This is a genomic window from Clostridium sp. K13 (genome assembly GCF_019734195.1).
GTDB lineage: Bacteria > Bacillota > Clostridia > Clostridiales > Clostridiaceae > Clostridium.
The window spans coordinates 1-57,671 of record NZ_JAASHM010000011.1; the positions used below are offsets into that span (position 1 = coordinate 1).

General features: G+C 29.2%; 51 protein-coding genes, 4 tRNA genes, 2 pseudogenes, 2 riboswitches and 2 other annotated features (1 of these 61 running past the window's edge). Of the genes and pseudogenes, 10 read left to right on the top strand and 47 right to left on the bottom strand.

What is annotated here, in order from left to right:
• The 23 genes from HCG76_RS08245 to purR all read right to left on the bottom strand — a co-directional run bounded on the left by HCG76_RS08245 (position 1) and on the right by purR (position 19,612).
• Positions 1 to 69, bottom strand: a tRNA-Leu gene (locus HCG76_RS08245).
• Between the two features lie 13 nt (positions 70 to 82).
• Positions 83 to 159, bottom strand: a tRNA-Met gene (locus HCG76_RS08250).
• 5 nt (positions 160 to 164) lie between these two features.
• Positions 165 to 240 (bottom strand) — tRNA-Met (locus HCG76_RS08255).
• A gap of 20 nt (positions 241 to 260) precedes the next feature.
• Positions 261 to 347, bottom strand: a tRNA-Leu gene (locus HCG76_RS08260).
• Between the two features lie 248 nt (positions 348 to 595).
• On the bottom strand, positions 596 to 997 hold the full coding sequence (locus HCG76_RS08265; protein ID WP_195990237.1) for a S1 domain-containing RNA-binding protein: 402 nt from the start codon (positions 995 to 997) through the stop codon (positions 596 to 598).
• Between the two features lie 86 nt (positions 998 to 1,083).
• The gene (locus HCG76_RS08270; protein WP_221699875.1) at positions 1,084 to 1,365 is read right to left on the bottom strand and encodes an FtsB family cell division protein; all 282 of its coding nucleotides are present in this window, start codon (positions 1,363 to 1,365) and stop codon (positions 1,084 to 1,086) included.
• 81 nt (positions 1,366 to 1,446) lie between these two features.
• Positions 1,447 to 1,839 carry a spore cortex biosynthesis protein YabQ gene (gene yabQ / locus HCG76_RS08275; protein ID WP_221699876.1) on the bottom strand — a complete coding sequence of 131 codons (393 nt, stop codon included), beginning with the start codon at positions 1,837 to 1,839 and terminating at the stop codon, positions 1,447 to 1,449.
• Between the two features lie 9 nt (positions 1,840 to 1,848).
• Positions 1,849 to 2,142, bottom strand: a complete 294-nt coding sequence (gene yabP, locus HCG76_RS08280) for a sporulation protein YabP (RefSeq protein WP_221699877.1) — start codon at positions 2,140 to 2,142, stop codon at positions 1,849 to 1,851.
• 52 nt (positions 2,143 to 2,194) lie between these two features.
• Positions 2,195 to 2,455, bottom strand: a complete 261-nt coding sequence (locus HCG76_RS08285) for an RNA-binding S4 domain-containing protein (RefSeq protein ID WP_221699878.1) — start codon at positions 2,453 to 2,455, stop codon at positions 2,195 to 2,197.
• Positions 2,456 to 2,529: 74 nt separating this feature from the next.
• The gene (locus HCG76_RS08290; RefSeq protein WP_133014601.1) at positions 2,530 to 2,805 is read right to left on the bottom strand and encodes an HU family DNA-binding protein; all 276 of its coding nucleotides are present in this window, start codon (positions 2,803 to 2,805) and stop codon (positions 2,530 to 2,532) included.
• A gap of 255 nt (positions 2,806 to 3,060) precedes the next feature.
• The gene (mazG, locus tag HCG76_RS08295) at positions 3,061 to 4,509 is read right to left on the bottom strand and encodes a nucleoside triphosphate pyrophosphohydrolase (protein WP_221699879.1); all 1,449 of its coding nucleotides are present in this window, start codon (positions 4,507 to 4,509) and stop codon (positions 3,061 to 3,063) included.
• Between the two features lie 17 nt (positions 4,510 to 4,526).
• A complete protein-coding gene (locus HCG76_RS08300; protein ID WP_221699880.1) occupies positions 4,527 to 6,056 on the bottom strand; it encodes a putative polysaccharide biosynthesis protein in 1,530 nt (509 codons plus the stop codon).
• 115 nt (positions 6,057 to 6,171) lie between these two features.
• Complete coding sequence (gene spoVT, locus HCG76_RS08305) at positions 6,172 to 6,720, bottom strand: stage V sporulation protein T (RefSeq protein ID WP_221699881.1); 549 nt, start codon at positions 6,718 to 6,720, stop codon at positions 6,172 to 6,174.
• A gap of 215 nt (positions 6,721 to 6,935) precedes the next feature.
• Positions 6,936 to 7,949: a peptidylprolyl isomerase gene (locus HCG76_RS08310; RefSeq protein ID WP_221699882.1), complete on the bottom strand. Its 1,014-nt coding sequence runs from the start codon at positions 7,947 to 7,949 to the stop codon at positions 6,936 to 6,938.
• A gap of 84 nt (positions 7,950 to 8,033) precedes the next feature.
• On the bottom strand, positions 8,034 to 11,558 hold the full coding sequence (gene mfd / locus HCG76_RS08315; RefSeq protein ID WP_221699960.1) for a transcription-repair coupling factor: 3,525 nt from the start codon (positions 11,556 to 11,558) through the stop codon (positions 8,034 to 8,036).
• A 24-nt stretch (positions 11,559 to 11,582) separates the two neighbouring features.
• Positions 11,583 to 12,158, bottom strand: coding sequence for an aminoacyl-tRNA hydrolase (gene pth, locus HCG76_RS08320; protein WP_221699883.1), 576 nt, complete (start codon positions 12,156 to 12,158; stop codon positions 11,583 to 11,585).
• A gap of 202 nt (positions 12,159 to 12,360) precedes the next feature.
• Positions 12,361 to 13,497: a S1C family serine protease gene (locus tag HCG76_RS08325; RefSeq protein WP_221699884.1), complete on the bottom strand. Its 1,137-nt coding sequence runs from the start codon at positions 13,495 to 13,497 to the stop codon at positions 12,361 to 12,363.
• Positions 13,498 to 13,596: 99 nt separating this feature from the next.
• Positions 13,597 to 15,006, bottom strand: coding sequence for a HAMP domain-containing sensor histidine kinase (locus HCG76_RS08330; protein WP_221699885.1), 1,410 nt, complete (start codon positions 15,004 to 15,006; stop codon positions 13,597 to 13,599).
• Positions 15,007 to 15,693 (bottom strand): response regulator transcription factor, encoded by a 687-nt coding sequence (locus HCG76_RS08335; RefSeq protein ID WP_221699886.1) that lies wholly within the window; start codon positions 15,691 to 15,693, stop codon positions 15,007 to 15,009. It abuts the gene before it with no gap.
• 138 nt (positions 15,694 to 15,831) lie between these two features.
• On the bottom strand, positions 15,832 to 16,791 hold the full coding sequence (locus tag HCG76_RS08340) for a ribose-phosphate diphosphokinase (RefSeq protein WP_221699887.1): 960 nt from the start codon (positions 16,789 to 16,791) through the stop codon (positions 15,832 to 15,834).
• Positions 16,792 to 16,855: 64 nt separating this feature from the next.
• Entirely contained in the window at positions 16,856 to 18,229 is a 1,374-nt protein-coding gene (gene glmU / locus HCG76_RS08345) for a bifunctional UDP-N-acetylglucosamine diphosphorylase/glucosamine-1-phosphate N-acetyltransferase GlmU (protein ID WP_221699888.1), read from the bottom strand.
• Positions 18,230 to 18,394: 165 nt separating this feature from the next.
• Complete coding sequence (gene spoVG / locus HCG76_RS08350; protein ID WP_195989018.1) at positions 18,395 to 18,676, bottom strand: septation regulator SpoVG; 282 nt, start codon at positions 18,674 to 18,676, stop codon at positions 18,395 to 18,397.
• Between the two features lie 120 nt (positions 18,677 to 18,796).
• Entirely contained in the window at positions 18,797 to 19,612 is an 816-nt protein-coding gene (purR, locus tag HCG76_RS08355) for a pur operon repressor (RefSeq protein WP_221699889.1), read from the bottom strand.
• Positions 19,613 to 20,013: 401 nt separating this feature from the next.
• Between purR and murC the strand changes: the two genes are divergently transcribed.
• Positions 20,014 to 21,402: a UDP-N-acetylmuramate--L-alanine ligase gene (murC, locus tag HCG76_RS08360; RefSeq protein WP_221699890.1), complete on the top strand. Its 1,389-nt coding sequence runs from the start codon at positions 20,014 to 20,016 to the stop codon at positions 21,400 to 21,402.
• 12 nt (positions 21,403 to 21,414) lie between these two features.
• Positions 21,415 to 22,233, top strand: coding sequence for a purine-nucleoside phosphorylase (locus HCG76_RS08365; RefSeq protein ID WP_221699891.1), 819 nt, complete (start codon positions 21,415 to 21,417; stop codon positions 22,231 to 22,233).
• 172 nt (positions 22,234 to 22,405) lie between these two features.
• Here the strand turns inward: HCG76_RS08365 and HCG76_RS08370 are convergent, their stop codons facing one another.
• Entirely contained in the window at positions 22,406 to 23,482 is a 1,077-nt protein-coding gene (locus HCG76_RS08370) for a M24 family metallopeptidase (protein WP_221699892.1), read from the bottom strand.
• A 194-nt stretch (positions 23,483 to 23,676) separates the two neighbouring features.
• On the opposite strand from HCG76_RS08370, the gene HCG76_RS08375 reads away from it, so the two are divergent.
• The gene (locus HCG76_RS08375) at positions 23,677 to 24,375 is read left to right on the top strand and encodes a metallophosphoesterase family protein (protein ID WP_221699893.1); all 699 of its coding nucleotides are present in this window, start codon (positions 23,677 to 23,679) and stop codon (positions 24,373 to 24,375) included.
• A 120-nt stretch (positions 24,376 to 24,495) separates the two neighbouring features.
• On the opposite strand, the gene HCG76_RS08380 is transcribed toward HCG76_RS08375, so the two are convergent.
• From HCG76_RS08380 to HCG76_RS19620, 3 genes and pseudogenes are all read right to left on the bottom strand, one after another.
• Positions 24,496 to 25,203 (bottom strand): cytochrome b5 domain-containing protein, encoded by a 708-nt coding sequence (locus tag HCG76_RS08380; protein ID WP_221699894.1) that lies wholly within the window; start codon positions 25,201 to 25,203, stop codon positions 24,496 to 24,498.
• Between the two features lie 98 nt (positions 25,204 to 25,301).
• Positions 25,302 to 25,593 (top strand) — a binding site (T-box leader).
• 215 nt (positions 25,594 to 25,808) lie between these two features.
• Positions 25,809 to 26,126: pseudogene (locus HCG76_RS19615) on the bottom strand (integrase core domain-containing protein); the annotation flags it as partial.
• Between the two features lie 84 nt (positions 26,127 to 26,210).
• Positions 26,211 to 26,396: pseudogene (locus HCG76_RS19620) on the bottom strand (IS1 family transposase); the annotation flags it as partial.
• Positions 26,397 to 26,435: 39 nt separating this feature from the next.
• Here HCG76_RS19620 and asnS point away from each other — a divergent pair.
• Entirely contained in the window at positions 26,436 to 27,830 is a 1,395-nt protein-coding gene (gene asnS / locus HCG76_RS08390) for an asparagine--tRNA ligase (protein ID WP_221699896.1), read from the top strand.
• A 299-nt stretch (positions 27,831 to 28,129) separates the two neighbouring features.
• Here asnS and nrdG read toward each other — a convergent pair whose 3' ends face one another.
• From nrdG to nrdD, 4 genes are all read right to left on the bottom strand, one after another.
• A complete protein-coding gene (gene nrdG, locus HCG76_RS08395; protein ID WP_221699897.1) occupies positions 28,130 to 28,639 on the bottom strand; it encodes an anaerobic ribonucleoside-triphosphate reductase activating protein in 510 nt (169 codons plus the stop codon).
• Positions 28,640 to 28,745: 106 nt separating this feature from the next.
• The gene (locus tag HCG76_RS08400; protein ID WP_221699898.1) at positions 28,746 to 30,668 is read right to left on the bottom strand and encodes an aconitate hydratase; all 1,923 of its coding nucleotides are present in this window, start codon (positions 30,666 to 30,668) and stop codon (positions 28,746 to 28,748) included.
• Positions 30,669 to 30,690: 22 nt separating this feature from the next.
• Positions 30,691 to 31,845 carry a homocitrate synthase gene (nifV, locus tag HCG76_RS08405; RefSeq protein ID WP_221699899.1) on the bottom strand — a complete coding sequence of 385 codons (1,155 nt, stop codon included), beginning with the start codon at positions 31,843 to 31,845 and terminating at the stop codon, positions 30,691 to 30,693.
• A 312-nt stretch (positions 31,846 to 32,157) separates the two neighbouring features.
• On the bottom strand, positions 32,158 to 34,275 hold the full coding sequence (gene nrdD, locus HCG76_RS08410; RefSeq protein ID WP_221699900.1) for an anaerobic ribonucleoside-triphosphate reductase: 2,118 nt from the start codon (positions 34,273 to 34,275) through the stop codon (positions 32,158 to 32,160).
• 218 nt (positions 34,276 to 34,493) lie between these two features.
• Between nrdD and HCG76_RS08415 the strand changes: the two genes are divergently transcribed.
• The 4 genes from HCG76_RS08415 (at position 34,494) to thiT (ending at position 36,912) form a co-directional block, all read left to right on the top strand.
• On the top strand, positions 34,494 to 35,339 hold the full coding sequence (locus HCG76_RS08415; protein WP_221699901.1) for a DegV family protein: 846 nt from the start codon (positions 34,494 to 34,496) through the stop codon (positions 35,337 to 35,339).
• Positions 35,340 to 35,342: 3 nt separating this feature from the next.
• Positions 35,343 to 35,798: a PadR family transcriptional regulator gene (locus HCG76_RS08420; RefSeq protein WP_221699902.1), complete on the top strand. Its 456-nt coding sequence runs from the start codon at positions 35,343 to 35,345 to the stop codon at positions 35,796 to 35,798.
• Between the two features lie 85 nt (positions 35,799 to 35,883).
• The gene (locus HCG76_RS08425; protein WP_221699903.1) at positions 35,884 to 36,087 is read left to right on the top strand and encodes a hypothetical protein; all 204 of its coding nucleotides are present in this window, start codon (positions 35,884 to 35,886) and stop codon (positions 36,085 to 36,087) included.
• Between the two features lie 25 nt (positions 36,088 to 36,112).
• Positions 36,113 to 36,213: riboswitch (TPP riboswitch) on the top strand.
• Positions 36,214 to 36,264: 51 nt separating this feature from the next.
• A complete protein-coding gene (gene thiT / locus HCG76_RS08430) occupies positions 36,265 to 36,912 on the top strand; it encodes an energy-coupled thiamine transporter ThiT (RefSeq protein WP_221699904.1) in 648 nt (215 codons plus the stop codon).
• Positions 36,913 to 36,951: 39 nt separating this feature from the next.
• On the opposite strand, the gene HCG76_RS08435 is transcribed toward thiT, so the two are convergent.
• From HCG76_RS08435 to metG (HCG76_RS08475), 9 genes are all read right to left on the bottom strand, one after another.
• The gene (locus HCG76_RS08435; protein WP_221699905.1) at positions 36,952 to 37,140 is read right to left on the bottom strand and encodes a ferredoxin; all 189 of its coding nucleotides are present in this window, start codon (positions 37,138 to 37,140) and stop codon (positions 36,952 to 36,954) included.
• A gap of 77 nt (positions 37,141 to 37,217) precedes the next feature.
• On the bottom strand, positions 37,218 to 38,042 hold the full coding sequence (locus HCG76_RS08440; protein WP_221699906.1) for a hypothetical protein: 825 nt from the start codon (positions 38,040 to 38,042) through the stop codon (positions 37,218 to 37,220).
• A 161-nt stretch (positions 38,043 to 38,203) separates the two neighbouring features.
• The gene (locus HCG76_RS08445) at positions 38,204 to 39,382 is read right to left on the bottom strand and encodes a DUF7922 domain-containing protein (RefSeq protein ID WP_221699907.1); all 1,179 of its coding nucleotides are present in this window, start codon (positions 39,380 to 39,382) and stop codon (positions 38,204 to 38,206) included.
• Between the two features lie 100 nt (positions 39,383 to 39,482).
• Positions 39,483 to 40,325 carry a 16S rRNA (adenine(1518)-N(6)/adenine(1519)-N(6))-dimethyltransferase RsmA gene (rsmA, locus tag HCG76_RS08450; protein ID WP_221699908.1) on the bottom strand — a complete coding sequence of 281 codons (843 nt, stop codon included), beginning with the start codon at positions 40,323 to 40,325 and terminating at the stop codon, positions 39,483 to 39,485.
• Positions 40,326 to 40,880, bottom strand: a complete 555-nt coding sequence (rnmV, locus tag HCG76_RS08455; protein ID WP_221699909.1) for a ribonuclease M5 — start codon at positions 40,878 to 40,880, stop codon at positions 40,326 to 40,328. It abuts the gene before it with no gap.
• Positions 40,881 to 41,004: 124 nt separating this feature from the next.
• On the bottom strand, positions 41,005 to 42,054 hold the full coding sequence (locus tag HCG76_RS08460) for a G5 and 3D domain-containing protein (protein WP_221699910.1): 1,050 nt from the start codon (positions 42,052 to 42,054) through the stop codon (positions 41,005 to 41,007).
• Between the two features lie 228 nt (positions 42,055 to 42,282).
• On the bottom strand, positions 42,283 to 43,068 hold the full coding sequence (locus HCG76_RS08465; RefSeq protein ID WP_221699911.1) for a TatD family hydrolase: 786 nt from the start codon (positions 43,066 to 43,068) through the stop codon (positions 42,283 to 42,285).
• 324 nt (positions 43,069 to 43,392) lie between these two features.
• Positions 43,393 to 45,021, bottom strand: a complete 1,629-nt coding sequence (gene metG / locus HCG76_RS08470; RefSeq protein ID WP_221699912.1) for a methionine--tRNA ligase — start codon at positions 45,019 to 45,021, stop codon at positions 43,393 to 43,395.
• Between the two features lie 204 nt (positions 45,022 to 45,225).
• Positions 45,226 to 47,169 carry a methionine--tRNA ligase gene (gene metG / locus HCG76_RS08475; RefSeq protein ID WP_221699913.1) on the bottom strand — a complete coding sequence of 648 codons (1,944 nt, stop codon included), beginning with the start codon at positions 47,167 to 47,169 and terminating at the stop codon, positions 45,226 to 45,228.
• Positions 47,170 to 47,316: 147 nt separating this feature from the next.
• Positions 47,317 to 47,551 (bottom strand) — a binding site (T-box leader).
• A 243-nt stretch (positions 47,552 to 47,794) separates the two neighbouring features.
• On the opposite strand from metG (HCG76_RS08475), the gene HCG76_RS08480 reads away from it, so the two are divergent.
• Positions 47,795 to 48,292 (top strand): FUSC family protein, encoded by a 498-nt coding sequence (locus HCG76_RS08480; RefSeq protein ID WP_221699914.1) that lies wholly within the window; start codon positions 47,795 to 47,797, stop codon positions 48,290 to 48,292.
• Between the two features lie 80 nt (positions 48,293 to 48,372).
• Here HCG76_RS08480 and HCG76_RS08485 read toward each other — a convergent pair whose 3' ends face one another.
• The 5 genes from HCG76_RS08485 to HCG76_RS08505 all read right to left on the bottom strand — a co-directional run bounded on the left by HCG76_RS08485 (position 48,373) and on the right by HCG76_RS08505 (position 53,565).
• On the bottom strand, positions 48,373 to 50,088 hold the full coding sequence (locus HCG76_RS08485; RefSeq protein ID WP_221699915.1) for a Na+/H+ antiporter NhaC family protein: 1,716 nt from the start codon (positions 50,086 to 50,088) through the stop codon (positions 48,373 to 48,375).
• 126 nt (positions 50,089 to 50,214) lie between these two features.
• Positions 50,215 to 50,389, bottom strand: a riboswitch (Lysine riboswitch).
• 80 nt (positions 50,390 to 50,469) lie between these two features.
• Positions 50,470 to 51,729, bottom strand: a complete 1,260-nt coding sequence (locus HCG76_RS08490; protein WP_221699916.1) for an aminopeptidase P family protein — start codon at positions 51,727 to 51,729, stop codon at positions 50,470 to 50,472.
• A gap of 20 nt (positions 51,730 to 51,749) precedes the next feature.
• Positions 51,750 to 52,190 carry an ACT domain-containing protein gene (locus tag HCG76_RS08495; protein ID WP_260458078.1) on the bottom strand — a complete coding sequence of 147 codons (441 nt, stop codon included), beginning with the start codon at positions 52,188 to 52,190 and terminating at the stop codon, positions 51,750 to 51,752.
• 256 nt (positions 52,191 to 52,446) lie between these two features.
• Positions 52,447 to 52,971: a spore maturation protein gene (locus HCG76_RS08500; RefSeq protein ID WP_221699918.1), complete on the bottom strand. Its 525-nt coding sequence runs from the start codon at positions 52,969 to 52,971 to the stop codon at positions 52,447 to 52,449.
• Between the two features lie 18 nt (positions 52,972 to 52,989).
• Complete coding sequence (locus HCG76_RS08505) at positions 52,990 to 53,565, bottom strand: nucleoside recognition domain-containing protein (protein ID WP_221699919.1); 576 nt, start codon at positions 53,563 to 53,565, stop codon at positions 52,990 to 52,992.
• A 124-nt stretch (positions 53,566 to 53,689) separates the two neighbouring features.
• Here HCG76_RS08505 and HCG76_RS08510 point away from each other — a divergent pair, with 124 nt between their 5' ends.
• Positions 53,690 to 53,875 (top strand): hypothetical protein, encoded by a 186-nt coding sequence (locus HCG76_RS08510; RefSeq protein WP_221699920.1) that lies wholly within the window; start codon positions 53,690 to 53,692, stop codon positions 53,873 to 53,875.
• Positions 53,876 to 54,146: 271 nt separating this feature from the next.
• Here the strand turns inward: HCG76_RS08510 and HCG76_RS08515 are convergent, their stop codons facing one another.
• Together HCG76_RS08515 and ileS are read right to left on the bottom strand one after the other, a co-directional pair.
• Positions 54,147 to 55,145, bottom strand: a complete 999-nt coding sequence (locus tag HCG76_RS08515) for a LacI family DNA-binding transcriptional regulator (RefSeq protein WP_221699921.1) — start codon at positions 55,143 to 55,145, stop codon at positions 54,147 to 54,149.
• 183 nt (positions 55,146 to 55,328) lie between these two features.
• A protein-coding gene (ileS, locus tag HCG76_RS08520; protein ID WP_221699922.1) for an isoleucine--tRNA ligase crosses the window boundary here: on the bottom strand, positions 55,329 to 57,671 show its 3' portion. Its footprint extends 768 nt past the window's final position; 2,343 of the gene's 3,111 nt are visible here — the last part of the coding sequence; its start codon lies beyond the right edge, outside the window; it ends in the stop codon at positions 55,329 to 55,331.

Consider the following 57,671-nt stretch of genomic DNA (forward strand, 5'->3'; position numbering starts at 1 on the left):
GACCGGAATCGAACCGGTACGGTATCGCTACCGCAGGATTTTAAGTCCTGTGCGTCTGCCTGTTCCGCCACTTCAGCGTATATGGTAGCGGAAATAGGACTTGAACCTACGACACCTCGGGTATGAACCGAGTGCTCTAGCCAGCTGAGCTATTCCGCCATGTTTGGTTGCGGGGGCAGGACTTGAACCTACGACCTTCGGGTTATGAGCCCGACGAGCTGCCAACTGCTCCACCCCGCGTTATTAAGTTGAATTTAGTTTGGTGCTGAAGACCGGAATCGAACCGGTACGGTATCGCTACCGCAGGATTTTAAGTCCTGTGCGTCTGCCTGTTCCGCCACTTCAGCGTATTTATTTGTTGCCGTCACCTGACGACAAAATTAATTATATATGATGAACATAATACTGTCAACATTTTTTTCTCTTTTTTTTATATTTTTTTATTTTCCTTGCTAAGGCTAGCAAAATGGCCACTTCTAGAGCTCCTACTTTAAAATTTTATAATTAAAATATAAAAAAAGTACATAAAAAAAGAGAATGATAATAAAAACATATCATCTCTCTCTTATATATAAAACTATATTATGTCTCAAATCTAAAAACTTTTTTTTGATCTTGCTTTAAATTCTTGATGTTTTTTGAAGTCTTGTTGTCTTTCTTCACTATCTTTTAAGAATCTAGACATTATATCTTCAAAATTTGCTGGAGCTGCTTTCTTCTTTTCAGCTGTCCATTCAATTTCAGCTGGTTTAACTGACTTTTTCTTAACATTAGCTTGCTTAATAGATAAGCTAATCTTACCATTATCATCTATTGATATAACTTTTACCTTAACCTTATCTTGTTCATTAAGATGCTGTCTTATATCTTTTACAAAAGAATCTGCAACTTCTGAAATATGAACTAATCCTGTCTTACCTTCTATTTCTACGAAAGCTCCGAAGTTCGTAATATTTACCACTGTACCCTCTAATATGTTTCCTGCCATTAAGGTCATTTTACAAAGAATCCTCCTTAAAATTAAATAATCTATGTTATTATTAATAATAACCACATTAATAGAAATTTAAACTTAAACCAATACTATTCTGAACTATCATCTGGAATAATTTGTTGCTCGCCATCCTTTATTAGCCCTAATCTCTCTCTTGCTAACTTTTCTAAATATTCATTATTACTCTGTGCTCTATCTAGCTCTGCTTGCAACTTAATATTTTTTTCCTTCAACTCTTGTAATTCTTGAGTTTGAATAGCAATATCGTTCTTTATCCTTCTTAGTACAGTTAATTGCTTTACTAAGCATATACTAAAAACTCCTATAATTAAAACAACAATAATTCCCTTAAGGTTTATGTTTTTTTTCATAAATATATAATACCCTTCTTTTATATCATTCTATAAATATATTGTAAACACTCTACATATTTAATTCAAGATATTTTTATACTAATTATTTTTTCCAGTAATATTATGAAATATTATCTTAAATGGATATGATATATTTTTGAAAATAATTCTAAATACTTTTCCAACAGCATTAACTACATACAACTCAAAATTTATACATTTATTACTGATAAACTTCATATATATTGCTAAAGATATTAACATAAATATATAAACATACGGACCTAAAAATGCAAAATTTGTATAAAGGAGAAATGCAAAAATAACCATAGCAGCTAATACCCAAAATAATGTATCTTCTATTACTATTACAACTTTTGGAACTTTACTACCTCTAATTATTCTATATAAATCAAACATTAAGCCGGTTAATATACCTGCCAATAATGCATACAATATAATGCTAAATTGTACATTTGTATCTAATGGCATAATAACCTCCTATTTGAAAAGCCTTCCTAATATGCTTTCCTTTTCTTTTTTTATTTCTTTACCGCTATAAACAATATAATATATTTCTCCATTTATCATTACATCACCATTTTGCACATCTAATTTATTCATTTTCAGATTTAAACCCTTTATTGTTAGTGCTCCTAGTTTAGTATTAAGTAATATTTTTTCATCATCAAAACTAATAACTTCTTCTACACCTGTTAAAGTCATCTTCTTTCTATTTTCTAATGTAATATTACCTTTATTATCCTCAATTTTATTATCTACTTTTTTCTCCATTATCTATTCCTCCATACATTTCTTGATTAAATATATGAAGTATATTTAAAAATTATTCTTGGTCTTCTATTCCTTCTAATATTTCATACATTTCCTTAGCATTTTCTTTTCTTACATGTTCTGCTATATTTATAATTTTTGCCTTTAACTTTCTGTTTGCAAATGTTATTTCGATTATATCTCCTTCTTTAACATCAGTAGATGGTTTAGCTACCTTATCATTAATAGCAACTCTTCCACCCTCACAAGCCTCTTTTGCAACCGTTCTTCTTTTTATTATTCTTGAAACTTTTAAATATTTATCTAATCTCATTTATTTTTCTCCTTCATATAAAACTTATTTTTTTATATTAAAAAACCCGAGATAACTCGGGCTTACATTTATAATTACTTATTAACTCTTTCTTTGAACTCTTTTCCTGCTTTGAATACTGGAACAGTTGAAGCTGGAATGTTTATAGTTTCTTTAGTTCTTGGGTTTCTTCCTTCTCTAGCTGCTCTTTCTCTAGTTTCAAAAGTACCAAATCCAACTAATTGAACTTTTTCTCCATTTTCTAAAGCTTCTTGAACTGAATCAATAAATGCTTTTAAAGCTGCTTCTGCATCTTTCTTTGTTAATTGGCTTTTTTCAGCCATGCTAGTAATTAATTCTGCTTTATTCACGATTTACATCCTCCTTAAATAAACAGTTAAAAATATTGTAGTTAACTATTTTTACTTATGTACTATAACTACATTACCTTATTATATATCCACTTTATTAAGTAGTCTATAGTAATATGGGTATTTTTCTATAAAAATATATTTATTACAACTTTTTCTTGTAGTATAGTCATTAATTTATTATTCTCTTTAAAATTATTCTGCATAAACTTTAAAAATCCTTCTATTCATGCAGAAAATTCACTTTTTTCTTTATTAATCGTACTTCTTAGAATCTTCCCAAAGTTCATTCATCTCATCTAATGTAACACTCTTTAAATCTCTTCCTTGTTTCAATACATTATCTTCAATAAAGCTAAATCTTTTTATAAACTTTTTAGTAGATTTATTTAATGCTTCTTCTTCATCTATATTTAGTAACCTAGATACATTAACGCATGCAAATAATAAATCTCCAACTTCATTTATTATTTTTTCCCTATTATTGGTTTTATATACATCTAATACTTCATTTATTTCTTCTTCAATCTTTTTAACTGCCTCATCTACACCTTCAAAGTCAAACCCTACTTTAGCAGCCTTCTTTTGTACTTTATGTGCTTTTATCATAGCTGGTAATGTTTTTGCTATTCCATTTATTTCTTCAGTAAGAGTTTCATAACTTTTCTCTTTCTTTTTAAGTTCATCCCAATTTTCTAGCACTTCATCAGAACTTTTAGAGCTTTTGTTATCAAAAACATGTGGATGTCTATAAATCATCTTAGATGTTATTGCTTCTATTACATCTGATATATTAAAATATCCATCTTCTTTCCCTATTACTGAATGGAATACTACTTGTAGTAATACATCTCCTAGCTCTTCAATTAATCCATCTATATCGTCCTCTTCTATAGCTTCAATAACCTCATAAGTTTCTTCTAAAAGTGAATTTTTTATACTTTCATGAGTTTGCTCTCTATCCCATGCACATCCATCTTCACTTCTTAAAACTTCTATTGTATTAATTAAGTCATAGAAATCTTTTTTATTATTTACATCCTTAGGAATATATACAGAAGTTAAATAATCTATATCTTCTTGCATATCAAGTTCATATATTGGAATTTTTCTTATAGATTCTTCTCCTTCTATTCCTGCAGCCCTAACATAATAAATTTCAGTATCATCATTATAATATTCTAATAATTCTAATTTAACCTCTGATGCTATTAATGGATTATAAACTTGTGTTATTATAGTTCCAATTCTTTTATCTAAAATTTGATTCTTAATATCAAAAGCATCTATTATCTTTAATCCTTCTATTGGATCTATTTGCAATCTATCCATCATAGCATCAACAAAGCTAACTGCTGGTAATATCTTATATTCAATATTATTTTCATTACATAAATTAATTAAGTTTAAAACTGATCTTTCTGCAACTAATGGATGACCAGGAACTGCATAAACCAATTCTCCAACTATTTTATATTCTTCAATCATATTTTTTGCAATATTAGAATATACCTCATCAAAACTGCTTCCCTCTTCATAATAGTTATCACAAGTTTTGAAAGATGTTAATCTATTTTTTAAGTAATCAACTGTAGGATGCTTTTCCGTTCTAAAATACAAATTTTCACTTTCTTGTAATGCTTCAACAGCTCCTATAGTTAGTGCATCTGGTGAACCTGGTCCTAATCCAACTATTTTTATCATATAGTACTCTCCTTATATCATTTTCTTGCTAATCTATTCTTTATTTCATCAACTTCAAATACTTTAAAGATTAAAATAGCTATCATATATATAATAATACCCATAAATATTGATAATAAGCAAGAAATACTATTACTATCTACTCTTTCCATAATAAAATTATAACTAAATAAAACTACAGTAATCATTGCAACTGAAGCATAACCTGGTTTTATAAAAGAGTCATATACACTTACCTTACATTTAGCTTTAGTTTTAAGTGCTATAAGATTTAATATAGTAACTACAACATAAGCAGCAATACTTGCTATTACAGCTCCAAAAACATTTATGCTTGGTATAGGAACTAACGTAGCTGTTAAAACTACTTTTACAATACATCCTATTACCAAATTAATGACTGGTCTTATATAGTGATTAGTTGCTTGTAATATAGATGTAGTTGTTTGCGTTACTATTATAAATGGAATAGATATTGAAAGATATCTCAATATTTCTATCCCCTCATACTTATCAAAAAACACCAATTTCATTATTGGCCCAGCTAAACAGAACATTCCTAAAGCACATGGCAATGCTATTACCGCTGATAATTTCATTGCTATATTTATTTTACTTTGCATTTCTTCTTTTCTGTTTAGTATATAATGCTCTGAAATTATAGGAATTAATGATGTACATATTGCCATAGATAATGTTAATGGTATATTTACCAATACAGCAGCTTTGCCAGTAAGTTGTCCATATAATGCTGTGGCATTAACAACCCCTGATTCTATTAATTTTTGTGGAACTAAAATTGAGTCTATTAAATTCATTATAGTTCCAACTGTAGCACCTAAGGAAATAGGAATTGCTATTTTCAATATTTGATTTAATACTTCGGTGTTGGTCTTTACCTTTTTAATTCCCATTTCTCTTCTTACACGTAAATATTTAAACCATAAATATAAACATGCTATCATAGCTCCACCAGCTGCTCCAAATGCTGCTCCACCAGCAGAGTACTCAATTCCCTTAGGTAAAAGTATATAAGCTAGTCCAACTCCTATTATTACTCTACCTATTTGCTCTAATATTTGTGATGTTCCTGATGGAGTCATGTTTTGTAATCCCTGAAAAAATCCTCTAAATATACTTACAAACGAAACCATCATTGGTGCAAAAGATATTCCTATCAAAGCATAATAGGATTTCATGTCCCACTTTAAAAAATTAATTATAGGCTTTGCAAAAAGGAATAATATAATGGAAGTTCCAATTCCTAAAGTCATCATCAAATAAGATGATTCTTTAACAACTTCGTAGCTTCCTTCTATATCTCCAACTGCATTTTTTTCTGAAATCATTTTTGAAACTGCAACTGGTACGCCGCTTGCCATAGCTACGAAAAACATATATAAGGGATAAGACAACTGATAATATCCTATTCCTTCGTCACCTATTAGCATTATTAATGGCCATCTAAAGAAAAATCCTAGTACCTTTGCCACCATACCTGCTAACCCTAATACCAAGCTTCCTTTTATGAGAGATTGCTTTTTCATAAAATACCTCCAAACTCAAATTACTGACTACTACTAATTTTTATTTAAAGCTTAGAGGTATTATTACATATATTCTGCATTTATTTAACAAATATTGTAATATGTATTTAATTATTTATTGTTCCATTTGCTTTCCTAAGAAAGCTGCTGCAGTTTCTGCTAACTTTAATTGTAAATCACCAAATTTTTCTCCTGAATCCTTTGAAACTATAAGTACTGCTCCAATAGCATCACCTTCAGTAATTATCGGTGCAATTACTTGGCTTGTATATTCACCTTGGTCCTCATCATTATGTAGAGGTATTGTTTTACTTTCTTCTATTATTATAGAAGCCTTCCTTCCATCCATAATAGCCTCTAATTCAGAACTTATTTTTCTTTCAAAATAATCTTTTTTTGTTGCTCCACTTACAGATATAAAAGCATCTTTATCGGCAATTAGAACAATATGTCCAATTGATTGTTGTAAACTTTCAGCATATTCTTTAGAGAAATCTGTTAATTCTCCGATAGGTGAATATTTTTTTAATATTACTCCACCTTCTCTATCTGTAAATATTTCTAATGGATCTCCTTCTCTAATTCTTAAAGTTCTTCTTATTTCTTTTGGTATAACTACTCTTCCTAAATCATCAATACGTCTAACTATTCCTGTCGCTTTCATTATTATGAGCTACCTCCTTAATTAAGTTTATATAATTAACTGCAGTATTATTATTTGAACTATTAGAAATTTTATACACATATACCCAATATTTATCCTTTACTATTTATTGAGGAATTCTTTGAAGTCTATGGCAATAAATCAACGAAAAATTAGAAATTTAAATAAAAAAAGGTCAAGCAAAATCTAAATTTTGCTTGACCCTTAATTAATAATTATAACTTATCTTCATATAACTTAACATTTAAATCCTTTTTCCATTGTTCTAATGTTGAGTTATATAGTTCTTGTTGTTTTTGACTTAATAAAGTAGATTTTATACTTTCTTTAACATCATCAAGTGGAGTTACTTTCTCTTCAGTTTGAATACCTTCAACTTTAATTATATGGTATCCATATGAACTTTTAACAGGTGCTGAAACTTCACCATCTTTTAAAGTCTTGAATCCTGCTAAGAAATCTGTATCAAAACCTTCTTGTTCATTTGCAACATATCCTAAATCTTCTGATAAAGGCTTAGTTCCTGCAGCCTTATTAGCTTCATATTGTGAATATAAATCTTCAAAAGTAGCTTCTCCTGAATCAATTTTATTCTTAGCTGCTTGTGCTTCTTCTTCAGTTTCAAATAAAATATGTTTAGCATTTGCTCCTGGCTTAGTTGTATATTTATCAATATTATCATTATAATATTGTTGAACTTCTTCATCACTTACAGTTACATCTTTTGTTATAGCTTCTTTAACTTTATCAGTTTTAACCATATTTTCTATAAATGAATTAAACTTTTCATCAGTCATACCATAATATTCCAACGCTTCTTTTAATCCTTCTTCTCCGCCATATGCTTCTGTAAACTTTGCTTTTTCTTCTTCTATTGCAGTAGCTAATTCATTATCTGATGGAATGTACCCAAGTTCAGTTCCCTTAGTTATTAAAACTTTATCATTAACTAATTGTTCTAACACTTGTGTTCTAGCAGTTTTTAACTGCTTTTTTAAACTATCGTCAATAGTATTTTCATAATCTTCACCATATGTCTCTACTAAATAGTCTATGTTTGCTTGTAATTCACTATTAACATCAGCCATAGTAACTTTTTCATCTCCAACCTTTGCTAAAACAGTTTTTTGTATAGCCTCTGGAGTCTTTTCTACCATTTTACACCCTGTTATCGAAAAAGCCATCGCAGTTATAGCAGCAACTACTACTATATTTTTTATTTTTCTCAATTTGTTTCCCTCACTTTACTTAAATAATAATTTGTTATATAAATTAGTATATCAGTAATATCCTTTTTATTCAAATTTTACTGTCTATTTTTTACGTGAATTTTCAATTAATTCCTTAAGAAGTTCTTTATAAAAGTTCAATAACTCTTCTTTCTTTAGAGAATTAATTCTTACAGCAAAAAATGGAGTATCTCCAAAGTATAATACTACCTTATCTTTATATTTCTTTAAAAGCACTTCATATATCTTATTAATATTCTTATATCCCTTTTGGAATTTAAATCTTACTTCCTTTTGGTTTTCCTTTATTTCTTCAATTAAAATAACCTTCGCCAAACTTTTAATATATGCTATATCCATTAAATTATAAACAGCTTCCGGAACAACCGAATATCTATCTTCTAACTCTTCTTTGATATCATTATAATCATTCATATTTTCAATCGCTGCTATTTTCTTATAAACTTCAATTTTTTGTATTTCATCTTCTATATATGAAGATGGAATATATGCATCAATCTTAATATCAACAGTAGTTTCGATAGGTTCTTGTTCTATTTCACCCTTTATTAACTTAACAGTATCTTCTAACATTCTACAATATAAATCATATCCTATAGCAGCCATATGACCATGCTGAGATGAACCCATCATATTTCCTGCTCCTCTTATTTCTAAATCTCTCATAGCTATTTTAAATCCTGAACCAAGCTCTGTAAAATCTTTTAGGGCCTTAAGTCTCTTTTCCGCTACTTCAGTTAGAACTTTATCTTTAGTGTACATAAAGTATGCATAAGCTATTTTATTTGAACGTCCAACTCTTCCTCTTAATTGATATAATTGAGATAATCCCATTTTATCTGCATTATTTACTATCATTGTATTTACATTTGGTATATCAATGCCTGTTTCTATTATAGTTGTACATACTAAAACATCATATTCTTTTTGCATAAAGTTTATCATTTCAGCTTCAAGTTCTTTTTCTGTCATCTGCCCATGTATAATCCCTACTTTACATTCTGGCACTAATTCTCTTATATAATTTGCCATACCTTGTATACTTTCTACTCTATTATATACAAAATAAACTTGACCTTCTCTTCCCACTTCTCTTAATATTGCATCTCGAATAAGTTGATCATTTTGTTCTACAACATATGTTTGAATTGGATATCTTTCTTCTGGAGGAGTTTCTATAACTGATATATCTCTAACACCAGTAAGTGACATATGAAGAGTTCTTGGAATAGGTGTTGCACTTAATGTAAGCACATCTACATTTTTCTTTAAAGATTTAATTTTTTCTTTTTGCGCAACTCCAAATCTTTGCTCTTCATCAACTATTAATAACCCTAAATCCTTAAAAGAAATATCTTTTGATACTAATCTATGAGTTCCAATTAATATATCTACATTTCCTTCTTTTAAAGCCTGCAAAGTAGCCTTTTGTTGCTTTGCAGTTCTAAATCTGCTTATCATATCTATCTTTACTGGAAAATCTGAAAATCTTTTTTTCAAATTTTTATAATGTTGTTCTGCTAATATAGTTGTTGGAACAAGAAAAGCAACTTGCTTTCCATCCATAACAGCTTTAAAAGCAGCTCTTATAGCTACCTCTGTTTTACCGTAACCTACATCTCCACAAAGTAATCTATCCATAGGCTTATCGGATTCCATATCGTGTTTTATTTCCTCTAATGAAGTTAATTGATCTGGAGTTTCTTCATATGGAAATTCATCTTCAAATTGCATTTGCCACTCTGTATCTTTAGAGTATTTATAACCTTTTAAAGTAGCTCTAGCCGCATATAGCTTCACCAAATCTTCAGCAATTTCATTTATAGATTTTCTAACCTTTGCTTTTGCCTTCTGCCAATCATTACTACCAAGTTTGTTTATTTTAGGTGTCTTTCCTTCACTTCCAATATACTTTTGAACTAAATCTAGTTGATCAACTGGAACATAAAGCTTATCACCCTTATCATACACGATATCTAAGTAGTCTCGCGTATTTCCAGCTATATCAATTTGCTTAATTCCCTTAAATACACCTATTCCATGATTTGCATGTACAACGTAATCTCCTGGCTTTAGCTCTGCAAAACTAGTAATCTTACCTACACCTTTTTTCTTATTTGTCTTTTTAGGTAATGACTTTTTAGCCTCACCAAATACTTCTTTATCAGATATTACACATACCTTTAAATCTGGGTATTCAAACCCCTTTATTAAATTTCCAAATGTAACTACCGCTTGACCTAACTCAATATTATCTACTTGATCCTTATAAACACTTTCGACATCTCTTTCTCTAAGTGTTTTTACTAGTCTCTCTCCTCTAGTTCTAGTCCCTGCTAATATTAAAGTTCTAAAGCCTTTTGATTTTCTTGTTTTTATATCTTCAATTAATAAATCTAATTGTCCATTATAACTATTAGACGTAATTTGATTTAATTCTATACTGGTAATTGGAAATAATATATCTGATTTTGAATCAAATGGACTTAATGTAATGACATCAGTTCTTTCTAACTTTATGAACAATTCTTCTTTATCTATTAATAATTTATTTTGTGAAGGTAATATGTCTCCTCTTTGAAGAAATGCTAAATAATTTTCATTAAATTCATAGTATATGCTTTGAATTTTACCCTCACATCTCTTTAAATCATCAATAATAAACGTATATCCATCTAAATAATCAAAAAGAGATTCCATATCTTCATAAAAGAAAGGTAAATAACTATCTACTGTTTCAAATGTTGAAGTTTCATTTAGCATCTCTAAATTCTTATTAATTATTCTTTTTATTTTATCAACTTGATCATTATTTTTATTATTAGATTTTTCAATTATAGAATCAAGTTCACTAATCATTTTATCATTTGCGCTTTTCTTTGCTTCTTCATCTACAATTACTTCTTTTGCTGGGAAAATTTCTATAGATTTAACCTTTTCAATACTTCTTTGAGATTCTATATTAAAGGTTCTAATAGAATCTATTTCATCCCCAAAAAGCTCAATTCTATATGGATAAACAGCTGTAGGAGGGAAAACATCTAATATCCCTCCTCTAAATGAAAATTCACCTTTTCCTTCTACCACTTCAACTCTTTCATATCCACATTCAATTAATTTTTTTGAAATATCTTTTAAATCTACTTCATCGCCATTTTTTATAGTAATACTGTAATTTAAGTACTTTTGTCTAGGTGTATATAATGCAGTTATAGCATCTACTGATGTAACTATTATTTTTTTGTCTTTATTATTAAGTATCTCTTTTATTACCTTTAATCTTGCCCATCTAAGGTCTCCTGAAATTGCATCAACATTATAAAATACAACTTCTCTTATAGGTAAGAAATATACATTAGTAGAATAAAGACTTAAATCTTCATATAAATTTTTAGCCTCAAGCTCATTATGTGTTACTACAACCAACGAATTATCTATTTCATTAAATATTCCATCTATTATATAGCTTTTACCTGATTCCGATAACCCTGCTATATTTATTGGAAATCTTCTATTCTTTATACTATTTATTGCTGTAATAAACTTATCATTTTCTTGTAAGGGTTGTAATAGCCCTTGTAACCTCATTTTATCACCTTCCATAAATTCTCTTTAACTTTCTTTACATGCATTAAACCCATTTAATTTATTCATAGCTTCTTTAATATCAGCTTTCATTATTATGCTTACTGCATCACTTGAAGCTTTTATTGTTTCTCTTAAAACTTCAATTTCATCTTCACTAAATTTTCCTAATACATGTGAAACTAAATTTCCCTTTGGTGCCCCTACACCAATTTTAACTCTCGGAAATACATCAGTGCCTAAGTTAGCTATAATACTTTTTATTCCATTATGCCCACCATGGCTACCTTTCTCTCTAATTCTTAGTCTGCCTACTTCTAAGCTAATATCATCATAAATCACAATTACTTCTTCATTTGAAATTTTATAAAAGTTTATTACTTCTCTAATACTTTCTCCACTTAAATTCATATACGTAGTTGGCTTTAATAAGATTACTTTTTTTCCTTCTATAAATCCTTCACCAAACACACCTTTAAATTTTATCCTATTTAATTCTATATTATACTTATCAGCAATATAATCTACAGCCGCAAATCCTATATTGTGTCTTGTCCCATCGTATTCTTTTCCTGGATTTCCTAATCCAACTATTAAAAACATTTTTATTCCTCCGTTACTTTTAAAGTGACTATTTTATATTATACCATTTTTTTCAACAATGAAAGTTTTTTATTATTTATTATGAAACACACTGCTCACTTCTATTCTCAGGTGTAAGTTTGATTAACCAAATTAAAAAATTTAGATTCTCATTTATGAAAAAAATTAGACTAACTCTTATTTAGAATTAGTCTAAAGCTTTTTATAACAATATTTTGATATCTATATTTTTCATTTCGCCTTCACTCAATACCTTACAATGTAATATATCACCTTTTTTCTTATCTTGTAGTAATTTTATTAAATCATCAACATTCACAACTTCATATCCATTTACTTCTATGATTATATCTGTAGGTTTAATACCAGCTAAATATGCACTTCCGTTTTTATCTAACTCTTGTATGTAGAAACCACTAAAATTCCTAGTTTCATCTACTATTACTCCACCCTCATTTATTCCTAGAATCTTCTTAAATGTATTTGTTGAATTAATCATATCTTGAAGTTCTTCCATTTGCATTCCATAATAAAGCCCTTCTTCATTTCGCTCTTTAGTAATAGATAAATCTGCGATTCCAACTAATTCACCATTAGAGTTACAAATTGCACCACCAGTATTTTTCTCGTTAATAGGAGCATTTATTTGTAAAAGCAATTGCTCTTTTCCATCTCCTAAAATTAACTTTTCATTTTTCGATGTAATAATTCCTGGTATTGAACTACCTATATATTCATCTCCTATAGCATTTCCTAATACAACTATTCCCTGTCCTTCTTTTATAGTATAAGGATCTGCCATTTTTATAGGTTGTAACTCTCCTTCAAATTCTATTTTTATTATTGCCAAATTTCTCGCTTCATTTTCAACTAAGATTTGAGCTTCTATTGGCATTGCTGCTACAGATGATAATTTTACATATATATGTTTTTTCTCTTTAATAGCAGAATAATTTGTTAAGATTATTCCGCTTGAATCTATTATAACTCCTGTTGTATTTCCTTCAAAATAACTGTCTTCAACAAGTTTTTCTTCTGAATCACTAATACTAACTAATGATGGGGATACTTTCTTTATAACTTTTGTATAATCTAATATAACCATATCTGTACTTTTTTTAATTTCTTTAACCTGCTGGATAACCCCACCATACTTATTTTTGATATTTATATTAGATATAATTGCTCCTAAAAATCCTGCTATTACTACATACAGAATTATCTTAACACCAAACTTTACTCTTGCTTGAGTATTATTTTTCTTTTCAAAAATTATATTAGATATCCTACCTTGTGGAGTATTTGATACTTTTTCTTTTCTGTCTTCCCTATTATTCATATCTACCTCCGATTATTGAAATATTGTACATTTTAAAATTAATATTTCGAATAATATAGTAAAATCTAATTTTTGATATTAAAATTGCAACTTATTACCTTAGTTGTTCCTTTGTAATGTAAATATAAATCTTACACCTCTATCATCTACATTTTCTGCCCAAATATCTTGATTATGCTGTGATAATATCAATCTAACTATTGGTAAACCTAACCCTGTACTAATCTTATTAGTTCTTGACTTATCACTCTTATAAAATCTATCCCAAATATGGTTTAAATCTTGTTCCGAAAGAGTATTACCTGAGTTAAATATACTTACAAATATTTTTTCACCCTTCGTTGATATATTAACTTCTATTTGCCCATTATCATCACTATATTTAACTGCATTTTCAAGTAAATTAGTAACAACTTGAAGTATCCTATCTCTATCACCTATTGCGAAACATCTTTTTTCGTGAAATGTTGCTTTAACATTTAATCCTTTTGCTTGTATTTTATTTTCTAAATTTAATATACACAAACTTATTGTCTGATTAATATCGAACTCCGAAATACTCATGTTGAATTTTCCTGATTCCATTGCTGATATATCTAATAAATCATTAACAAGTCTAGCTAATCTATCAACTTCATCATAAACAATTTTTAAATAATAATTTTCCCTATCTCTTGGTATAACCCCATCTAATATTCCTCCAATAAATCCTTTTATTGAAGTTATAGGAGAACGTAATTCGTGAGAAACATTTGAGATAAATTCTTTTCTAATATTGTCTGACTCTTCTATAGATTGCGCCATACTATTAAATGATTGGGCTAATTCCCCTATTTCATTGTTTCCATTAACCTTTACTCTCTCTGCCACATTACCTTTTGCTAATCTTTTAGCAGCCTTATTAATTTCTTCTATTGGTTGCACTAATAATAATTGAGCAAAATACTTTACAATAGCACCTGCAACTATTATTGCTAATATAATAGATATCCATATTATAATTACTGTATGTTTTTCATTTATAGGATCATTTTCAACCATTATTATATATCCATCTAATTGATCATTAGAATAAATAGGCTTTATAAATGCCCCTACTTTTGAATCATGAGTTTCTTTTATTAAAATCTTTCTATACACAATATTTCCATTAGTCGACATTTGGGTATCTGGTATATCTATATTAGTATATTTAAGATTGCTATATTCACTATTAGATACCATATATATGTATCCCAATCTATCTACCACAATACCATCCATATCATTAGTTAAACATGCTATCTTTAATAATCGATTAACTTCCTCATAACTACCTTCTTGATGTTTTAAATAACTTCCTACAGCTTCTGAAACAACATCTAATTGTTTATTTAGTGTATCTATAAGTTCATTATGACTAATTCTATAAAACCCAACAGTTAATACTAATCCTACAAGTATTAATAGCCCTCCAGTTATTGAAGAAAAAGTAATTATTAGCTTTCGTACTATACTATTTTTCTTCACCTATCTCACCTCAAACTTATACCCAACACCCCAAACTGTTTGAAGTTCCCATTTTTCTCCACCTTTAACCTTTTCTCTTAATCTTTTTATATGAACGTCTACAGTTCTTGAATCACCAGGATAATCATATCCCCAAACTTCATACATAAGTTGCTCTCTAGTAAAAACTTTATTAGGATTACTTGCCATAAAATGAAGTAATTCTAACTCTTTAGGAGCTAATTTCACAATATTTTCTTTATATGTTACCTCATATGCTCCAATATCAATTATTAAATCTGAATATTTAATTACATCCTTTGATTGATTATCAACAACGTATCTTCTTGTTACAGCTTTAACTCTTGCCAATAACTCCTTAGGATCAAATGGCTTTACCATATAATCATCTGCACCTAATTCTAATGCTAGCACTTTATCAAATATTTCACCTTTAGCAGTTAACATTATTACTGGCACATCACTGCTTTTTCTTATGTATTTAAGCACTTCAATTCCATCTTTTCCTGGTAGCATAACATCTAGTATTACTAATCCAATATTTTCTGATGTTACAATACTACAAGCATCATTTCCATTAAAACACTTTTTAGTACTATACCCTCCGCTTTTTAAGTACATATCTATAAGTTCGTTTATATGAGCATCATCATCTACAATTAATATCTTTCCCAATTTATCTTCCATCTTTTATTCACCTTCCTTAATTAATATTTTATACTATATTTAAAAAAACACTAATAAAGTTTTTATAAAATTTACATTTGTAACACAATATTTAAAAACATAAAAATAGACTGCTACTTATGTAGCAGTCATAAATTATTAATTTTCAAATAACTTACTTATTGGCTCATCATCATATATTCTCTTAATTGCTTCTGCAAATAACGGTGCAACAGAAATAGACTTAAACTTCTCTAACCCTTCTTGTTCAGGAAGAGGAATAGTGTTTAACATTACTAATTCTTCAATTGCAGAATTATTTATTCTTTCAAATGCTGGTCCTGATAATACTCCATGAGTACAGCACGCATAAACATTTTTTGCTCCTAATTCTTTTAAAGCATTTGCAGCATTTGCTATAGTTCCAGCAGTATCAATCATATCATCAATTAATATACATCTCTTACCATTAATATCTCCAATAATATTCATTATTTCTGATACATTTGCTTTTGGTCTTCTCTTATCAATGATTGCAATTGGTGCATTTAATTTGTCTGCAAATTTTCTTGCTCTTGTAACACTTCCTAAGTCTGGTGATACAACTACTACATCATCTTGATCACTAAATCCTTTTTCAACAAAGCTCTTAGCTAATATTGGTGAACCTAATAGATGGTCCACAGGTATGTTAAAGTATCCTTGTATTTGAGAAGCATGTAAATCCATTGTTAATACTCTATCTGCTCCTGCTGCTGTTAATATGTCTGCAACTAATTTTGCAGTAATTGGATCTCTTGATTTTGCCTTTCTGTCTTGTCTAGCATATCCATAGTAAGGAATAACAGCTGTTATTCTACCAGCTGATGCTCTTTTGAATGCATCTATCATTATTAATAATTCCATTAAGTTATTATTAACTGGTGAACTAGTTGATTGTACTATAAATACATCTACACCTCTTACTGTTTCATTAATATCTACAGATATTTCACCATCGCTAAAAGTTGAAACCTTAGCATTCCCTAGTGGTATTCCTAATAAATCCGCAATTTCTTTTGCTAATTCTGGATGTGAATTTCCTGTAAATATTTTTATTTTTTTCGCATGAGCTATCATAATCGTGAGACCCTCCTTAATTTTCAATGACTTTTGCCATATTTATCTTATAGTTTAATATATATTATTTTTTCTTAATAAGACCTTTTTTATCTACCCAACCTTCAATATTTCTTTGCTTTGCTCTAGCAACTGCTAATTCTCCGCTTTTTACATTGTTAGTAATAGTAGAACCAGCTGCAATATATGTGTTATCTTCTACAGTAACTGGTGAAATTAAGTTTGTGTTACATCCAATAAAACTATTATTTCCTATGATAGTTTTATTTTTATTCTTTCCATCATAGTTAACAGTAACAGTTCCACATCCAAAGTTACAACCTTCACCAACTTCAGCATCACCTACATATGTTAAATGAGACACTTTAGTATTATTACCTATTGTAGATTTTTTTATTTCTACAAAATCACCAACTCTTACATTATTTCCAATAATAGATTCTGGACGTATGTAAGCAAAAGGTCCAACTGTAGTTTGATTTCCAATTTTACTTTCTAATATTACAGATGATTGTATATCTACACTCTCACCAATAACACTATTATTTATTCTTGAATTTGGATATAGAACACAATTTTTTCCTATCACAGTATTTCCCTCAAGAACATTTCCTGGATATATTATAGTATCTTGACCTATTTCTACGTCAATTCCAATATATGTTGTATTAGGATCAATTATAGTTACACCATTTTCTAAGTGTTTATTATTTATTCTTTTTCTTAAAACAGCTTCAACTTCTGCAAGTTGCACTCTTGAGTTTACTCCTAATGTTTCTTCATAACTTATTACAAGTGCTCCAACTTTCTCATTTTTTTCTTTTAACATTCCAATTACATCTGTTAAATAGTATTCTCCTTGAGAATTATTATTAGAAAGGTTTCCTAAGCATTCAACTAAGCTCTCAATTTCAAAGCAGTACATTCCTGAGTTTATTTCTTTAACTTTTAGCTCTTCATCATTACAATCTTTATGTTCAACTATCTTTAATACTTCATTTCCTTTTCTTATAATTCTTCCATATCCTGAAGCATCATTTAAAATTGAAGTAAGTATAGTTGCACTGTTTCCATTTTCTTTATGTGTCTTAAATAGCTCTTCTATTGTTTCTTCCGTTATTAAGGGTGCATCTCCATTAAAAATTGCAACTGTTCCCCTTTTTCCTTTTAAGAAATCTATAGCACACTTAACAGCATGACCTGTACCTAGTTGTTCTTCTTGTAATGAATAGCTAATATTTCTTGATTTAGTATTTTCCTTAACTAAGTCAGCACCTTTACCTATAATTACATTTATATCTTCTATATTTTCTTTTCTTAATGTGTCAATTACATGATTAACCATTTCTTTTCCACAAACCTTATGCAAGACTTTAGGTAAATCTGATTTAATTCTCTTTCCTTGACCTGCTGCTAATATTAGAGCACATTTATACATAAACTCACCTCTCTATAAAATTTAAGGATAAAATACAAATTTTATCCTAAAACGTTCGTGCATATTTCTTATATATTATATTGCATTAAATAAAGTATTTCAACTCTTCAAAAAAATAATAAAATAAGAGGAATATATAGATATATATTCCTCTTATTTACATTATTATTCATTTATAACAACGTTTTCTTCCTCTACTGCAGCTTCATAAGCCTTTAAAATAGATTCTTGAATTTTTTCCCTAGTATCTGTGTTTATTGGATGAGCAATATCTTTAAATTCTCCATCCGGTGTTTTTCTACTTGGCATTGCAATAAATAAACCATTTTGTCCTTCGATAACTTTAATATCATGAACAACGAATTCATTATCAAATGTTATAGAAACTATAGCTTTCATTTTTCCTTCTGCTGCTATCTTTCTAATTCTAACGTCTGTGATTGTCATTTCACTACACCTCCAGTTGCTTTATAATAATTTATTTCTATAAAAAGTTTAAAAATCCTTTTTTTTACTTAATTTTTTTTAAAATTTTCCATATATTATTTTAAAGCAACTGTATTTATATTATTTTATAAATGCAGACGGTCTAACGTTAAGTCTTTCCTCTTCTTTATTGTATTCTAAATCAATAATTGAAATATAATCAGTAGTTCTCTTATTTTCTATTCCAACATTATCTACAAGAACTCCTGTTCCAACTAATTCACTCTCAAATTCTTTTAAAAGAGCTCTAATTCCTTCAGCAGTTCCACCACCTCTTAAAAAGTCATCTATAAATACACATTTACTTGATGGTTTCATACATTTTTTAGCTAATGCCATTTGTTGAATTCTTCCACTTGTGCCTGATACATAATTAATTGTAACTGTTGGCCCTTCAGTAATTTTATTATCTTTTCTTATTATTACAAGCTCTATACCAAGACTTTTAGCTACTTCATAAGCTAAAGGGATTCCTTTTGTTTCAACTGTAACTATATAATCAATATTCATATTTTGAAAATGTGAAGCTAAAATAACCCCTGCTTTACTTACTATTTGCGGATTGTACATTATATCTGTTAAATAAACAAAATTACCTGGTACAATTCTTCCATCCTCTAGTAATGCCTCACATAATTCATTTGCAAAATCTTCTCTTGCTTTTTGACCCATTGCAGGAATAAACTTAATTCCTCCAGCTGCACCTGAAATAGTTTCTATAGATCCCATCTCTAATTTCTCTAATACTTCTCTCACTATTACTATATCTTCACTAATAGTAGACTTAGCTGCATTTAAAAGTTCCGAAAATCTATTTAATCCTATAACTTTATTAGGAGTTTCTATTAATATCTTTGTAATGGCTACAACTCTATTATTTCTACTTAATTTTTCCACTTAATCCACCTTCCTTTTTTTCTCAAAAACACGAATTTTTTCAATTTATTTCACCCGAATATTCATATTTTATTCTATATTCCTTACATTATCAATACTTTTTTAAGTTATTTATCACTAATTCTTAATATAAGTTATTTTCTATGTTTAAATATAAAATTTTATCTTTTTTCTTCCATTTATAAATGTTTTACTTCATATATATAATTTTGTTCTTTTTTTTATAAAATATTTTATATATTTTTTATTTTTTGTGTTCAACCTAGCAAATTTGTATATAATTATAAATATATATTTAAATGAGAATCTAAATTTTAATTTAGTTAATTGAAGTTACATATAGTATTCTCATTAAATATTAAAAATAGGAATCTCATATTATAATTAAAGGGGTTGATATATTGTCTTTTGATTTGAATACAAGTAAAAATAGAAAAGTACATTTTATTGGAATCGGCGGGGTAAGCATGAGTGGACTTGCTGCAGTCTTATTAACAAAAGGATTTACGGTATCTGGATCTGACGCTAAAGAATCTGAAGTTTTAAATAAATTAAGAGCGTCTGGTGCTGAAATTTACATAGGGCATAAAGGTGAAAACCTAAAAAATGTTGATTTAGTAGTATATACTGCTGCTATTCCTTCTACTAACCCTGAAATAATTGAAGCAAAAAATAAAAATATAGAATTAATGGATAGAGCTGAATTTTTAGGCTATATAATGAAGGGCCATAAATATAACGTTGCTGTTGCTGGTACTCATGGAAAAACAACAACAACTTCTATGCTTTCTCACATAACATTAAATGCAAATCTTGATCCTACAATATTAGTTGGTGGAGATGTTGATGCTATTCATGGAAATTATAAAATTGGTGAAAGTGAATATTTCGTAACAGAAGCCTGTGAATATAAAGCTTCATTTTTAAAATTCTATCCTTATATAGGAATAATATTAAATATCGATGCTGATCACTTAGATTATTACAGAGATATAAACCATATTGAAGATACTTTTAAAAAATTCTCTGATTTAATTCCAGCTGATGGATATCTAGTTGGTTGTGCAGAGGATAATAGAGTATTAGAAGTTCTTAATTATGCAAAGTGTAATACTCTAAGTTATGGATTTACAAAAGGTGATGTAACTGCAAATAATATTTCATTCAATAATAAAGGTTGTGCTACATTTACAGTTTGTAAAGATGGTGAAGAATTATTTGATGTAACACTAAATACAACTGGTAAGCATAATATACTTAATTCACTTGCAACTATTTGTACTTCACTAATATTAAACATTCCTAAAGAAGCTATAATTAGTGGATTAGCTGATTGTAAGGGTGCCCATAAAAGATTTGAATACAAGGGTGAATTTAAAGGTGCTACTATAATAGATGATTATGCTCATCATCCAGTTGAAATAAAAGCAACATTATCTACGGCACAACTTATTGATCACAACAAAACATATTGTGTATTCCAACCACACACTTATACTAGAACAAAAACACTTTTTGATGAATTTACAACTTGCTTCTCTTGTGCTGATGAATTAATATTAATGGATATCTATGCTGCAAGAGAAAAAGATACTGGATTAGTATCTTCTGATGAACTTGGAGATGCTATTAGAAAAACAGGATTAAATTGTATTAACCTTCATAGCCATCAAGAAGTTGCTGATTATTTAGCATCAAAAATCCAACCTAAAGACCTAGTGCTTACAGTAGGTGCTGGAGATGTTGTTAAAGTTGGAGAGATGCTTTTAAATAAAACTCAAGATAAATAAAGAGGTGATTTTATGGATTTATTAACTCAAATTAAAGCGTCAGCTGATTTTATTTTAAAACAAAGCAAATACAAGCCTGAAATAGGATTAATCCTTGGTTCTGGTCTTGGATCATTAGCAGATACAATAGAAGACGCTGAATACTATAACTACTCTGATATTCCTAATTTTCCTACTTCAACTGTAGAAGGTCATGCTGGAAGATTAGTTATTGGTAAACTTGGTAATAAACAAGTTGTTGCTATGCAAGGAAGATTCCATTATTATGAAGGTTATTCTTTAGATAAAGTAACTTTCCCTGTAAGAGTAATGAAATTATTAGGTGTTTCAAAACTTATAGTTACAAATGCAGCTGGTGCTGTTAATAAAGATTTTAATGCAGGAGATTTAATGGTTATTACTGACCACATTAACTTCTGTGGAGCAAATCCTTTATTTGGACATAATATTGATGAGTTTGGACCTAGATTCCCTGATATGTCTGAAGCTTATAACTTAGAGCTTAGAAATAAAGTTTTAGAAGCTGGTAAAGAATTAGGTATTAATTTACAGCAAGGAGTATATGTTATGTTCCCAGGACCTACATATGAAACTCCTGCTGAAGTAAGATTTGCTAGAGTTATGGGGGGAGATGCCGTTGGTATGTCTACTGTTCCTGAAGTAATTGTTGCAAATCACAGTGGTATTAAAACAGTTGGTATTTCTTGCTTAACAAATATGGCTGCTGGTATTTTAGACCAACCACTAAATCATGAAGAAGTTATAGAAACTTCTACTAGAGTTAAAAATGATTTCATAAACTTAATGAATAAAGTTATTGAAATAATATAGAAAAATAAAGCTCCAATTCGTCAGAGTCGGAGCTTTTATTTTCATAATATTACCTATATATTAAGGTAAAATAATATATTTTGCTAACATCAAAGATGTAAGTCTAACTAATAAAATTAACTAAATCATCTTCTGTTATTCTTATATCATATAACTTTTCATTATTCTAAGTCTATAATATAGTTATTTCCTTACTAACAGAGTTTAAAACTTCACATCCATCTTTAGTTACAAGAACTAAATCCTCTATTCTAACGCCTATATTATCCTTAAGATAGATTCCAGGTTCAACAGAGAATATCATACCAGCCTTAACTTCATCATCATTAACAGAACTTACATTACCAAAATCATGACATTCAATTCCTATACTATGTCCTGTTCTATGTGTAAAGTATTCTCCATATCCAGCATCAGTTATTAAGTTTCTAGCCGCTTTATCTATATCTGAAAATTTAACCCCTTCTTTAATGATAGAAATTGCATTTTCATTTGCATTCTTTACTATATTGTAAATTTCAGCATGCTCTTTACTTGGCTCCTTACCTATAAATACAGTTCTAGTCATATCTGAACAGTAATTTTTATACTTTCCTCCAATATCTAAAACTACACTATCCCCATCTTTAATTTTATCTTTTCCTGTTCCATGATGAGGATCTGCTCCATTAGGACTTGTTGCTATTATCGGAGAAAATGAAAATCCAGAAGCCCCTTCTTCTTCATAAATTTCAGATAACATATTAGCATAATACTTTTCAGAATAACCAGACTTTAAGTTTTTCCAAAGTTTTAACATAACAGCATCATTTATTCTAGAAGATTCCTTCATTATTTGAATTTCTTCCTCATCTTTTATCATTCTTAAAGTATCTATAATAGGTGATGAATTAACAAATGTCCTTACAACATTTCTCCCCATAAGATCTATTAAAAAATGTGATGGTAAATTTTTATCTACTCCTAATACTTCACCTTTTCTAACTATATTAGATAATTTATCTATTGGATTTTCTATATCATCATACCAAACAATTTCCACCCCTAAATCCTCATTTATAGGGAATAACTTGTTTACTATAAACTTATGATTACCATTTGAATCTAAATAAAGAGCTATTAGTCTCTCTCCTGAACGAATCATTTTTCCTGTTAAATAAAATATAGATTCTGCTGAAGTAACTATTAATTGAGGAATTTTATTTTCCTCCATTTTAATTAGTACTTTTTTAACTCTAGAATCTTTCATATGTAACACCTCCATATACTATTTTTCTCTTCTTGTTTTTATAATAACTTAAAATTTTCATATTATCCATAATTTAATTTCTTACTTTTATCATTTTTTTTATTTATAGTGATATAATTATTTTATAAATTAAATCTCTATTTTTTGGTAATAACCATATATAGTTTAACTTTAAATAATTGGAGGATAGTAAAATGAAATTAGCAGTTATATCAGATATTCATGGGAATATATACGCACTAATGAAAGCTCTTGAAGATATAGATGATCAAAATATTGATAAAATAATTTGTTTAGGGGATTTAGTTGGATATGGACCTCATCCAAATGAAGTTGTAGCCTTAATAAAAAGAAGAGAAATTCCTTGCATAAAAGGTAACTATGATGCTTCAGTTGTAGATGGCGACTTTACATATATTAGAAACACTACAATAAACTCCTTTGCTCTCCCTTGGGCAAGTAACGAAGTTAGAGTTGCAAACAAATATTTTTTAGACTCATTGCCAACTTCACTTAAATATAAATTTAATAAAGTTAATTTTCTTTTTACTCACGGAAGTCCTTATGCAATTAATGATTATTTATTCGAAGATGCCCCTAACACATTAGAAATTATGGAACAATTAGAAGATGATGTTTTAGTATGCGCTCATACTCACATACCATGTGCAAAAAAATTTGGAAATAAACTACTTATTAATGTTGGTAGTGTTGGAAAACCTAAAATAGGAAAGCCTAATCCTACATATGCAATAATTGAAATTACTGATAATAGTGAAGTTAAGGTTACATTTAGATATTTAGACTATGAATTTAAAAGAATAGTTAAAGATTGTACTATGTTAAACTTTCCTGCATCAATTACTTCTTCTTATGAAACAGGGAAAGAATAATCTTATTATTAAACTTCAAACTAAACTAAGTACTAGTGAATAGATAAAAGTTAAGGTTAAATTATCCCTTACCTCTTTACTATTCACTTTTACTTTTTCTCTAAAAAATGTTTTGAACTTTTATTCTACTATTGTTCCTACAATGCGTAGCTTCTTTAATATATCTGTCTCATTTTTATGACATGTCTTAAAATATTCCGTTAAATCTTTGCCTGCAGTTAATCCATAATGACTTCCACTAATCCATTGATTCATAGATGTAACATCATATACAGTTCCATCAACCACTATATAAGCTAACGTGCCATTTTTCCCATCAAACTTAGCTATATCCTCAATCTTATAATATCTTAGTTCATCTCTGCTCTTAGAATCATTTTTTATCTTAGACTTAGAATCTTTATTAATATTATCTAATACCCCTACAGCTACAGCATATTCCATTATAGCTAACTTATTCGAATGGCATTGAGCAAATTCCTTATCTAACACTTTTCCTGCTGTTATACCATAATGATTTCCTCCACTCCATTTAGAGATGGCTGTTACATCATATATTATTCCTCCAACAGCTACATAAGCCTTTGCACCATTTTTACCATTATATTTAGCTAATTCTTCTACTGTAAAAATCCTTTGTGGTTGTATCTTTTTAACTATAGTTTTTACTTTATCTTTTTCTTCCTCTAAATACTCTGCAATTTCATCAAACACCTTTTCCATTACTTTAATTATTGTCTCACAATATTCTTTTGGATATGTTTGCAATAAATTTTTAAGCTGATTGATTTCACAATATTTCTGTTGTAAAAAATCCTTTTTAGCCATTATTTCCTCCAAAAAATATTCTTTAACTATATATTATGAAATTGAGTTGCAAATGTTAGCAAAGTATTGTAAAATCGTATTAATAAAATCACAAAATTTTACTGACTATGATGAGAAGAGTAACTTTTGAAGGTAGTTTTAGCGAGTAAGGGATGGTGTAAGCCTTATACGATATCAACTGTGAAGAACATCTCTGAGTTTCTAACTGAACAAGTGAGAAAGGAAACACCTTTTCCTAAACGTCAAAGGTGTAAGTTCCATTAGCCAAATTCAAATTTGGAATTTCACTTAATTAGGCTTAGACGGCTAAATGTCGTTATTAATTTACTAAGTGGCCTTTTTATAGGCAATTTGGGTGGTACCACGTAAGTAATTCCTTTCGTCCCATTTTTTAGGGATGAAGGGATTTTTTTATTGCTTTTATTTAAATTTGAAAATAATAAAATATTTTTTGAATCTGTTAAGCTGATATGAAAAAATAGCTTGATTTTTCATAGAATTGCTCGCTCTTTGAAAATTATATAAGTTTAAAAGTTTTATTGCATGGCTAATAAGCCTGCAATAAAATTGATTTTTTGCAGGTTAAATAAAGGTATTAAATTTAATTAAGCTGCTGAGAACCAAGAGTTTTTAGCAAAGCTATCGCTAGCGAAGCCAGCAACTTCTGCTGGAGTACAGTTATTTAATGATCCATGTGGTCTAATAAAATTATAGTGAAAGATAAATAAGTAAATTAGGTTATTAGCTTTATCAAAAGAGTTAAATCCTTTTTTAGCTTTATACCAAGCTTTAAATGTCTTGTTAAATGATTCTATTAAGTTATTATTTACGTCACTAGACATTGGAGCTACAGGTAAATGTTCAGTATTTGGCAATACTGTAGCGGCAGCTTCATTATACGAAGGTAATCTATCGGTTATAAAGTAAGTTCCCTTACCGCATCTAGGACATTTAGGACTATTAAGTTTAGGACGTCCGTCACCGTCGCCTATGGCGAATTGGCGTTTACACTGCTTACATTGATACTTTTGTTTAGCCTGCTTATTCATACCAAACTTATATAGTTTATCAGAATTACAGCGTGGGCATTTTATATTAGTTTTGCTCATTGTTCTTCTCTCCTTTTCAAAGGGGGTATTATTTAGTCTCGCAAACTTATTGTATTTCCTTAGGTTGAGAAGAGCAATGTTCATATAACTTAACAGATCGTATTTTTTTAACAGGAGGTTATTATGAAAAACGTAGTTTTAGTAAAATCACTTTATAGAAACACTGATGAATACTTATCTAAAGAAGTTACAATTTCAGGATGGATAAGAACTTTAAGAGCTTCTAATGCATTTGGGTTCATAGAAGTAAATGATGGTTCTTTCTTTAAAAATATTCAAATTGTTTTTGATAACAAATTAGAAAATTTTAAGAATGTTTCTAAATTACCTATTAGTTCATCAATAAAGGTTGTTGGTACTTTAGTTCCAACTCCAGAAGCTAAACAACCATTTGAAATTCAAGCTAAAGAAGTTGTTGTTGAAGGAATGTCAGACTCTGACTATCCACTACAAAAGAAAAGACATACTTTTGAATACTTAAGAACAATTGCACATTTAAGACCAAGAAGTAATGCTTTCTCTGCAGTATTTAGAGTTCGTTCTGTAGCAGCTTATGCAATCCATAAGTTCTTCCAAGATCAAGGATTTGTATATACTCATACTCCAATCTTAACAGGAAGTGACTGTGAAGGTGCTGGAGAAATGTTTAAAGTTACAACTTTAGACTTACACAATATTCCACAAACTGAAGAAGGAAATATTGATTATAAGCAAGACTTCTTTGGTAAAGAAACTAACCTTACAGTTTCAGGACAATTAAATGCAGAAACTTATGCTTTAGCATTTAGGAATGTTTATACTTTTGGTCCAACTTTCAGAGCTGAAAACTCAAACACAGCTAGACATGCTGCTGAATTCTGGATGGTTGAACCTGAAATAGCTTTTGCTGATTTACAAGATGATATGGAATTAGCAGAAGACATGTTAAAATATGTAATTAAATACGTTATGGATGAATGTCCAGAAGAAATGCAATTCTTTAATCAATTCGTTGAAAAAGGATTATTAGATAAATTAAATCATATAGTTTCTTCTGATTTCGGAAAAGTTACTTATACAGAAGCTGTTGAAATGTTAAAGAACTGTGGTAAAGATTTTGAATATCCAGTTGAATGGGGAATTGACCTTCAAACTGAACATGAAAGATATTTAACAGAGGAAATATTCAAGAGACCTGTATTCGTTACTGATTATCCAAAGGATATCAAAGCTTTCTATATGAGATTAAATGATGATGGAAAAACTGTTGCAGCAACTGACTGTTTAGTTCCTGGAATAGGTGAAATCATCGGTGGTAGCCAAAGAGAAGAAAGACTTGATGTCTTAAAATCTAGAATGGCTGAATTAGGTCTTAAGGAAGAAGATTACTGGTGGTATTTAGAACTTAGAAAATACGGAGAAACTAAGCACGCTGGATTCGGTCTTGGATTTGAAAGATTAATAATGTACATTACTGGTATGTCAAATATCAGAGACGTTATACCATTCCCAAGAACAACTGGTCAATCTGATTTCTAATATTTTAATAAAGAGCTGGCACTTATAATAAGTGTTAGCTCTTTATCGTTTTATAATCAAAATAAAAATTAAACTAATTACAAATTTCTTAGTAATTTATATACTACTATATGTTAATAAAAAATATTTTAAAATTTATGTATAGAAACCTAAGCTTTGGTACATAATTATAATGTAAATATAAAACCTGTAATACACAGGTTCCCATCCCCCCATTATTAAAAAAGCGCGTAAGCGCTTTTTTTATTTTCTAAATCCCTATTCCATATACTCATTATACATATATACCTTAAATTTTATTACACTTCAATTGTTATTATTTTATTTTTATCTAGACTTTCTTTTATATTAATTAATCTTTGATTTGTAGATCCCCTAAATTTTAATCCTTCTTTTTTATTATTTAATTGAAATTTACCATCAACCAAAACATCTATATTATTTATCAATTCTTTTAACTCTTTGTTTTCCTCCATTCTATCTAATATTTCTTCAAAGGTATATCCTGTATAACACCATATATTTAAACCAGCTTTTTTAAAAGCTTTTGCCATATATACAAAACTTTCAGCTTGCTCTAATGGATCACCTCCACTAAATGTTACTCCCTTTAACATAGGATTACCTATAGCATCATCAATAAGTTCATCCATATCTTTTAATTCTCCGCCATTAAAATCATGAGTATCCTTATTAAAACACCCTTCACAATTATGCTTACATCCTTGTGCAAAGTATACTCTTCTCATCCCTGGTCCATTAACAAGACTTTCATAAGCAATTCCAGCAAGTCTCACATATTTAGACATAAATAAATCACTTCCAAACTTTATATATTAACTATTAATATTCTCAAAACTTTATAATTAAATGTAAAATAAGCCGTAGATTTTATTTTCTACAGCTTATTAAAATTTAGTTATTCATTTTTACATAATTAAGCCTTCCCCCAGCTTTAATTACTTCCTTTTCCTTTATAGTTAAATCTAATTTGACTATATAATGTTCTTTCTTTGTTAAATTGCTTATTAAAACTTCTCCAACTTCTAATACCTCTTGAATATTATTTATTTGTATATCATCAAGTAAAGAAATATTATCATAATCTTTTTCATTTTTAAATTCCATTGGAATTATTCCATTGTTAATTAAATTAGCTTTATGAATTCTAGCAAAAGATTTTGCTATTACTGCTTTTACACCTAAATAAAGTGGTGCTAATGCAGCATGCTCTCTACTTGATCCTTGACCATAATTATTACCTGCAACTATAAATCCACCATTATACTCTTTAGCTCTCTTAGGGAACTCTGTATCAATAGTATTAAAACAAAACTCTGATAAGTATGGAATGTTTGATCTAAAAGGTAATAATTTTGAGTTTGAAGGCATAATATGATCAGTTGTTATATTATCTTCAACCTTAATTAATACTTTTCCATCAACTTCGCAACCTAACTTTTTATTAATTGGGAAGGGTTTTATATTAGGTCCCCTAACAATTTCAACTTTAGCTCCATCTTCTGCCGGTTTAATTATCATTGAATCATCTATAATAAATTCCTTTGGCATATCTATATTTAAATCAATCACTTCTTCAGTTGGATCAGTTAACACTCCTGTTATTGCAGATATTGCTGCTGTTTCTGGACTAACAAGATAAACTTTAGCTGATAAAGTTCCACTTCTTCCATAGAAATTTCTATTGAAGGTTCTTAATGAAACTCCATCAGTTCCTGGTGCTTGACCCATTCCTATACATGGCCCACATCCATTTTCTAAAATTCTCGCTCCAGAACTTATTATATCCGCTAAAGCTCCATTTCTAGCTATCATCTCCATAACTTGTCTTGAACCTGGTGCAATAACAAGACTTACATCTGAATGAACCTTTTTACCCTTTAATATTTTTGCTACCTTCATTAAATCTTCATAAGAAGAATTTGTACAACTACCAATTGCCACTTGATCAACCTTAATCTTCCCTATTTCAGCAACTTCCATTACATTATCAGGACTATGAGGCTTTGCAGCTAAAGGTCTAAGCTCATTTAAATTTATAGTTATTTCTTCATCATAAATTGCATCACTATCAGCTTTTAATTCTTTATAGTCACTTTCTCTTCCTTGTGCCTTAAAGAACTCTAATGTTCTCTCATCACTTGGGAAAATAGATGTAGTTGCTCCAAGCTCAGCTCCCATATTTGTAATAGTTGCTCTTTGCGGTACTGAAAGTGTTATTACGCCTTCACCAGCATACTCAAAAACTCTAGAAACTCCGCCCTTTACAGTTAACTTTCTTAGAACTTCTAAAACAACATCTTTTCCTGTTACCATAGGATTTAATTTTCCTACTAAATTAATTTTACATACCTTTGGAGTATTTATATAATATGCTCCACCAGCCATAGCTAATGCTACATCTAATCCACCTGCTCCCATAGCTAGCATTCCTACTCCTCCAGCAGTTGGAGTATGACTATCAGAACCAATAAGAGTATCTCCTGGAACTGTAAATCTTTCTAAAAACACTTGATGACATACCCCATTACCTGGCTTAGAAAAATAAATTCCATACTTTGAAGCAACAGTTTGTATGAACTTATGATCATCTGCATTTTCAAATCCTTGTTGTAACATATTATGATCTATAAATGCTACTGATCTTTTTGTCTTAACTTTATCTATTCCCATAGCTTCTAATTGAAGATATACCATAGTTCCTGTTGAATCTTGAGTTAAGGTTTGATCTATTCTTAACCCTATAGGCTTCCCAACTTCTAATACTCCTTCTACTATATGTTTTTTTAATATTTTATAAACTATATTTTCTCCCATTTTTTTGCCCCCTTATAAACTGCTATTTATTATTAATTTTATATTCCTTATATAATTTAACTAATTCCTTATCAAATAAAGTTCTCTTTAATCTAACAGAAGCAGCTCTAACCATTTCTAATATATCTTTAGCTTCATCATCAGATAAATGTATATTATACTCTTTAAATTTATTTATTATTCCTGCTTTTCCTGAATGCTTTCCAATAACTATTTGTCTTTGTAATCCAACAACATCTGGATCAAAAGCCTCATAATTTTTTGGATCCTTTATTGCACCATCTGCATGAATTCCAGATTCATGTGCAAACATATTATCTCCAACAATAGCCTTCCAAATAGGAAGCTCTCTTCCTGATGCTTGTGCAACATATTCTGAAATTTCTCTAAACATTTTTGTGTCTACATCAGCTTTATAACCATAAACGTACATAAGTGCCATTAGTACCTCTTCTAATGCTGCATTTCCAGCTCTTTCCCCAAGTCCATTTACAGTCACACCAACATGGCTTGCGCCTCCTAATATTCCTGCAATAGCATTAGCCGTTGCCATTCCAAAATCATTATGAGTATGCATTTCTATATCAAAGCCTGTCCTTTTATATAATTCCTCAATATTGCTTTTTATTACAAATGGTTCCATTATTCCAACTGTATCACAATATCTAAATCTATCAGCTCCAGCTTTTTTGGCTTCAGTAATAAAATCTACTAAAAATTCCTTATCTGCTCTAGATGCATCTTCCCCATTTACTGATACATATAAACCATTTTTCTTTGCAAATTCAACCGATTTAATCATATTTTCTAATACCCATTCTCTTGATGTTCTAAGCTTATGTTTAATATGAATATCTGAAACTGATACTGAAATTGCAACTGCATCCACTCCACAATCTATAGATTGCTCAATATCTTCAATTACAGCTCTATTCCAAGCCATGATACTTTTTTTACCGTTATTTCTTTTAACAATCTTCTTAATAGATTCTTTCTCATCTCCACCCATAGCTGGAATTCCAACCTCTAATTGATCAACCCCAAGTTCACTTAACATATCTGCAATTGTAATTTTTTCCTCATTTGCAAATACAACTCCTGCTGTTTGCTCCCCATCTCTAAGAGTCGTATCGACTATATATATTTTTTTGTCTCCATTGACATTTGTAATAGCCATTTTTGTGCCCCCTTTATTTTTATATAGCTTTTAATTTTCTTATAATTTGACTTATAAAAAATAGAGGTAAGTTTGTACCTCTTTATTTTATATATGTCTTTTTTTACCATGATATCATATCTAATAAAATTTCTCAATAAAAAAAGAAGATTTTTTTCTAAAAATTGCAAGTTTTTTATTTTTCATTTCATTTTAAAACAGTATCATTAGAGTAATTCTAGTTATAATATGCAAATCTGCAATTATTTTTATAATTCCTTCATTTTACTCAATAACCCCCCATAAATATTATCTATGAGGGCTTTATAATAATTATAGTATTTCATAATTATTTTTATAACTTCCTGTATGAGATCTTCTATCAATCCTTTCCTCATACTTTCCAGGTCCAAATCTTTCATCAAGACTCAAATATCCTGTTACTCTAGATATTCCTTGTATATTTCTACTATTGCATTTTGGACATTTACTCTCATTGCTTAATAAGGTTTCTCCACAATCTCTACAATATCTAATATGAAAATTTATTCCGATATAACTTATATCAGTATTTTTATATGCATAATTTATTATATTCATAATAACTTCCTCCGAAGGTGAATCATCAACTTCTATATATGAAATATGTCCTGCATTACATATCTTGTGATAGGGAGCTTCTATATCAATTTTATTCTTTATTGATATATTATAATTTACAGGAATATGAAAACTATTAGTATAATAATCTTTATCTGTTACACCTTTAATTATTCCAAATATTTTTTTATCCTGTTTTATAAATTTTCCTGATAATCCCTCTGCTGGGGTTGCATAACAACTCCAATTAAGCTTGGTTTCCTCTACTAATCTATCTGTATATTCTCTTATAAATCTGATTATTCTTAATCCTAACTCCCTAGCCTCTTGATCTTCCCCATGATGTTTTCCTAATAAAGCATATAACGTCTCTGCTAAACCAATAAATCCAATTCCCCATGTTCCTTGTTTAAGTATTGGCTCTATTGAATCTTCAGCTTCTAACCCCTCAGCTCCTCTCATAAGTCCCTGACCAGCTACAAATGGTAAATCTTTAACTTTTAGATTTTTAAGTACATTATATCTATGAAGCAAAGCTTCCTTAGCTAATACTAATCTATCTTTCAATATCTCAAAAAACTTATCTATATCTTTATTAGCTTCTATTCCTATACGTGGAAGATTAATGGTTATTGGTGCTATATTCCCTCTACCTTTACATCCTGGTTCTCCATTAACATTTTTCATTAAATATGTGCGACATCCCATTGTTGCTGGCATATATCCTTTATCATAATATTCCTTATTAAAATCTGCATCTATATTCATGAACGTTGGGTTCATCCTTTTTGCTGCTACCTTACAAGCAAGTTCATATAGATAATAATAGTGGTCATCTATCTCCCTATTTACGCCTTCTTTTACTCTAAAAATTATATTAGGAAATATAGGTTGCTCTCCCTTTCCTAGCCCTTTTTCATACTCCTTTAAAAACACCTCACATACTAATGCTGCATCATCTGAATATGGTATTCCTAAGTTTATAGAAGAAAATGGAACTTGAGAGCCTGCACGCGAATGCATAGTATTTAAATTATAGATAATTCCTTGCATAGCTTGATGTACTCGCATTCTTAATTTTTCTTCAACTATTTTCTCTAATTTTTCACCTTCAATTCCATAAGAAATTAATTCTTCTCTTATTTCTCTTCTTGTAGGTTCAATAAACTCACCTAAATCATTATCAAAATCCGGATGGGATTGTCCTCCAAACATATCATTTTGTGTGGATTGAAGCAATATACATGATAATTCTGCCGCTGTTTCTATACGTTTAGGTGAATTTATAGTTCCATATCCTGTGTTAAAACCCTTTTTTAGTATTTCTCCTGTAGGTATATGCAGGCAATTTACAGTTAAATTATAAGAGTCAAGATCATGAAAATATACTTCCCCTACTTCATGGGCCTTTGCCAAATATTTGGGCATATTGTAAAGATTATGCCATTTGTTAGATTCTGAAGCTATTCTTAATAATTTAGAGCTAAAATTATTTCCAACATTTGCATTATCTCTATCCGTTTCTACTCCTATTTTTTTTATTGCCTTCATCAAATCAGATTTAATTTCTCTAATTCTTGTTCTTTCTCTTCTATATGAAGAATAGGCTCTTTGAATATTCTTATGATTACTATCAACTAAAGCCTTTTCAACTAAATTTTGTACCTCCTCTACAGATACCTTTTCCTTTTTCGAAAGTTCAATATACTCAATAACTCTTTGTATACATTCATCTATTTGGTTTTCCTCTAATTTATCACCAATCTCATCACTTGATTTTTTTATTGCATTAGCAATTTTATTAGAATCAAACTTTACCTCTCGTCCATCTCGTTTTACTACATATAACAAGATAACCGCCTCCTATTAAATTGCACTATATATTGTATTATTTAATGATAATATACAATATATAGTATATAATTCTATTTTTACTTTTATACGTGTTTGAAATGTTATACAACAAAATCATTATCAATAGTGATAACATCATCCTTATCACTATTGATAATATTATCCATTATGATATACTATAGATTATAGAATTAATTTATCGGAGGATTTTTTTTATGCAAAAAATTGCTTTAATAACTGATAGTGCATGCGACCTTGATTTAAATACATTAAAAGAAAATAATATAAATTTATTACCACTTAGAATAATTTACTCTAATGGTGATTATAGAGATAGAATAGATATTACACCACAAGAAGTATATGATAATTTAGAAAATGAAGTACCTAAAACGTCTCTTCCAAGTGCTCAAGAAACAGAAGAAATTTTAACTAAATTAGAGACGGAAGGATATACTCACGTAATCTGTATTTCAATTTCTAGTGGGCTTTCTGGTAGCTTTAATGCAATAAGATTAGCTTTAGAAGACCATCCAAAACTTACTTCTTTTGTTTACGACTCAAAAATACTAGCTTATCCTCAAGGAGAAATAGTTTTAGAAGTTGCTAAGCTTATAAAAGAAGGTAAAAGTTTCGAAGAAATAGTTCAAGAAATACCAGAAATAAGAAAAAGAGTTATTGGATACTTTACTATTAATACATTAGAATACTTAAAAAAAGGCGGTAGAATTGGTAGACTTGCTGGAACTGTTGGTGAGTTACTTAATCTTAAACCTATAATAACTACTAATGAAGATGGTGTATATTATAATGTTGCTAAAGTAAGAGGAAGAAAACAGTCGTTATCTAAAATGACAGAATTATTAAAAGGATATTTAGATAAGAGTAAATGTGAAATTGCTGTTTTACATGCTGGTTGTGAAGATGAGGCTATTAAATATATGAATTCACTTAAGGATCTACCAAATGTAGAATCTATAAAAATTGCAGAAATTAGTCCTGCTCTTGGTATTCATGGAGGTCCTGGACTAATAGGCTTCTCTGTAAAAATGGTTAAATAACCTATGAATGATTTTGATTTTAACAATCTTGGGGATTTAAAAGCTGAGGAAAAAAGATTACATGATGAATATAAAGCTAAACTTGCCGAAATAAAAAAAGTTCAAAAAGAAAAAGAAGCTGTTGGGCAAGTTTTTACTAAAGGCTTACTACCTATTTATGTTCTTCATATCCTAAAATCAGGACCAACAAACGGTAATGAAATTTCTACTAAGGTTTCTGAAAGAACTAATGGATTATGGACTCCTAGTACCGGTGGAATATATCCATTATTAAAGAAACTTGAAAAAGAAGGTTTAGTTATTGGTGAATGGGATGACCCTAAAAAGAAATTTCAAAAGTTTTACTCTCTAACTCCACTAGGTGAAAAAGAATTTGACAATAGAAAAAACTTACTTAAACATAAAATAGAAGAGTCATTAAGAGTATTTCAAATAGTTTATAAAGATCTTTATTTATAAAAATACACCCAAGTAAATTCTTGGGTGTATTTTTGTTACTATTTATGTGCAAACTAATATAAACTTATTTAGGACGGTGTTAACTATGAAAGGAATGATACTAGATTATACTGGCAATGATGCTTTTATTTTATTAGAAGATGATTCTATTATAACAATGCCTTTAACATCTTTTGAAACACTTATGCCAATAGGTACCAATATAAGCTTATGTAATTTATATAATAAATCTTCAAATACCAATTATAAACCTTGCCAGACAATGAATAAAAACGTTGACTTTTTATAAATCCTTCCCTAAAATTAAATTATATTTTAGTTGCTAGGGGTGCCCTAAGGCTGAGAGATGAATTTTCATCAACCCTTTTAACCTGATCTGGATAATTCCAGCGTAGGAAAGCCACCATAGAATTTTATATTCTCATGTCCAAGGTACCTCTTACGCAAAATAAGGAGGTATTTTTTTATGTCAAATTTTCTAGCAACACTAGGCGAAAATTTAAAAACACTTTTTAGTAATCCACTTACACTAGTTACCTTACTAGGATTTGCAATACTATTAATTGCTTTTATAAAGTTTAAATCATTAAAATTTGATTCAAAATTAATAGCAAGAATAGGACTAGCTATTGCTCTTGCATTCATTTTAGATATGCTAAAAATCTATAGATTACCAAATGCTGGTGGAAGCATTTCTCTTGGAAGCATGATTCCTATAATGTTGATATCATTTATTTATGGTCCATCAATAGGTTTATTTACTGGTTTTATATTTGGAGTATTTAAATTAATCCTTGATCCATATATATTAAATCCAATTCAAGTTTTATTTGATTATCCGCTTCCTTTTATGGCTGTTGGTGTAGCAGGATTCTTTAAGAATAAATATTTAGGAGCTACTATAGGAATGGTTCTAAGATTTGTATGCCATTTTATATCCGGTGTAGTATTCTTTGGTTCTTATGCTCCTTCAGGAATATCACCTATTATTTATTCCCTAGCTGTAAATGGTTTTGCCGTAGGTGGTGAATTACTAATTTGCTTAATTTTATTAGCATTTTTACCTATAGAACGATTAATTAAAGCATTAAAATCTAATATAATGTCAACATAAAAAAATATACCATATAGCTAAAAGCTATATGGTATATTTTTAATCTAGGCTTATTGCATTTACTGGACAACTTGATTCTGCATCTCTTGCATCATCTTCATTTTCAGAAGGAACAGGATTAGTTTTTGCTACTGCCTTTCCATCATCCTCCATTTCAAATACTGCAGGACATATTGATGGACATAATCCACATCCAATACAAGTTTCCTTATCTACAGTTGCTTTCATTCTTTTCAACCCCTTTAACAAATTTCAATACTATTATTTCCAAAGTTATAATATGTTATGTAAGTTGAAAAAATTTTTTACCAATTATCAGGTTTGCTCTCTAATATATCTATATTCCACTCTTTAAATTCATTAACTGCTACAACATAATATTTATCTTCTGTATTTTCTTTTTTATTTGCTACTGTTATTAATGTTTTAAAATTAGTACTATCATACCCTCTATTTTTTACAGTAACTACAATATCAAAATCAGGTTCATTATTATTTACTAATTCTACGTTAGGTGTAATCTGCTTTGCTTTTTCTATAAATGTATTTAAATCAGTAGAAAATACATACTTTAAGCAATCTACATCAGTCCTTATATTTATTCCTACTTTACAGTCCTTAATATCATTGCTTTTACTAGCAAGTTGTAATACATCTAAAATAGACTCATAGTATATATAATCAAAATCTCTAGGTTTTCTTATAAAAGAAAGATTTTTTATAATTCCCTCATCTAGTCTTTTTGAAACTGAAAATGTATTTTCATCATTATAAAAGTTTCCTTCATCTGTTCCTACAACATAGTAAAATTCTTTTACTTCATCACCTAAATCAAACTCAAACTTATAGTCTGGTTCTAAAGCTGACTTATTTTCACTTATCTTTGCCTTTGATAACAAATTATATATTTCCTTGATTGCGCTTTCTTCAGTTACTATAAACTTGAATCCTGTATCTCTAGTACTTTGTATACTTATTTGTTCTACATTACTGGAATTTAAATAGTTAAAATAATCATTTTTTAAACCTAACTTTTTCTCTATATTTTCTATTGCCGCACATCCAGAGAAATTTAAGATACCTATTATTAAAACTCCTAATAAAATATATCTTTTAAATATTCTTAACATTTGTTTCTCCTTTTTACCTTAACACTAAAATAATAGGAGAAGCATATGCTTCTCCTAATAAAGATAATTATAATACTTTATTCCAATATTAGCAATTTAATTCCCTCATTATCTTTTACTTTCCTTGAGTTATACTTATGTTTTATGCACAAAATTTTATGCTATTGCATTGGAACAACAACAGTAGAATTTTTAAAATCGTAAAACATTAACCAACAACCCTCATTATCTTTACCATTTAAATTAACCCAAGTAACAAATCCTGTTCTTCCATCGTAAGGTTGTTCATCTTTATCCTTCTTTCCTGGAATTGCATAAATTATATGTTTTAGATTTCCTTGAGAATCGCACTTATATCCAATCATAAAATATCCATGCTTCTTTATATAAGGATAATAATTCAACATTGGATAATAAGCTAATGTATATTTATTATAATCCGACATATTACACATTTCATGTAAATCATGTACAGGTATCTTATACCACTTAGTATATTTTAGCTCATCTATGCTATCATAATCCCTGTCAAAGCCATCTACTATGGTTTCAAAATATTCTCCTATACTACCTCTTATCTTTCCAGTAGTAGGATTAAACTCCTTACTATCCTCTATTTCATCTTCATAATCTTCAAATTTGCCTCTTAAGTTTTCTCTTTTATAATATTCTTCCTTCGTTACTTTACCTTCATCATTATCTATAAGCTTTTCCTCAGATCTTTCAATCTCTTCACTAGTTATATCTTCTTTAACTTCTTCTACAACTGTAACTTTTGCCTCTTCTATAACAGTATCACCTATAGATTTCTCCTTAGATTCCTTAACCTTAATTTCCGGCTTTCTTGGTTCTTTTTTATGTTCTTTTTCTGCAACCTTTTCAGTTGCTCTTATTTTAATTTCCTTAGCCTTAACTATAGTGTAATTTTTCCAGTTCTCTGTTGGTTGTTGTCCGTTTAAGAAACCGCACATTACAAATACAGGTATTCCGTCTTTAAATTTTGCTATCGCAGTACCAGATATCTTATCAAATTGTATATCTAAGCCACCAATATTTGATACATTGTATTCTTTTGTTACTTCAGCCTTACCTGTATCACTTACCTCTATTGGTCCCAAGTTAATAATCTGCTTAATATCTTTCTTACAACAAATAAGCATCATATAATAATTATCATTATCTTTTTTTAGATTCTGAGCATAAAAAGAAATTTTACATTTATCTCCTTTTGCTTCTATCTTAGAATATCCAGATAATGATTTATCACTGGAATTTGAGTATCCACGTTCGTCCTCCTGTAATATTACGAAGTTTCTATACAACCTATTATTACTTGCCATTCTCTAGAACCCCCACTTTATATTAATTCCATATATTATATGTTTTATATATTGAAATATGTTATTAATTTTAACGTGAGTATTTTCATTAATATCTAACTTATAAAACCTCGTTGATACAATTTGAAAGTGTTGCGAACTCTTCTATAGATAAAGTTTCTCCTCTTCTCTTTGGATCTACTCCAGCTTTTTCAAATGCAGCTTCAAGCTTTTCTTTATCAGGACCTATACTTTTAACTCCATTCCATAAAGTTTTTCTTCTCATATTAAATGAATTTCTTATTATATCAAAGAATAACTTTTCATTATCAACATTAACCTTTGGAGCATCTAATTTATCAAGTCTAATAACAATTGAATCAACCTTTGGTCTAGGAATAAAGCAATTAGGTGGAACCCTTCTTACTATACTAGTATTACAATAATACTGAACTAATAAAGATAATGCTCCATAATCCTTATTACCTGGATCTGCATTCATTCTTTCTGCAACTTCTTTTTGAATCATTATTGTTAATGACTTAAAATTATATCCTTCTTTAAGTAATTTTACTATTATAGGTGTTGTAACGTAATAAGGTAAATTTGCTACTAGCTTTACACTTTTTTCATCTCCTATAACTTCATTAAAATCTACCTTTAATGCATCGTTATGTATAAGTCTAAAATTAGGATTGTCTCCTAACTCTTGTTCTAATATAGGAATTAAGTCATTATCTAACTCTATTGCAACTACCTTCTTGGCAGTTTTTAATAATTGAGCTGTTAAAGTACCAACTCCAGGTCCTATTTCTATAACTAAGTCATCTTTATTAACTTCTGCACCAGAAACTATATCTCTAGGAACAGATTCATCTACTAAAAAGTTCTGCCCTAAGCTCTTTGAAAACTTAAAATTATATTTTTTAACTAACTCAGCTGTTTTTACATCTTTTATATCCATCTATTTCTCCTCTTCTAACTCTTTATTTACATAATTAATAGCTTCTATAAATTCTTCCTTAGTAATGCCATAATTATTTAATCTAGACAACATTTGATTTGCATTACCATACCCAATACCTAACTTATTTCCTAGTTTTATTCTTCTTGCCTTTGCATTAGGATCTCCATTTAATCTAAAGAAAAACATATCTTGTGAATCAAAAATATCTTCCTTTACTTCAATAGTAACTTTAGCTCTGTTTAAAGCTTCTATTATAACTTCTGGTGTAGCATTTTCCACCCCTATATCATCATCTTTAATTCCATCTTCTTGTGCAATATATGCATGCTTTATTCCTGAAACCCTCTTTGCTATTATTTTTCTTATTTTTTCTCCCGCAAAATCTGGATCAGTCAAAACTATTACTCCTTTTCTTTTTTGTGCTTCCTTAATTCTTGCAATAACTTTTGCATTTATTCCAAAACCACCAACAGCTATCATTTCCGCATCAACTGCTTTTTTAACAGCAGCTACATCATCTTTTCCTTCAACAACAATGACTTCTTTAATCAAGCTTCTCGCTTCCTTTCCTCTAACATCTCCTTTTAATTTATCCTTATATTACTCTTATGTCAAACTTTATCATGCAAAAAGGCTATATCAAAACTTTATGTTTTGATATAGCCTTTTTATAGCTTTACCATTCTCCTGGATATGCTAAAATATATACTGGTACATTATATTTTCTTCCCCATGATCTACACTCTGATTCTGAACTAAGGAATACATCTATAATCTTTCCTTTTATAAGTCCACCAGTATCTGCTGCAATTGCTTTTCCGTAATTTTCTACATAAACTAAAGAACCTAATGGTATTACTCTTGGATCTACTGCTATTGTACTTATCCCACCTGGATTATAAACTGGTACTGTTCCAGTTGCAGTAATTGTATCTCCTGCATAAGCAGTAGATTCACAATAGATTAAATCTCTATACTCCATTTCACCATCTCTACTAGCAAATACTCTTCTAGTTCCTTGAGCTATAATTTCATTTACTGGTTCCTTAGTAACTTTGGATTGAACAATTTCTCTAGATACTTCAACGCCATCTTTTTTAACAACTTTATAAGTTATCTCTTTTTCACCAGCTTCACCAGCTTGTCTTACATCTTCAGTGTTAATATCTAAGTTCTCATCTTCTTCAACTATTGTTTCATAATCAATACTTTCCACTGCAACTTCATTTAACACTTCAACTTTAACTAATTGAATTGTAAGACTATCTGATATTTCAGTATCTAATGACGGTGTTATTTCATCAACTCCTTCAACAAACTCAACACCTTCAGCTTTTAGTTCATCCTTTTCAGCTTCTATCATGTCTTCTATAGTATCTTCCGCAGTTTTTATAACAATTGTTTTGTTACCAACTACCATTTCTACATCTACAGCTTTTTTAATATTAATAATATCCTTTGATGATATTTTTTCATTTAAAGCTGGTTGTACTTTATCCTTATGAGCTATTTCAATCTCATTTTCCTCAAGTACATCTTTAACAGTCCCTTTATATGTTATAAATGATGCTTCTTTTCCGTCTATAATTATTACTATGTTTTTTCTTACGCATGTAAATGTTATAGTCAATGCTATTATTAATACTCCTATAACACCTACCATTATTTTTGCCTTAGGACTATTAGAAAAATTGTTTTTTAAGTTTTCTTTCCATTTTTCAATCATCTACATTTAACCTCCCCTGGCAAGAGTGACCATTGAATTATATAAATAATTCTTGTTTTTGTCAAATTTCCCACCCTTGTTTTAATGAAACTGCTTCAAATGCATTTATTATGCATTATAAATATTAATTGAAATAAAAAAATAATGGCGTTTTTACAGTTTGAAGTTTGGTATATATAGACTGAAGGTTTTTTCTAATTTTTTACAATTGTTAATATTAATTTTACTTTATTTTCTATTTTGAATCAAGTTATGGAAATTGTCATTTACAGCCAAATTAACCTTTTTTGAGCTAATTCCTTTTATCTCAGCTATTTTTTCTATTATATAGCCGATATAATCCGATTTATTCCTTTTTCCTCTATTTGGTTCAGGCGCCATATATGGACAGTCAGTTTCTACTAGCAATCTCTCTAGTGGAATTTCTTTAACTACCTCACAAATTTTTTTAGCATTTTTAAATGTAACTACACCTGTTATTCCTATATAGTAACCTAATTTTACACATTCTTTTGCAAATTCTACACTACCTGAAAAACAATGAACTGTTCCTCTTACATTGGGAAATTCCTTCATTATTTCTAATGTATCAGCATGTGCATCTCTATCATGAATTACTACTGGTAATCCTAATTCTTCCGCCAATTTCATTTGCTCTCTAAATACTCTTTTTTGAATGTTCTTATCTGGATTTTCATCCCAATAATAATCTAAACCTATTTCACCTATAGCAATAATTTTTTTATTACCTTTATATAGTCTTACTATTTCATCTCTTACATTTTCATCATAATCATTTGCATCACTAGGATGAATTCCTAAAGCTCCATATATAAAATCATATTTTATAGTTAATTCATTTGTAGTTTTTAAACTATTTTTTGAACAAGCACAATTTAATATTCCAACTACACCTGCACTTCTAATTTGCTCAAATACAGCATCTCTATCTTTATCAAAAGCCTCATCATCATAATGAGAGTGCGTATCAAATATTTCATATTTTAATTCCATAATTAATCTCCTTTTTACTACCTAATAATGTAATTCTATTGTTTATTATAACAAATTAAATAAAAAAACTCAGAATATACTGAGTTTTTTATTAACTTTATAGTAATATGTTATTAAGATTTTCTTCAGATTTTTGACACCTAACTGACACAATTAAGGTTTATTATAATACTTGTAAAGTAGTTAAAGCATTATTATTTACCCCTAAAACCATCTTTTAAATAGAGCTTCCAACCTATGTATTGTGGTTAAGAAGTTACTTTTTAAATTGGTTTCCTAGAGTTATTCGTCCCCCAAATGAAATGACTCTAGGTTTTTTTTATTCTAAATTCTTTGTTCCTTTAATCTAGCAATTTCTTCTGAAGATTTTTTCTTATCAATTTTATTAAATAAAATATTACATTCTCTAATTATACCTTCTTTTTTTTCTTCAAAACTCCAAACTCCATTCCCTAAATTTAATGAAGCTTTTATTTTGTCACAAGTCTCAGGCATAAATGGATACAACAAGTTAGAAAGATTTATTATTATTTGAATACAATTATATATTACATCTTTACATTTTAATGGATTTTGACTTAATAAATCCCACACTTTATTATTTTCAAAATATTTATTACCCTTTTTACATAAATTCATTATATCAATAAGACTTTCGCTAAAATGTCCCTCTTCAATCTTATCCCCAACATTAAAGTATAAATTTAATATTTCACTTTTTAACTTTTCATCCATATTTCCATTTGGTATTCTATTAGAATAATTTTTCTTTGAAAAAACTAATACTTTATTTACAAAATTAGATAATTCACTAACTAAGTCATTATTATGAATATTTATATATTCTCTCCAAGTAAAATCAGTATCTTTATCCTCTGGTGAATTTAAAGTTAAATAATATCTAAAGCTATCAACATTGTATTTTTTGCAAACATAATCAGCCCATAAGGCCCAATTTTTCACAGTTGAAAACGACTTTCCTTCTAGCTTTAAATGTTCACTTGATATTATACGTAAATTTGAATTTTTTATACCAAGACCCGCAAGTATAGCTGGGAATATAACAGTATGGAATGGAATATTATCTTTTCCATGAATAAAATAAATTCTTGAATCTTCACCTTCCCAATACTCCTTATAATCCTCTCCACGTTCTTCTAAACATTTCATACTGGCAGTTAAATATCCCATAACGGCTTCAATCCATACGAATATTTTTTTATCCTCATAACCATCTAAAGGAACATCTACACCCCAATTAAAATCTCTAGTTACTGCCCTATCTCTCAAACCTTCATCTAAATATCTTTTTAATATTTTTTGTGCATTTTCTCTCCAGCCATATTGTCTTATGTATAATCTTTTTACATCATTTTCAAACTTAGATAATGTAAAAAACAAATGTTTTGTTTCTTTTAAAATAGGCTTAGAATTACAATTCTTACATTTCATATTTATTAATTCACTAGAATCAAACTCTTGATTACAATTTTCACATCCATCTCCTGTAGCTTCTTCACCACACTGGGGACAACTTCCTACAATATATCTATCTGATAAATATTCATTGCAATTTTCACAAAAAGTTTGTTCTACTAATTTCTCATATATATATCCTTTTTTATATAATTGTAATATAAAATCCTTTACCTTTTCTTCATGATATTTTGAATGTGTCTTTGAAAAAATATCAAAAGAAAATCCTAACGAATTAAAACATGTTTTAAATTCATTATGATATTTTTCCACAGCTTCTAAAGGTGTAATTCCTTCTTCTTTAGCTTTCATTGTAACAGGTGTTCCATGACAGTCAGTCCCTGAAAGAAAAACAACTTCATCCCCCATCATTCTATGATATCTAGCTAAAATATCACCTGGTAGTAATACTGAAATTCTACCTAAATGCAAAGGTCCGTTTGCATATGGCCATGCATTACCTATAATAATATTCATTAAAAAACCCCCTTTAATTAGTAACAATATATAGTAAAAAAGTCAGCATAGCTGACTTTTTTACTTTATATTTTCTAAAGTCGCCCTAAGGCGGCTTTATTCCGTAACTTGCCACTTGTTACTCTTAATTTATAAGGAAACACACTACTCCCTTCAGTCATAGGTGTAAGTTCAGCTAACTAAATCAAAGATTTAGAGCTTCACTTATCTTACTTGGCTTCCTGTTTGTAATTCTCCTGGATTTACTAAGCTTAATATGCTGTCATCATCAGTAGACGCTGCTAATATCATACCTTGTGATAATTCCCCTCTTAAAGTAACTGGTTTTAAGTTAGCTACTAGAACTACATATTTTCCAACTAACTCTTCTGGTTTGTAGTGCATTGCTATTCCTGAAACCACTTGTCTTTCTTCACCATTTAAATCAACTGTTAATTTTAATAATTTTTTAGCCTTTTTAATTGGTTCACAAGCTAATACTTTAACAACTCTTAAGTCTATCTTTTCGAAATCTTCTATAGTTATTTCTTCTTTGATTGGTTGCATTTTATACTCTTCTTTTGGCTTGTTAGCTTCAAGTTGAGCTAATCTCATTACTTCTAACTCTTCTAAAGTTTTTGCTACATCTATTCTTGGGAATAAAGCTTCACCTTTTTTAACTTCTGTTCCTGGAGTTGTTCCATCAAATCCAGCTAATGAATCCCAAGTTGTTGTAGTTATATTTAATTGAGTATTTATTTTTTCACTTGTACTTGGTAAGAATGCAGATAATAATACAGATGCAAATCTTAAGCTTTCAGCTAAGTTATATAAAACTGTACCTAATCTTTCTTTCTTTTCTTCATCCTTAGCTAATATCCAAGGAGTTGTTTCATCTATATATTTATTAGCTCTTCCAATAAGTGCAAATATATCTTCTAAAGCTTCTGGAATTCTTAAGTTATCTATTGCTTTTGTTACTTTAACTGGAGTTTCTAAAGCTAAGCTAATTAATTCATTATCAATATCTTCTTTAGCTGTAGGTGCTGGTATAACTCCTCCAAAGTATTTTTCAATCATTGCAACTGTTCTTGATAATAAGTTACCAAGGTCATTACAAAGGTCTGAGTTAATTTTCTTTATAAATATTTCATTATTAAATAATCCATCTGCTCCAAATGGAATTTCTCTTAATAAATAATATCTAACTGCATCAACACCAAACTTATCTACTAAAACTACTGGATCAACAACATTTCCCTTAGATTTTGACATCTTTCCACCATCAACAAGTAACCATCCATGACCAAATACTTGCTTTGGTAACTCTTGACCTAATGCCATTAACATAATTGGCCAATAGATAGTGTGGAATCTTAATATATCTTTACCTATTAAATGTACATCTGCTGGCCAGTATTTCTTATATAATTCATCATTATCTGAACCATAACCTAAAGCAGATATATAGTTTGATAATGCATCTATCCAAACGTAAACTACATGTCCTTCATCAAATGTTACAGGAACTCCCCAATTAAAGCTTGTTCTTGAAACACAAAGATCTTGTAAGCCTGGTTTTAAGAAGTTATTAACCATTTCATTTTTTCTTGATTCTGGTTGAATAAATTCTGGATGAGCTTCTATATACTCCATTAATCTATCTGCATATTTACTCATTCTAAAGAAATAAGCTTCTTCCTTTGATTTTTCAACTGGTCTTCCACAGTCTGGGCAATTTCCATCTACTAATTGAGTTTCAGTCCAGAAAGATTCACATGGAGTACAATATAATCCTTCATATGAAGATTTATATATATCACCTTGATCATATAATTGTTTAAATATTTTTTGAACAGTTGCTTTATGATAATCATCAGTAGTTCTGATAAATTTATCATAGCTTATATCCATCATGCTCCATAACTCTTTAATTCCAGCAACTATTTCATCTACGTGCTCTTTTGGAGTTATTCCCTTTTCCTCAGCTATTCTTTGTATCTTTTGACCATGTTCATCAGTTCCTGTTAAAAACATTACGTCATATCCATTTAATCTCTTAAATCTAGCTAAAGCATCTGCTGCTACTGTTGTATAAGTATTTCCAATGTGTAGCTTAGTTGATGGATAATAAATTGGCGTAGTTATATAATATGGTTTCTTTGTCATTTTACTTCCTCCTCTTTTTCCGTAAAAAATTTACTGCTAAAAGCTAGAATAATAGCGGCCGAAATTTAATTATCCAATAGCCTAACTACTAACTAAAAACTCCTAACTCCTAACTAAAAAAAGCCTCTATATAGGCTTATATACCCATATAGAGGCGTTATATACGCGTTACCACTCTATTTTATATTTATTTCACAATAAATATCTCACTAGGTGACTATCATCACCCTGCAATATAACGGTTGCTACCGTATTATCCTAACTAAAAGCTCAGATAATCTGCTCCAAGACCATCTTCATAAAGTTCAATATCACTAGTTTTCACCATTCCTAGCTCTCTTTAGATATCTTCCTAAACTACTCTTCTCTTCTATGCATTTATTAGTTTTATAATATTCTAAAATGTAAAAACTGTCAATAAGTTAAAATTCAAATTTAAGCCTCTCCATAAATTATATTTCTATATTTATTATTACCTTCTACTTAATATTTAAAACTTATTTTTTTCCTCTATTAATAATAAATACTATATTTTTATTTATTTTTTTCTTTTAAAAATATTATGTGTAATAATGCAATTTTCCTATTTATTAGATATAATATCTTAAGGATAGGAGGCATAATTATGGAGAACTTTAAATTTCCTAAGATTGGACTTAGAACAATAAAATCAGGCATTGCAGTTTTCTTATGCTTATTACTTTTACCTAATGAGCCTTTTTTTGCATGCCTTACAGCTGTTATTTGTTTACAAGATACTGTTTATAATTCAATTCATATGGGTATTAATCGTGGTGGTGGAACTATAATTGGTGCTAGTTTTGGTTTGGTATTTCTATTATTCTTTAGAACATTAGAAAATCATATACACAATACTTACATATCAAAACCACTAATTTATATAATTATTTCCCTAGGAATTATTTTAATGATTTATATTTGTAATCTTCTTAAAAGGCCTGGTGCTATAAATATAACATGCATAGCTTTTTTAGGAGTTACTACAGCTCACGCTTATAGTGATCCTCTATTTTATGCAACTAACAGAATGGTGGAAACATTACTTGGAATAGTAATTTCAATATTAGTAAATAAACTAATAACTCCACCTCCACATAAATAGTTAAATACTATTAATTAAAAAAGGTTGTGCATTTTGCACAACCTTTTAATATAGCCCTTTTTATTTAATTTTCTTATTGCCTAAGCTTCTTCAACCTTCTTACCGAATATTTGTACCCCTACATATAACGCAATTAATGAAAGTGGTAATACTATATATACTGATATACCAAGACCTGCTGGAATATATCCAAAGAATATAGTTATCGCTGCTACAAATAATGAATACCACATTTGAGTCTTAACATGATCAATATGATTACAACCTGCACCCATTGAAGAAAGTATAGTTGTATCAGATATTGGTGAACAGTGATCTCCAAATATAGCTCCTGTTAATACAGCACTTGTACAAACCACTACAAATGACATTTCTGGATTTATTGAATGTGCTAATGGTATTGCAAGTGGCATTAATATACTCATAGTTCCATATGCAGTTCCTGTTGAGAATGAAATTACAGCACCTAATATAAATATTAAACTTGGTAATAAGAATGCTGGTATTGCCCCTTTTAATACCTCAACTAAGTAATATGCTGTTCCAAGCTCTTTTATTACTGATCCTAATGACCAAGCTAATATTAATATAACACCAGTTATTATTAATCCCTTCATTCCATCAACCCAAACATCAATAGCTTCACCTAATGTGAATATCTTTTTAGCAACTCCCATTAAAATAGCAACTATTGAAGCAAATAAAGCTGATTGAAATAATGCTACAGATGCATCTGATGCTGCAAATGCTTCCATTATACCTTTAAATGAAAATGGTGAATTCATCATTATTTCTTGAGCTACTGATGGATCTCCACCCATTATTGAACTATATCCACTATAATAAAATGCTACTAATGCAGAAATTATTAATGCTCCAATTGGTACTATAGCATTCCATATACTAAGTTTAACGCCTTCCTTTGGTTCTAATTCATCCATTTGAGATGATGCTTCTACAGCAATCTCATCTTTAACTACTTTATCTCTATTTCTTGCTGCAATTTCAGCTTTTCTCATAGGACCAAATTCCTTTAATGTTAATGCTGTAATTACTATAAATGCAAGAATTAATATGTTATAAAATCTATATGGTATTGTTTGAAGAAATACTCCAAATCCACTAGCTTCTACACCTATTGAGTTAAACCCATCACCAATTAAACTAACTTCTAATCCAATCCAAGTTGATATAATAGCTAGCCCAGCTACTGGAGCTGCCGTAGCATCTATTATAAATGCTAATCTTTCTCTTGATATTTTCATCTTATCTGCTACTGGTCTCATTATTGGACCTACTATTAATGAATTTGCGTAATCATCAAAGAATACACATAAACCTAAAAGCCAAGTTGTTAATTGAGTACTCTTAACGGTTTTAGCTTTTCTAGCTAATGCTTCTGCTATAGCTTTTGCACCACCCATTTTAGCAACTAAATTAATAACTCCTCCGATAGCAAGTACTTGAAGAACTATTCCTGCATTCCATGGATCTGCAAGAGAATTTAATGCTCTATTTACAAAATCTAAAAACGCTTGTATAAATGCCCCAAATACATTATGTCCCGCAAGACTAACTAAAAAACTACCCGATAAAATTCCTATAAACAACGAAATAACAACATTTTTTGTTATAAATGCTAACACTATTGCAACTAATGGTGGTATTAAAGTCCAAATTCCAAACTTATCTGCATTTACCGCCGCTGGTTCAATTTCTGATGCAAATGCAATAGTAGTCGAAAATACTAGCATTAGCATAGTAAGTAATAATACCTTATAACTTCTTTTTTTCACTTTTATTTCCCCCTTAATTAATATAAAAGCGAATAATAAGGGTACCCCAATTAACTAAAATAAAAAAAGACCTTGAGTTAACACCCAAGGCCTTGTATGCATTAAAATAGTATAAAAATACAAGTCTTAAATGATAGCTCACCACAAAACATTTTGTGACAGTAGTACATATATTTTATGTACTCCCAGCTATACAACCTTAAAGCATCGGTTGTATGCTTCGGCGATTGCTCCTTTCTTATTGAATCACAGTGCTTTCCTCATCAATAATACTATTAACTTTCGCGCCTCTACCCTAATTTATTCACTTTTGTTATCTTTTAATCTGATTATATAATCAATCTCTTAGATTTGCAATACCATTTTATAACTTTTTTGTATTCATTTTTTTGAATACTTATTCATAAATTCTTCAATATCATCTATAGATTTAATTATATCCTTAGATAAATTAATAACTCCTTCTTCAGTTACTAATATATCATCCTCTATCCTTATTCCTATTCCTTCTTCCTCAATATATATGCCTGGTTCAACTGTAAATATAACTCCTGGCTCAAAAATTATATCTCTATGTGGAGTTTCTATATCATGAGTATCCATACCTAAACTATGACCTATGCTATGATAATAATATTTTCTAACATCTTTTTTATCTTCAATAAGTCCTAATTTTATACACTCCTCAGCAATCAAGTCAGTTGCCTTTTCATTAACATCCTTGTATTTCATTCCTGGCTTAATTAAATTAATAATTTCTTCATTTACTTTTAAAACTGAATTATAAACTTCCCTTTGTCTTTCAGTAAACTTACCATTAACAGGGAAAGTTCTTGTTATATCTGCATTATAACAATTATATTCTGCTCCTAAATCAAAAAGAATTAAATCATTTTCTTTAAGCTCTGAATTATTATCAACATAATGTAATGTTGTAGCATTTTTTCCTGCTGCAGCTATTGTTGTAAAAGCTAAGCCTGTTGCACCTTTCACTTTACAATTGAAATCAAAATATGCTTCTAATTCATATTCTTTCATTCCAACACGTGCTTCAACCATTAATTTTTCAATACCACTTTTAGTTATTTCAATAGCCTTTTTAATTTTTTCTACTTCATCTTGCGATTTTTTTAATCTTAATTCACCAATTTTACTATAAACATTATTAATTCTAACTTGTGGATATTTATTCATGATATCATTTGCAAATCTATGTGAAATTGTTCCTTCTCTATTAGCACTCATTCTTTCTAAGTCTAAATAAATATTTATTTCTTCTGCCATAGTAAGTATTGAATGTATATCAGACTCAAATTGACTTTTAAACTTAACTTCATCTACTGCTGTAACTTCAGTTGCTTCTTCCTTCCTAATACTCTTACCTACCCATTTTTCCATTTCTAAATCAATATCTTTTATATAAAGTTTAGAAGTCGTAACTCCATTAATTTTTGACATAACTAATATATGATCTTCTTCATTTATTCCAGTTAAATAATAAAAATTTCTATTTGGAGTAAATGGATATGTTTGATCTCCTGTCTTTTGTACTGCCTTTCCTGCAAATAAAACAACAATTGAATTATCCTTAATTTTATCTAAAAGATTATTTCTATTAATTTTATAAATATTGTTATTCATAGCCCTATCTCCTTTTAAATTTACTCTGCTGCTAATAATTTTACGCTTCTAACATTAGGTAAAGAATTTAATCTAGCTGCCAATTGGCTAACGCTTTTTTCCATATGAGAAATATCAATAGTAACTGTAACATTAGCTGATAAGTTTATTGGAATATCTTGATTTATAGTTAATATATTTCCTTTATAAAAGGCTATGCAATCTAAAACTTTAGATAATGTACCTGATTTATGTGTCATTAATAATATTAATGTTACCTTCTTAGATTGCATATCTTGCGCCATTAGAAATACATCATCCTTATATTTATAATATGTACTTCTACTAATACCAACTAACTTTATAGCCTCACTTATATCCTTTGCTTTTCCAAGTTCAATATTCTCTTTTACTTCAATTACCTTTTTAAATATCTCTGGTAATGATTTTTCATTTACAATATAAAATTTTTCATCCCCCATAATCATTCTCCATTCGATTTATTTTAGTAATATTATACAACCAAACCTTTTACAGTGCATTAAAAATTTTACATTTCCAACTTTCAATTACAATATAACTAAATTGCGAACTAAAGCTTAAGTCTACAATTTAAGCAGACTCCCCCTAAATTTTATGGAATCAATTATATAAATTCAAAGTGAAAATTTCACCGCTTCCCGGAAAAGTAATATTCCATTTTTCGTTCTCACTGTAGTTCGCAGTTTTATTCAACTCTTATAATATTAATATTTTAACCATAAGTATCGCCATAATAATTGCAGTCATATCTGCCATAACTGCAGCCCATACTGTATGTCTTGTTTTCTTTATCTTTACCGCTCCAAAGTAGACTGTTACAGTATAAAATATTGTCTCTGTAGTTCCCATAATAACTGAGGAAACTAATCCTATAACACTATCTGCTCCATAATTTTTTAATATATCAGTAAAAATCCCCATTGCTCCACTCCCTGAAAGAGGCTTAATTAGTACTAGAGGAACAACTTCCTTTGGTAGATCTATTAATCCACAAATAGGAGCAATAGCATTATTTAACATATCTAATAACTTTGCTTCCCTAAATATTTGAACTGCTATTATCATTGCTAATAAATAAGGAAATATATTAAGGCATACTTTTAATCCATCTTTAGCACCTTCTATAAACCAATCATATACTTTTCTGCCTTTTATCATTCCATAAGTAATAATAATTAAAACTATTATTGGTATAATACTTTTTGTAATATAAGTAAACATTTATATCCCCCCACAATCTTAAAAATACTTTTGCATAATTTTGCAACAAATTATTCCTACTACTGCTGCAACTCCAGTAGATATTATTGCAGGAAGTATTATTACTCCTGGGTTAGTTGAGCCTGCTGCAGCCCTTATTGATAATACTGTTGATGGAACTAATTGAATACAAGCAGCATTTAATACTAAAAATAAAGCCATATCATTACTAGCTATACCTTTTTCTTTATTTAACCTATCCATTTCTTCCATTGCTTTTATTCCAAAAGGCGTAGCTGCATTTCCAAGCCCCATCATATTTGCTGTTATGTTCATAACTATTGCGCCTAATGCTTTTTCATCTTTAGCCGCATCCTTAAAAATAAGCTTTAATATAGGCTTCATAAGTTTAGCTAACTTTTCTGTAAATCCACTATTTTGAGCAACCTTCATAACTCCACACCAAAAACACATTAATCCAACAAGTCCAATAATAAATGTAACTGTGGTATCTATAGACCCTATTATGGCATTTGATACTCCCTCACCATTTCCGGTAAATATACCAACTAATAATCCTAAAAAAATCATTACAAACCATATGTAGTTAATCATATTTTCTCCCCCTATTTATTTTTCTTTATAATATATGCCTTGCAACGCCCATTTATTAGTGATAGGATAAAGATATCAACATAAGTTATATTTTTTTATTTACCTAACAAAAGGAGATTTGTCGATGAAAGAATCAAATTTAAAATTAGCTCAAAAAGATATTGATGAAGCATTAAAAGCTGTAGAAGAAATGGAAAACTATATCAATGAAGGAAATGAAAAAAATAATATAATAAAGGAAAAATTTATTACCTTAACAGAAAAAGTTCAAAAATTAGAGAACTTATTAAAAACTGAAGGAATACTATAATATTAATAGAAAAGAGGATAGTTAAACTATCCTCTTTTATTCTACTACTAAAATAGCAATTATTTTTTCGAATATTTGATAACTAACTTATACCATAATTCTCAAATTCCCAATAATATTACCTATACCTAATTGATTGTGTACCCAACTTAGAAATAACCGCTATTAGTAAACGTTATCAAATTATCTTAATTATATCATTTTTTTCCTGTTATTTCAACATATTTATATAAAAAAATATAACTACCTCTAATTAGAGGTAGTTATTAAACTATTTAGAACTTTCTCTTTGTATTAATTTATAATCTAATACATACTGATCTTGCTCTAAAGGCTTATTGTTTAATATTTTTATAAGCATTCTCATTGCGACTGATCCCATGTCATAACTTGGTTGTTTAACTGTAGTTATCTTTGGATAGAAATATGAAGCAACAGCATTATCATTAAATCCTATTACACTTACATCCTCCGGAACCTTTAATCCATTTTCTCTTAATGCATTAATTACTCCCATAGCAATTTCATCTGATGAGCATACTACTCCATCAAACTTTTTGCCAGTAGCTAAAAAGCTTTCAACAGCTTTATATCCACTTTTAACCTTTAAATCTTTAAAGAATGCTAAATCTTCATCAATAGAAAGTCCACTTTCTTCTAACGCTTTTTCGTAACCTATATGTCTTTCTCCCCAAGCATTAGAAGCATCCTTGTTAACACCAACAAAGGCAATATTTTTTAATCCTTTTCCTATTAAACTCTTAGTTGCATCATATGACGCTTGTATATTATCGATAATTACACTTGGTAATCTACCTTCTTTATCCTTAGATTCTGCAAGAACTGTCTTTAAATCTAATTCATTTATTATATCTAATGTTTCTTCTTCTAAACAAGAACTCATATAGATAACACCATCAACCATCTTTTCCTTAAGTACTCTTAAGTAATCTTTTTCTTTATCATAATCAAAGTCAGAATTACATAATATTACGTTATAGTCATAAATATTTGCAACGTCTTCTGCCCCTCTAACTATTTCAGGATAGAATCCACTTGAAATATCAGGAACTAATATTCCTACAGTTTTTGTTCTTTGCGTTTTTAAACTTCTAGCTACAATATTGGGTCTGTATCCTAACTTTTTAATAGCATCTAATACCTTCTTTTTAGTATCTTCATTAACAACGTCTATATCATTTAATACTCTAGATACCGTAGCTATTGAAACGCCAGCTTCTCTAGCAACATCTTTTATAGAAGTAGCCATATCAACATCACTCCATTTTCATTTTCATTTTAATTATTAATTATACCTTTTTTTCCTATTTAATACAATAATTTTGATTGTTTTTTACATTTAATATTTCATAATTATAAAATATACTATTATTGTTTGAAAAAAGGGTAGGAATTATTACTTAATCCCTACCCTTCGTAATAAAGACCTTAATTATTTAACAACTTCTACAGTCATATTTAGCTTTTCACCATTAATAACTGTTTCAGTATAATCAACTTCTTCATTGTAAACTATTTCTTGGGTTAAGGTTTCTTTCTTTATAACTTCGGCAAACTTTTTAATTACATCTAATAGCATTTCATTATCTGCTACATATAATTTAATTTTGTCTGCAACCTCAAACCCTTTATCTTTTCTCATATTTTGAATCTTAGATATTATTTCTCTTAAGTGACCTTCTTCTCTAAGTTCTTCAGAAATATGTGTATCTAAAACAACACCAATTGAACCTTCACCAGCAAATGCATAACCCTCTAGCCCTTGCATAGTAACTAATAAGTTTTCCTTATTTAATTCAATTTCTGTTCCATCAACATTAATAACTACTACTCCACCATTTTGAATAGTTTGAGCTAATTCCATTTGGTTTCTTGCAGCTATTTCTTTTCTTATTCCTGGTATTAACTTACCATAAGCTCTTCCTAAAACAGGTAGGTTAGGCTTAATTTCAAAGTTAACATGAGTAGAAAGATCTGCACCAAATTCTACAGCTTTTATATTTAACTCATCTGTTATTATATCTCCGTAATATTCAGGAAGTGAGTCTGTAGAAATAAGCATTTTAGAAAGTGGCTGTCTATTCTTAATGTTAGCACCATTTCTTGCACTTCTTCCTAACTTAACAATTGTATAAGCTAAGTCCATTTCCTTTTCTAAATTCTTATCTATAGCAGTTTCATTTACTTCTGGCCAGTTGCATAAGTGAATGCTTTCTGGAGCATTTTCATCTAATCCAACTACTAAGTTTTGATAAATATCTTCTGTTATAAATGGAACGAATGGAGCTGCTACTTTAATTAAAGTTGTTAATACTCTATATAAAGTTACATATGCACCAATCTTATCATCAGTTAATTCTTCAGACCAGTATCTTCCTCTATTTCTTCTTACATACCAATTTGATAATTCATCAGTAAAATCTTCAATAGCTAATGCTGCTTGAGTTATTTGGTATGAGTTTAACATAGAATCTACATCTTTAACTAATGTATTTAACTTAGACATAACCCACTTATCCATTACATTTTCTGAAACAAACTCAGAATATTTTAATGGATTGAATTGATCTAATTCTGCATATAAAACGTAGAATGAATAAACATTCCATAAAGTTCCCATGAACTTTCTTCCTGCTTCACCAACGTCATCTATAGAGAATCTTGTTGGTAACCATGGAGCACTTGCAGTATAGAAGTGCCATCTTGTTGCATCAGCACCTTGTGCATCTAATACATCAAATGGATCTACAACATTTCCTTTAGATTTTGACATCTTTAAGCCCTTCTTGTCAAGAACGTGACCTAGAACTATACAGTTTTCAAATGGATTTCTATCGAATATAGCAGTAGAAATTGCTAATAAAGTATAGAACCATCCTCTTGTTTGGTCAACAGCTTCTGATATAAATTGAGCTGGATAGTTTTGTTCAAATAATTCTTTATTTTCAAATGGATAATGTAATTGTGCAAATGGCATTGAACCTGAATCGAACCAACAGTCAATAACTTCATTTGTTCTAGTCATTTCCTTACCACACTTTTCACATTTTAAGTGAACATTATCTATATATGGTTTGTGTAGTTCTATATCTTCTGGAACATTGATTCCCTTTTCCTTAAGTTCTGCAATGCTTCCTATACATTCTTTATGTCCGCATTCACATCCCCAAATTGGAAGTGGAGTTCCCCAGTATCTATCTCTTGAAATACCCCAGTCGATAACATTTTCTAAGAACTTACCAAATCTACCTGTTCTAATGTTATCAGGATACCAATTGATCTTATTATTATTTTCTAAAAGCTTATCTCTTAATGTTGTCATTGCAACAAACCAGCTTTCCTTTGGATAATAAAGAAGTGGTGTGTCACATCTCCAACAATGTGGGTATGAGTGTAAGTGTTTTTCAGATTTAAATAATTTATTATTTTCTTCTAACCACTTACAAATGCTTTCATCACATTTCTTAACGAACTTTCCAGCCCATGGAGTAACCTCTTCTACGAATCTACCTTCTCTATCAACTAAGTTAATAAAAGTAATTCCATTAGCTTTAGCTACTAAGCTATCATCTTCACCATATGCAGGTGCTATATGAACTATACCTGTACCATCTGATAAAGTAACATAATCACCATGAATTACTTCGAAAGCTTTTCCTTCTACTTTACCGAAAGGCATTAATTGTTCATATTTAGTTCCTAAAAGTTCAGTTCCAGGGAATTCTCTTATTACTTCATAGTCTTCTCCTAAAACTTTATCAGCTAAGTCTTTAGC

Excerpts from the sequence above, each read along its gene's own strand:
- HCG76_RS08265 (WP_195990237.1), bottom strand. The coding sequence starts at position 997 with ATGACCTTAATGGCAGGAAACATATTAGAGGGTACAGTGGTAAATATT.
- HCG76_RS08270 (WP_221699875.1), bottom strand. The coding sequence starts at position 1,365 with ATGAAAAAAAACATAAACCTTAAGGGAATTATTGTTGTTTTAATTATA.
- yabQ (WP_221699876.1), bottom strand. The coding sequence starts at position 1,839 with ATGCCATTAGATACAAATGTACAATTTAGCATTATATTGTATGCATTA.
- yabP (WP_221699877.1), bottom strand. The coding sequence starts at position 2,142 with ATGGAGAAAAAAGTAGATAATAAAATTGAGGATAATAAAGGTAATATT.
- HCG76_RS08285 (WP_221699878.1), bottom strand. The coding sequence starts at position 2,455 with ATGAGATTAGATAAATATTTAAAAGTTTCAAGAATAATAAAAAGAAGA.
- mazG (WP_221699879.1), bottom strand. The coding sequence starts at position 4,509 with ATGATAAAAATAGTTGGATTAGGACCAGGTTCACCAGATGCACTAACT.
- HCG76_RS08300 (WP_221699880.1), bottom strand. The coding sequence starts at position 6,056 with ATGAAAAAGCAATCTCTCATAAAAGGAAGCTTGGTATTAGGGTTAGCA.
- spoVT (WP_221699881.1), bottom strand. The coding sequence starts at position 6,720 with ATGAAAGCGACAGGAATAGTTAGACGTATTGATGATTTAGGAAGAGTA.
- mfd (WP_221699960.1), bottom strand. The coding sequence starts at position 11,558 with ATGAGGTTACAAGGGCTATTACAACCCTTACAAGAAAATGATAAGTTT.
- pth (WP_221699883.1), bottom strand. The coding sequence starts at position 12,158 with ATGTTTTTAATAGTTGGATTAGGAAATCCAGGAAAAGAATACGATGGG.
- HCG76_RS08325 (WP_221699884.1), bottom strand. The coding sequence starts at position 13,497 with ATGAATAATAGGGAAGACAGAAAAGAAAAAGTATCAAATACTCCACAA.
- HCG76_RS08335 (WP_221699886.1), bottom strand. The coding sequence starts at position 15,693 with ATGGAAGATAAATTGGGAAAGATATTAATTGTAGATGATGATGCTCAT.
- HCG76_RS08340 (WP_221699887.1), bottom strand. The coding sequence starts at position 16,791 with ATGATAGCTCATGCGAAAAAAATAAAAATATTTACAGGAAATTCACAT.
- glmU (WP_221699888.1), bottom strand. The coding sequence starts at position 18,229 with ATGTATAAATGTGCTCTAATATTAGCAGCAGGTCAAGGAAAGAGAATT.
- spoVG (WP_195989018.1), bottom strand. The coding sequence starts at position 18,676 with ATGACAATCACAGACGTTAGAATTAGAAAGATAGCAGCAGAAGGAAAA.
- HCG76_RS08365 (WP_221699891.1), top strand. The coding sequence starts at position 21,415 with ATGGATTTATTAACTCAAATTAAAGCGTCAGCTGATTTTATTTTAAAA.
- HCG76_RS08370 (WP_221699892.1), bottom strand. The coding sequence starts at position 23,482 with ATGAAAGATTCTAGAGTTAAAAAAGTACTAATTAAAATGGAGGAAAAT.
- HCG76_RS08375 (WP_221699893.1), top strand. The coding sequence starts at position 23,677 with ATGAAATTAGCAGTTATATCAGATATTCATGGGAATATATACGCACTA.
- HCG76_RS08380 (WP_221699894.1), bottom strand. The coding sequence starts at position 25,203 with ATGGCTAAAAAGGATTTTTTACAACAGAAATATTGTGAAATCAATCAG.
- asnS (WP_221699896.1), top strand. The coding sequence starts at position 26,436 with ATGAAAAACGTAGTTTTAGTAAAATCACTTTATAGAAACACTGATGAA.
- nrdG (WP_221699897.1), bottom strand. The coding sequence starts at position 28,639 with ATGTCTAAATATGTGAGACTTGCTGGAATTGCTTATGAAAGTCTTGTT.
- HCG76_RS08400 (WP_221699898.1), bottom strand. The coding sequence starts at position 30,668 with ATGGGAGAAAATATAGTTTATAAAATATTAAAAAAACATATAGTAGAA.
- nifV (WP_221699899.1), bottom strand. The coding sequence starts at position 31,845 with ATGGCTATTACAAATGTCAATGGAGACAAAAAAATATATATAGTCGAT.
- HCG76_RS08415 (WP_221699901.1), top strand. The coding sequence starts at position 34,494 with ATGCAAAAAATTGCTTTAATAACTGATAGTGCATGCGACCTTGATTTA.
- HCG76_RS08420 (WP_221699902.1), top strand. The coding sequence starts at position 35,343 with ATGAATGATTTTGATTTTAACAATCTTGGGGATTTAAAAGCTGAGGAA.
- HCG76_RS08425 (WP_221699903.1), top strand. The coding sequence starts at position 35,884 with ATGAAAGGAATGATACTAGATTATACTGGCAATGATGCTTTTATTTTA.
- thiT (WP_221699904.1), top strand. The coding sequence starts at position 36,265 with ATGTCAAATTTTCTAGCAACACTAGGCGAAAATTTAAAAACACTTTTT.
- HCG76_RS08435 (WP_221699905.1), bottom strand. The coding sequence starts at position 37,140 with ATGAAAGCAACTGTAGATAAGGAAACTTGTATTGGATGTGGATTATGT.
- HCG76_RS08440 (WP_221699906.1), bottom strand. The coding sequence starts at position 38,042 with ATGTTAAGAATATTTAAAAGATATATTTTATTAGGAGTTTTAATAATA.
- HCG76_RS08445 (WP_221699907.1), bottom strand. The coding sequence starts at position 39,382 with ATGGCAAGTAATAATAGGTTGTATAGAAACTTCGTAATATTACAGGAG.
- rsmA (WP_221699908.1), bottom strand. The coding sequence starts at position 40,325 with ATGGATATAAAAGATGTAAAAACAGCTGAGTTAGTTAAAAAATATAAT.
- HCG76_RS08460 (WP_221699910.1), bottom strand. The coding sequence starts at position 42,054 with ATGATTGAAAAATGGAAAGAAAACTTAAAAAACAATTTTTCTAATAGT.
- HCG76_RS08465 (WP_221699911.1), bottom strand. The coding sequence starts at position 43,068 with ATGGAATTAAAATATGAAATATTTGATACGCACTCTCATTATGATGAT.
- metG (WP_221699912.1), bottom strand. The coding sequence starts at position 45,021 with ATGAATATTATTATAGGTAATGCATGGCCATATGCAAACGGACCTTTG.
- metG (WP_221699913.1), bottom strand. The coding sequence starts at position 47,169 with ATGACAAAGAAACCATATTATATAACTACGCCAATTTATTATCCATCA.
- HCG76_RS08480 (WP_221699914.1), top strand. The coding sequence starts at position 47,795 with ATGGAGAACTTTAAATTTCCTAAGATTGGACTTAGAACAATAAAATCA.
- HCG76_RS08490 (WP_221699916.1), bottom strand. The coding sequence starts at position 51,729 with ATGAATAACAATATTTATAAAATTAATAGAAATAATCTTTTAGATAAA.
- HCG76_RS08495 (WP_260458078.1), bottom strand. The coding sequence starts at position 52,190 with ATGGGGGATGAAAAATTTTATATTGTAAATGAAAAATCATTACCAGAG.
- HCG76_RS08500 (WP_221699918.1), bottom strand. The coding sequence starts at position 52,971 with ATGTTTACTTATATTACAAAAAGTATTATACCAATAATAGTTTTAATT.
- HCG76_RS08505 (WP_221699919.1), bottom strand. The coding sequence starts at position 53,565 with ATGATTAACTACATATGGTTTGTAATGATTTTTTTAGGATTATTAGTT.
- HCG76_RS08510 (WP_221699920.1), top strand. The coding sequence starts at position 53,690 with ATGAAAGAATCAAATTTAAAATTAGCTCAAAAAGATATTGATGAAGCA.
- HCG76_RS08515 (WP_221699921.1), bottom strand. The coding sequence starts at position 55,145 with ATGGCTACTTCTATAAAAGATGTTGCTAGAGAAGCTGGCGTTTCAATA.